This window comes from Acidovorax sp. T1 (genome assembly GCF_002176815.1).
In the GTDB taxonomy this organism is placed as follows: domain Bacteria; phylum Pseudomonadota; class Gammaproteobacteria; order Burkholderiales; family Burkholderiaceae_C; genus Acidovorax.
Genome location: NZ_CP021648.1, coordinates 3,746,673 through 3,801,619, shown reverse-complemented (window position 1 = coordinate 3,801,619; position 54,947 = coordinate 3,746,673). Strand labels below are relative to the sequence as shown.

Sequence of the window (54,947 nt, the reverse complement as noted above, 5' to 3'; positions counted from 1 at the left end):
CAGTAGTGATAGACGCTGAAGCTGCCACTGTCCGGCTCCCCCCGGGTCTCCCATCGATCCGCCCCGGTGGATAGGCCCGCGATTTGCAGCTTGATGTCGTACTGGTCACTCCAGAACCACGGTGCGGCAGCAAATGGGCGCTCTTGCCCCATCACGGCAGCGGCCGCGCTCTTGCCTTGCTCAACGGCGTTCTGGACCGACTCCAGACGCAGCAGGGTCCCCTCGCTGGTCGATCGCGCCGTGCAATCGCCTGCGGCGAAGATATAGGGATTGCTCGTCCTAGCGCAGGCATCGACAACGATGCCTCGGTCGCAAGCCAAGCCCGCGGCGCGAGCAAGGCCATCGTTGGCCTGTACGCCAACACCCACAATCACCAGTCCTGCCGGAAGGAGCGTGCCGTCGTTCATTTGAACGCCACACACTTGCCCATCGGCGCCAGTTTCGAAGGCGGCGATGCGCGCATTCAGAACCAGGTTCACACCGTGCCAGCGGTGCAACTGCGCGTACCACTCTGACAGCGTAGGGGCCAGAACGCGGCCAAGCAGGCGAGGCGCGGCTTCCAAGACCGTGACGGCGATTCGCTTCTTGCGCGCTGTGGCCGCCACCTCAAGTCCGATAAAGCCCCCACCCACAACCACCATCGGCCGATTGCTCTCTGCGCAGAGCGCCATGCGCTGCGCGATCGCCTGCGCGTCTTCCATGCTGCGCAGCGCCAACACACCCGTTGCATCTCTGCCCGGTATATCGAGCATCCGGGGCGAGGCGCCAGTGGCAAGAACGAGGGCGTCATAGCTCAATGCACCTCCGTCAGCCAACCGCACAAGGCGCTTGCCAATGTCTATCCCAATCGCCTGCGCATCGGTACGCAATGCAATGCCCTTTCGCTCCAGCGCATCGGGTGAGCGCATCGCGAGCTGCTCAGCCGCTATCTCGCCAGCCAGCCAGGACTTGGACAGCGGTGGACGGTGATAAGGTCCGCAGCGCTCGGCCCCCAGCAGGGTGATCGCGCCCGCGTAGCCCATGCCTCGAAGCGCCTCGGCCGTCTGCAATCCGGCCTGGCCCGCGCCGACAATCACCACCTTGTCAGGGCTCGTCATTGCTGTCGGTCAGGTAGGTGAACGATCAAGCCAGCCATGGCGGAATGCACCTTGACCTGACATGCCAGACGGCTGTTCGATCGCCGAGGTGCCGCCGCATCTTCCAGCATGTCGAGCTCGTTATTCGCAGGTGGTGGCAGTTCGCCTATTCGTGCTTCATCCACGTAGCAGTGACAGGTGGCGCATGCACACGAACCGCCGCATTCGCCCAGGATTCCTTCGACGCCGTTGGCCACCGCGCCCTGCATCAAGCTCCATCCGTCCGCCACATCCACGGTAACGGCCTGCCCGTGAGCTTCTACATAAGTGATAGTTGTCATCTGTAAATCCTCACTCCAGGATCAGTTCAAGCCGAGTGGGGCTTCGGAAGTTGGTGGACGGCATCCAAGGCAACTCGGCCTCAGCGCGCCGATACCGAGGGAAGACTTTGTGAAACTCCTCAAAAGCGACACGAAGCACCTGCCTGGCCATCATCGAGCCCAAGCAGGCATGAACGCCGCTGCCAAAACCCAGGTGCCCGCGAGGCTTCCGATTGAGGTCGTATCGATCAGGATCGGGAAATTGACGCTCGTCCCTGTTGGCAGACCCGTAGGCCAGGCACACCGCATCGCCTGCTTTCATGCGCTGGCCATGCAACTCGACATCCCGCGTCAGCGTTCTCTTGAATCGTTGGGCAGAGGTGTTGAAGCGCAGCGACTCCTCGATCGCATCAGGCAACAGATCAGGGTTTTGCACGCAGCCCGCTAAGGCTTCGGGATGGTCGGCCAAGTTCATTGCCATCAGGCTCATGAACGCTCCCATCGACTCGGCGCCAGCCACGATGAGCATCGTGGTGGTCATGATCACCTCGCGTTCGTCCAATCGATCGCCGTCAATCTCGGCCACGCTGAACTGCGAAATCAGATCGTCCGTTGGACGCGCGCGCCTCTCTTCGATGACGGAGACAGCAAACTCGTTGATCCACTTGAACGCGCGCTCATGTTCCTCCGTCTTGCCTTTGACCATGGGATCGGTCTGAACGCACAGCATCGCTTGTCGGCGAAGATGGTTCTCATCGGTTGGGGGCAGACCGATGATCAGCGACAACGTCTTCATCGTCATTGCGGTCGAAAACTCACGGTTGAAATCAAACCGCTTTCGGCCTTCGAACGACCTGACCGCCGTGCGTGCAATCTCCCGCAAATACTCATCCAAACCAGCAAGATTGCGCCTTGTGAACGCATGCTGAACGAGAGCTCGCAAGCGGTCATGACGTGGTGGATCGGTGGTGCCCAGCGTCGCGCCAGTGCGACTGGGCAGCTCGGCCAAGAGGTTGCCCTTGAGGGAAGAATAGGTCTGCCAATCGCTGGCTGCGGCGACCACGTCCGCATACCTGGACAGCACCCAGACCTTCCCAGCTTCGCTCCAATAGCAGGGGTAGTGGTCCCTGAGTTCCTTGTACAGGGGAAACGGGTTCGAATCGACAATGGGGTCGTAGGGATCAAACACAAACATGCAATGCCTCCAGATGAGCAAGCCATAGACGGCTGCCTAGATTGCACTTTATGGACACTGGATGCCCTACAGCTGTACTATTCAGGGTTATTTATTGCACTTTATTGATAATCACCAATACTTGACTTGGCCGCATTTGGGAGACAGAGCATGAACATGCAAAATGGCTTGGCGGTACAGAGTGTTCCCCGCTATGGCTTGTACGGCGAACCCTTGCAGAGCAGCCCTGTCCTCATGCACGTCGAGCCTATCGAAACTCGCACTCGTGCGTTGAACGGGGAAATCAGCATCCACATCCATCAGAACCTGCACCAGATAACTTGGCTCGCGAGTGGGCAGCTCGAAGTCCAAGTCAATGGTCACCGGCGGACACTGTCAGGACCAGCTGCCGTGATAGTCCCGGCACTCACAGTGCATTCCTCTAAAGCTGCGACAAATGCCGACGGCTACGTATTGACGGCCCGGCTGGAGTTCTTCCATTGCTCGGAGAGCAAGGTGGCCAGCGAAGTGTTCAAGCGCCTGTGCTCAGCACCATCGGTGTTCATGCTGGCGCAGCAGCCCGATGGCACGGCAGACATCAATGCGATGTTCGCTCTGCTAAACCGCGAATATCAGACGAGACATGAGCGCAGCGACTTGGTGATGGACCGTGTGGCGAAGGCCATCTGCCTGCTGCTCGCACGGCAAAACATGGTGCCTCTTGGGGATGGATACTCAGTGAGGGGCAACTCGGAAATTGCGCAGTTTCTGACTCTCGTCGATCGCTACTTCTCTGCGGATTTTTCCCTATCAGAGTACGCCAAGCATCTCAACTGCCAAGTAGAGAAGCTGATCAGAATCGTCCGTAAGGGAACAGGAAAGAGCCCGATGCAACTGGTGCAGGAGCGTCGCCTCAGAGAGGCATGCCATCGCCTCACACACATGCAGACTCCTGTATCCCAGATCTCTGTCGAAGTTGGCTTCAACGATGTCGCATATTTCTGCCGATTCTTCAAGAAGCGCATTGGATTAACGCCAAGCCAGTATCGTGCGAACCATGCCAGCGGCCGCAAGCTTTGAAGGTCGTATCGGTTGACTGCGCACCCTGCCGCCGTACTCGCGCATCTAGCTAGCGATGCCGTCAAGCTCTTTGAGCACGCCGCGCGCCAGATTGAGCAGCACAAACGCGGCGGCCGTGGGTTCGGTTCCCAAAGAGCACGCCGGCATCGCCGATTCCACTTCGTAGTAGTCGAGGAGTAAGCGCGTAAACGCTTCAGCACTCGAAGGCGTTGATTTCCACCATGAAGTGATCCACTAGCCCCCGGTGGGGGGCAGTAAGCGCACGGTGATCCCATCTTGAAGGCAGCGCTTGAAGCGGGCATCGTCCCCCCGATGGAGTCTCGTGGAGACGATGGAGCAATCTTTGAACCAAGACCGCCCACGGCGGCGTGAGTACAGCAAGCAATTCAAGGCAGAGGTACTGACCCGCTGCGCCCAGCCCGGTGCCAGCGTCGGCGGCGTGGCCCTGGCGCAGGGACTGCACTCGAACATGGTGCACCGCTGGATCCGCGAGCAGCGAGAGCGGCAAGCATTGGCACCGCCCGCATTCGTGCCTTTGAGGATGCCGACTGTCCCATTCATTCCAGCAGCGCTGCCTGCCAAGCAGGCTGAGCCTGCTGGCGAGCAATCCTTGCCCGAGGTTGATCTGCAGATCCAGCGCGGCGAATTGCTGGTGCGCCTGCAATGCCCGCTCTCGCAATGCGGGGCACTCCTTCGCGAGCTCTTGCGATGATCCGCATCGACGCCGCCTGGCTGGCCACCGCCCCGCTGGACATGCGCGCCGGTACCGACACGGCCTTGGCCCGGGTCGTCAGCGTCTTCGGCGCCGCCCACCCCCACCATGCCTATCTATTCGCCAACAAGCGCGCCAACCGCATGAAGGTGCTGGTGCACGACGGCATCGGCATCTGGCTGGCCGCTCGCCGCCTGCACCAGGGCAAGTTCGCCTGGCCGGCGCCGGTCGATGCCCATTGGCAGCTCGAGCGCTCCCAGCTTGACGCCCTGGTCTTGGGCCTGCCCTGGCAGCGCATGGGAGACGCCGGCATCATCACCATGGTCTGAAGCCGGCGCGCAATCCGTGGATCTGCGCATGACAGCCCAGGATCTTCCTTGGCACACTGGCTGCCATGGTGGTGCAGCAACAATCCCTGAACGATCTCAGCGCAGAGCAACTGCGCGAGATGGTCGCCAGCCTCATGGGCCACGTGAGCGACAAGGACGCGCAAATCGCCCGCCACCAAACGGAACTCAAGCACAGCCAGGCGCTCAACGCCAAGCTCACCCATGAAAACGCGCTGCTCAAGCGAATGAAGTTCGCCGCCCAGTCCGAACGCTTCAACGCCGAGCAGCGCAGCTTGCTCGAAGACGAGATCGAGGCCGACCTGGCAGCGGTCGCCATCGAGATCGAGCAACTCCAGCCACCAGCGGCTGCGCCCGAAGCCAAGCAACAGCCCAAACGCCAGCCGCTGCCGGCCAACCTGCCGCGGCGCGAGATCCGCCACGAGCCTGAGTTGACTACCTGCGCCTGTGGTTGTGCGATGAAGCGCATCGGTGAAGACGTGGCCGAAAAGCTGGACTATGTGCCCGGCGTGTTCACGGTGGAGCGCCACATCCGTGGCAAGTGGGCCTGCGCCAAGTGCGAGACCATCACCCAGGTGCCGGTCGAGGCGCATGTGATCGACAAGGGCATCCCGACTGCGGGCCTGCTGGCCCAGGTGCTGGTGGCCAAGTACGCCGACCACCTGCCCCTGTACCGTCAGGAAGCCATCTTTGCTCGCGCAGGCTTGGGCCTGCCTCGCTCCACCCTGGCGCAGTGGGTGGGCACCTGTGGCGTGCGACTGCAACCGCTGGTCGATGCGCTCAAGGCGGAGATACTCAGCCGCAGCGTGCTGCACGCCGACGAGACGCCGGTGCAGATGCTCAAGCCTGGCAAGGGCACAACGCACCGCGCATATCTCTGGGCCTACGCACCTGGCGCCTTCGAAGACATCAAGGCAGTGGTGTACGACTTCTGCGAATCCAGGGCGGGCGAGCATGCTCGCCGCTTCCTGGGCGACTGGCGCGGCAGCCTGGTGTGCGACGACTTCGGCGGCTACAAAGCAGGGTTTGCGCAAGGCATCACCGAAGCCGGCTGCCTGGCGCACGCCCGGCGCAAATTCTTTGACCTGCACGCGGCGCACAAAAGCCAGATCGCCGGGTTCGCGCTGGAGCAGTTCGCCAAGGTCTACGACATCGAGCGCGAGGTAAAAGACCTGAACGCCGATCAACGCCAGGCCATCCGGCAACAGCACTCCAAGCCCATCCTGGATGCGCTGCACCAGTGGATGACATTGCAGCGGCAAAAACTCCCGGACAGTTCGGCAACTGCCAGGGCCCTGGAGTACAGCCTCAGGCGCTGGGTGGCACTGACACGCTTCGTGGATGACGGGCAATTGCCCGTGGACAACAACTGGATCGAAAACCAGATCCGGCCAATAGCCATTGGCAGAGCCAATTGGCTGTTCGCCGGTAGCCTGCGCGCGGGCCAGCGTGCGGCGGCGGTGATGAGCCTGGTGCAGTCGGCCCGTATGAATGGGCACGATCCCTATGCCTACCTCAAGGATGTACTGACGCGGCTGCCCACGCACAGGGCCAGCCGGGTGGGGGAATTGCTGCCGCATCGCTGGCAAGATCCAAGCGCCTGATCAATAGCCGCAAGCCCGGCGACGGTCAACGTGGGATTGCCGCGCCCTTACCTTGCATCTATCTCGACGGCAGCATGACAACTGCCGGCTTCATAAAGGGCGCCATTGTGCCCGCTACGGGCAGCTTGGCTGAGGCAACTGGCTTAGAGCGGCTCACACGAGCCGTGAATTGCAGATTGGCGATTGAAGCGAGGCGCGAAGCGGAAGGCACGACAAAAGGTGCGTCAAGGTGAAGCGGCCATGTATCAAGGATCGCGTGAGCAGGTCTTACTTGCCTTTGAGCCGTTTAAGCACGCTGCCGATGGCAGTCATCAGACCCATGATGGAGAGCACGGTGCCAAAGCCCGGCACAAACGGGGAAATGATCACGCCGCCCACGATCAGCGCCAGCGAGAAGGGCGACACCCAGGGCTTGCTGGCAGTCTGTGCCTTGCGGCCTTCCATCGCGTGCTCCATGGCCTTGAAGCGCTGTCTGGCTTCGTCCTTGGTGAGGGCCTTGCCCTGCTGCCCCGAGGAAGCTGTATGCGGCGCAGGGCGGCCGGCTTGATTGCGCTGCGCCTGCTCGACCATATCTCGCGCTTTTTGCAGCGCCTCGCGCAGCTGGGCGATGGGGGAGCTGCTCTGCACGCCCGGCGTAATCACGGCTGTTTGAATCGCTCCAGCAATGCTTTTCTGGGTCCGACGAAACTCGGGGCTAGCGCGCAGCAGCTCATCGACATAGGCCACATAATCTCCATTGCGCGGACCTTCATAGCTGGAGGGAATCATGTTCAGCTTCCTAGAGTCACGGACGATTCACAGCCAGGCGCTGCGCAATTTCATCAACCAGCTGGCGCGCCAGCACATCCTTGCTGGCATGGGGCAGCTCCTTGGTGCCCTGATCATCGATCAGCAGCAGGGCATTGTCATCCTTGCCAAAGGTGGCGGGGCCGATATTGCCCACCAGCAGAGGCACCGCCTTGCGCAGGCGCTTGGCGCTGGCATGCTTGAGCAGATCATGGCTTTCAGCCGCAAAGCCCACGCAATACAGCTTGCCGGACTTGGCCTGGGCGGACTGGGCCACGCCAGCCAGGATGTCGGGATTCTCGACAAAGCTCATGGCCGGCACATCACCCGATCCGTCCTTCTTGATCTTCTGATCAGAAAATTCGGCCGGACGCCAGTCGGCCACTGCGGCAGTAGCTATGAAAATAGTGGCATTACCCACCTGCGACTGCACGGCTTCCTGCATCTGCCGCGCCGACTGCACATTGATGCGCGTCACGCCACGCGGCGTGGCCAGATGCACGGGGCCCGCCACCAGCGTCACCTGCGCACCAGCTTCCTTAGCAGCACGGGCAATCGCAAATCCCATCTTGCCGCTGGAGAGATTGGTGATGCCGCGTACCGGGTCGATCGCCTCAAACGTCGGGCCGGCCGTCACCAGCAAATGCTGGCCCCGCAGGCGCTTGGCCGTGAAGTGGGCGGCCAGCTCTGCCATGATTTCCTCGGGCTCCAGCATGCGACCGTCTCCGGTCTCGCCACAGGCCTGGCTGCCGTTGCCCACGCCCAGCACGATGGCCCCATCGGTCTGTACCTGGGCCAGATTACGTTGGGTGGCAGGGTGAGCCCACATCTCGCGGTTCATCGCCGGGGCCAGCAGCAGGGGCACGCTCTCCATGGGACGGGCCAGGCACAACAGGCTGAGAAGCTCGTCGGCACGGCCCTGGACCAGGCGGGCAATGAAGTCGGCGCTGCAGGGGGCGATCAGGATAGCGTCGGCCTCACGGCTCAGATTGATGTGAGGCATGTTGTTGGGTTCGCGCCGATCCCACTGGGAGGTGTAGACTGCGCGCCCAGAAAGCGCCTGCATGGTGACCGCCGTCATGAACTGCTCGGCCGCCTCCGTCATGACCACTTGCACAGTGGCACCGGCTTGAACCAACAAGCGGCACAACATGGCCGATTTATAACAAGCCACGCCCCCGGAGAGACCCAGCACCAGATGTTTGCCTGCGAACACGTTTATCGGGCAAGCCTTCGCCTGCCATGGATCACACTGTGACCCATAAATTGCTTGCTGTCAATTCCCTGACAAAGCTTTGATAAATCTTTACAGAATCAATACAAAGCTTGCCAGACCAGCAAGTTCCCTTAAAGGGGAAAGCCGTAACTTAGCATGGTGCCGGTTACAAGTCCACCCAGTATCAATTGCCAGAGCGCACCCAGCCCGCATCAAACCAGGACGACAGCAGCTCCAGCGCATCATCGCTGGCACTTGCCAGATCTTTGCGCGACAGGGCCCGGGTATCGGCAAGCTTGCGCATCAGCGTTGCATCACGGCCACCGGCAAGATAGCTTTCGCCATTGATGAAGATATGCTTGGGGTCGTACATCATGCGCGTGCGGCGATCCAGCACAACGCTTTCAAACATGCCGTTTTCGTCGCCATGTTCAAACCAGACATTGGCCTTGGGGTCGGTCAGGTACTCGCCCAGCGCGCGCTCCAGCGCCAGCGGCTCGGCCATGGCTTTCTTCAGCGCTTCGCGGGCAAAGTCATACATACCTTCAGGAATCAGCGCCGGGTTGCTAACGGCTTCCTGCTTGGGATCTTTGTAAATGACCGGATTCTCAGGCTCGCCCGGCTCATCCGACATGCGCAGCAACAACTCACGTCCCAGTTCGCTGCGGTCGGGCGAGCGAAAACCAATGGAGTAAGTCATGCACTCACCTTCAGCCACACCGTCATGTGCCCACTTAGGCGGCAGATACAGCATGTCGCCGGGCTCGAGCACAAACTCTTCCTCTGGCTCGAAGTTCGAGAGGATTTTCAAAGGTTTGTCCGGCTGCAGCGACAGATCCTTTTGCCGGCCGATGCGCCAGCGACGCTTGCCATGAGCCTGTAGCAAGAATACGTCGTAGCTGTCGAAATGCGGACCCACACCGCCCTGGTCTGTGGCAAAGCTGATCATCAGATCGTCGAGACGCGCCTCAGGCACAAAGCGAAACTGCTGCAGTAACGCATGCGCCTGGGCGTCATGCATGTCCACACCCTGCACCAAAACCGACCAACCCGGTTTGGTGAGCGCAGGCAGACTGCGGCGGGACAAGGGGCCGTGACTGAGTTTCCAGCTGTCGCCACCCTGCTGCTGAATCAGGCGTGACTCCACGCCCTCCTCACCGGCCATGGCCAGCAGGCGGGCGCGGGAAATAGGCGCTTTGAAGCCGGGAATGGCCTGACGCACCAGCAAAGGCTTTTTATGCCAGTGGCGGCGCATGAATTGGGAGGCGGTGAGCCCACCGAGCAAAGTGAGCGGCGTATTGATATCCATGAAAATGCAGTCCTGCTTTCTAAGCGATGGTCTGCATTGTCCTATAGCCCCCGTCCACCTTGGGCTGTGCAGATCAATGACCAAGCGCCCTGAATTCAGACGGTGACATGCCGGCGTAGGCCTTGAAGGCTCGACTGAAGTGCGCGCTGTTGCCAAAACCGCAGCCCATGGCGATCTCGGTAATGGTGCGGTGCGCGAGCGCCGGAGATTGCAGCTCTCGCATGCAAAGCTCCAACCGGCTGTGCTGGATGAAGCCACCGAGAGACTGTTCTCGCCCCGCAAAAGCGTTGTGCAAGTGGCGCCGGCTGCAGTTGAGCGCCTCGGCCACCTGATCTACTGACAAGCCGTGGTCACGAACATGACTTGCCACATAGCTGCAGATACGGTCATACAGCGCCTGCTTTTGCGTCACGGCCGTAGCCTCTCCACTCAGCGCCAGCAAGGACAGATGCACCATATCCACCAGCAACTCGCCTGCGCGGCATGCCAGCGGAGCCGTCATATTGTCCAGCTCCTGATAGGTGCTGCGCATGGTCTGCAGCGCGATGCGTGCAATGCCTGCACTGCCTCCCACCGTGCGCCCCATGAGATTTTCCAGTCTCAAACCACGCTCGACGATGCTTTGCTTGGGCACCATCATGATGAGGTGCTCGGTGTGCTGGGGGTTGGCCACCACATAGGGCCGCGAGGTGTCGTAGATCGCCCAGTGGCCATCACTCACAAGGGACTTGCTGCCATGCTGCTCCACCTCGGCGTAGCCCACCCAGGGGGCGATGATCTTGAGATAGGCCGCTTCACTGTCACGCAGGCGGTGCGAGTCACGAATCACACGATGACGCCCGGCATCGAGCTTGGTCAGCATGACATCCCCGGCATAGGCCACGTTCAAATGCCCATCAAAGCGCGTATCGCCATACAGATCCGTATTCAGACCCGAGAACAGCTGCGCTATCCAGTCATGCCAGGCTGGCGCAGTATCCTTTTCGGGAAGACCATCAGTACTGAGTACCACGGGCGCGGTCATGTGCCTTGACTCCTCGTTATTTGCGTCTCTGCCTGTGTCGACAAAGTTTGCCAATTATCAGTAAGTAAGCGCTTTCGTGCTTCAGCCACCAGCAAATTCCCAGCATGGCTTTCAATCTAGGGCAAACCCTAGGCCTCGTGCACGATTCGTCAAGCGATTTGTGCACATTGCGCACAGCATCTTGCGGACGCTTTTTCTACGATCACTCCCACGCCATTTTTAGGCAATACACAAAAAACTAGTTGGGGACAAGCCCGGTGACGCAAGCCTTGTGCAACTGTCGCCTCCCCCCCCCCCACTTTTTGAACTTGCATCAACAAGCTGTGACAAAGTCACGCGCCCTTGGTAGGGAAGGAAGCGAACATGATCGAACAAAGCATGCTCATCGGCGGCCAAACCGCACAGGCCAGCAATGGCGCCACTTTCGAACGCAAAAATCCTCTGGACGGCTCGGTCGCCACGCGTGCCCCGGCCGCCACAACCGCCGATGCCGTGCGTGCCGTAGAAGCCGCTCAGGCCGCCTTCCCCGCCTGGGCCGCACTGGGCCCCACAGAACGCCGGCTGATGCTGATGAAGGCCTCGCAGGCCCTGGAAGCCAAGGCCGAGGCCTTTCCCGCAGCCATGGCTGCCGAAACCGGTGCCTCAGGCATCTGGGCCGGCTTCAATGTGCACCTGGCCGCCAATATGTTCCTGGAGGCCGCATCGCTGACCACCCAGATCAACGGCCAGTTGATTCCATCCGACATCCCCGGCAGCATGGCCATGGCCGTGCGACAGCCTGCCGGCGTGGTGCTGGGCATTGCCCCCTGGAATGCCCCTATCATTTTGGCCGTGCGCGCCATTGCCACGCCCCTGGCCTGCGGCAATACCGTGATTCTCAAGGGCTCCGAACTTTGCCCTGCAACTCATGGCCTGATCATCGAAGCCCTGCAGGAAGGCGGCTTACCCGCTGGCGTTGTGAACTTTGTGACCAACGCCCCTGAAGACGCAGGTGCCGTAGTCGAAGCCATGGTGGCCCACCCTGCAGTGCGCCGCGTGAACTTCACCGGCTCTACCCGCGTGGGCCGCATCATCGGCCAGACCTGTGCCAAGCACCTCAAGCCCGCCATTCTGGAATTGGGCGGCAAGGCACCTTTCCTGGTGCTGGACGACGCCGACGTGGACGCAGCCGTGGCCGGCTGCACCTTCGGTGCGTTCGCCAACTCAGGCCAGATCTGCATGTCCACCGAACGCATCATCGTCGATGAAGCTGTGGCCGACGAATTCATCAGCAAGCTGGTGGCCCGCGCCCAATCCCTGCCTCTGGGCGACCCGCGTAAGGGACCCGTGGTGCTGGGCTCCGTCGTGGACATGAACACCGTGCATCGCGTCAACGAACTGATCGACGACGCCATGGCCAAGGGCGCCAAGATTCTGTGCGGCGGCAAGGCTGCTGACACGCTGATGGCTGCCACGCTGATTGACGGCGTGACCCCCGAAATGCGAATCTTCCGCGAAGAAACGTTTGCTCCTGTGAAGGCCATCGTTCGCGTCAAGGGGGAAGAGCAGGCCATCACGATGGCCAACGACAACGAGTTTGGTCTGTCGTCCGCCGTCTACACCCGCGACACCGCGCGTGGCTGGCGCGTGGCAGCGCGTATCGAAGCCGGTATCTGCCATGTCAATGGCCCCACCGTGCACGACGAAGCCCAGATGCCATTTGGCGGCGTGAAGAACTCGGGCTACGGCCACTTCGGCGGTCAGGCCGGTATCGATGCCTTTACCGATACCCGCTGGATCACGATGCAGACCGCTCCCCGCCACTACCCCTTCTGATGCGGAAGAGGCCAGGAACTAAAACCATATCACTGGAGAACCATGTTGAAACATGCAACCAAGCTGACCATGGCAGCCCTGCTGTCGGGTCTCACCTTTGCAGCTTCGGCCGCTGATGCACAGAGCATCGGCCCCGGCCAGCGCTTCTACGAGAAGACCTGCGCCAAATGCCACGAAGCCGGTGTGGGCCCCGTCATCAAGGGTCGTGGCTTCCCCCCCGCGACCTACATGATCATCGCGCGTAACGGCATGAACGCCATGCCCGCCTTCCGCGTGACCGACATCGACGACGCCACGCTGCAGGATCTGGCCGAGTACTTATCCAAGACCGAAGCTCCCAAAACTGCAGCTCCGGCCAAGAAATAAGCAGGAGTGATGTGATGCAAACCGATCGTCGCTCCCTCCTCAAAGGTCTGGCTGCTGCAGGCCTAGCTGTCTCCGGCATGGGCTGGGCACAAGCTGCTACCGCTACCGCAGGCAAGACCGCCAGCGCAGTTGCTGGCTCTGCCGACGTGCTGGCCGTGACCTCCTACTTGCATGGCTCGGCTCTGGATACAGCCTTTGTGGCCGGTGTGCAGAGCACGGCTCGCGGCGCAGCCCATACAGGCCTGCAAGGCCTGGACAGTGCAGCTTTCAACCAGCTGGGCGAGCTGTTGGCCGACGGCCAGGAAACCCTGCTGGTGGGCCTACTCGATGACGCCTCGGCCACGCTGGTGCTGGATCTGGTCCGCTCCGCCGGGGGGCGCGTGCTGGCTGTCGACAACCACCGCGTGGACGCCACAGCCTCCGCTGACTGGGCCAAGCGCCTGGGTCAGTCGCTGACTGCCGGCCAAGCCATCAACACCACCACGGTAGCTGCTGGCAACGAAGCCCGCGTGTCCTTCCGCTGCGTGATTTAAGAAACAAGGAAAGCAGAGCATGACAAGCAAATACATGGCCCTGCCCAAGGGCATGAGCGAAAGCAGCTTCGACGCAGCTATCGCCAAGTTCAAGAAAGCCCTGGGCGAAGAAAACGTGATGATCAAGGACGAACTGGTTCGTCCTTACACCAAAGTGATGATGGCTGTTCCCACTGAGGAGCACACCCCGTCGGCCGTGGTGACGGCCACCACCGTCGAGCAGGTGCAGGCAGTTGTCAAGATCTGTAACGAGCACAAGGTGCCCGTGTGGACCATCTCCACCGGCCGCAACTTCGGCTACGGCTCCGCCGCCCCCGTGCAGCGCGGCCAGGTGATCCTGGATCTGCGCAAGATGAACAAGATCATCCACATCGACCCCGAGCTGTGCACAGCCCTGGTCGAGCCCGGCGTGACCTACCAGATGCTCTACGACTATCTGGAAGAGAACAAGATTCCGCTGATGCTGTCGTTCTCGGCACCCTCGGCCATCGCTGGCCCCCTGGGCAACACCATGGACCGCGGCGTGGGCTACACCCCCTATGGCGAGCACTTCATGATGCAGTGCGGCATGGAAGTGGTGATGGCCAATGGCGACGTGCTGCGCACCGGCATGGGCGGCGTCAAGGGCGACAAGGCCTGGCAGGTGTTCAAGTGGGGTTACGGCCCGACGCTGGACGGCATGTTCACCCAGTCCAACTACGGCATCTGCACCAAGATGGGCTTCTGGCTGATGCCCAAGCCCCCGGTCTTCAAGCCGCTGGAAATCCAGTTCGACAATGACAGCGATATCAGCGAGATTGTGGAATTCATCCGTCCCCTGCGCATCGCTCAGGTCATTCCCAACTCGGTGGTGATTGCCGGCGTGCTGTGGGAAGCGTCCACCTGCAATACCCGTCGCTCGGACTACACCACCGAGCCCGGCCACACGCCCGACGCCATCCTCAAGCAGATCCAGAAGGACAAGCATCTGGGCGCCTGGAATGTTTACGCAGCGCTGTACGGCACCAAGGAACAGGTCGAAGTCAATTTCAACATCGTCAAGGCCGCGCTCAAGCAACTGGGCAAGGGCCGCCTGATCACCGAAGAAATGGCCGGTGACACCCAGCCCTTCAAGTACCGCGCCCAACTCATGTCCGGCGTGCCCAATCTCCAGGAATTTGGCCTGTACAACTGGCGCGGGGGTGGTGGCTCAATGTGGTTCGCCCCCGTGTCGCAAGCGCGCGGCAGCGAGTGCGACAAGCAGAAGTCGCTGGCCAAGAAGATTCTTAACAAGCATGGCCTGGACTATGTGGGCGAGTTCATCGTCGGCTGGCGCGAAATGCACCATGTCATCGACGTGCTGTACGACCGCAGCAGCGAAGAAGAAACCAAGCGTGCCAACGCCTGCTTTGCCGAACTGCTGGATGAGTTCGAGAAGGAAGGCTACGCCGTGTACCGTGTGAACACGGCCTTCCAGGAACGTGTGGCCAAGAGCTACGGCCCGGTCAAGCGCGATATCGAGCGCAAGATCAAGCGGGCTCTGGACCCCAACGGCATCTTGGCTCCGGGCAAGTGCGGGATTGATATCTAACCCCCTGAGGCGCTTTGCGCCTTCCCCCTCTCTTTACGCGCTGCGCGCTATGGGAGGGGGACGACAGCCTCGCTGCGAGGCGGCCCTTGCTCGCGGCTCTCTGAGGGGTCATGCCGTATCGAACGCCGCGCCCTGACCTGTGAAAATTTGAAAAGCCGCCTGATTGGCAAACGCCGGGCGGCTTTTTGCATCTGGATGGCACTCTTTCATGAATGCCCCCTCTGCCACCGGCATAGCCTCGCGCAGGGCCTCATCTGCCACAATTTCACCTTACCGTACCTTTTACAAGGCCTGGGGCATCACACTTCGTCTCGCACGCAAACCGGCGGTTTGCCAAGCCGTCTCTGCGGATCTAAACAACCGTTCAAGCGTCCATGAAAAAGCCGCCCTGGCATTGCTGCCGGGCGGCTTTTATCTTTGATAGCTGCTAACGCTTGATGAATAAGGGCTGGAACCTAGAAACACTCAAAGCTCTGGCATCAGGCAAAGTCATCGTCAAAAAAGCCGCCTCCATCATCCCAGCTGCCGCTGGCCGCACTGTCGATGCTGCCAAGCCCCGCGTCGCTTGCCAGGCTGGAGGTGTTGCCGCTGTCGCCATGCAGGTTTTGGGTGCTGCTGTCATGCACAAGCGGCTTGCTTTCGCCGCCGCCAGACAGGTTACCGGAACTGGCATGGTGGTTGCCCATCAGATTCTCCAGCCCGTTGAACAAGAACATGCCGCCGGCCACGCCGGCCGCTGCCGCAGCGGCATTGCCCAGAAAGCTGCCGCCAGCAGGAGCAGCGGGCTGGGCATAGCTGGGCGCTGCGGCTGCGCGCGGAGCCCCACCGCCAAAGAAGCGGTCGCGCCAGCTTGCAGGCTGGGCCTCCGGCTGAAACTGGGGCTGGGTTTGGTACTGCGGCTGCGGGCTGGCCGCATAGCCGTCATCCGCAGGGCGCTCTGGCGCGCGGCCAAATTGCGTGCCCAGCCCGCCCGAGAGAAAGCTGGAGCGGCCTTGGCTCTGATTTTGCTGCTGCAGCTCGCTGATCTGCTGCTGCGCCTGCTGCAAGGCTTGCTCCAGCATCAAGGTGCGTTGAGCCAACCAGTAGACGGCATCAGGCGCTGCGCCCAGCCCCCGGCGCAGCTCGGCATCGGCCTGCGCATCCTTGGGCTGGCCCTGAGTCAGCGTCAGTCGCGCGCACAGGTCTTGCAGCAGTTGTTGTTCTTGAGGGGTCATCATGCGTTCCTTTATGACTGCACAGATGCGGCCAGTATGCGCATCTGCAAGCTGCGAAATGTGAAGGCCGTGCAAGCGCTTTTTGCAGTGTGTAACAAAACTCCTCTCATGAAATGCCAAGCCCCGCGTGTGACAATGTCTGCCATTGCGCCACGGCCGTGGCGGCGTTTCAATTTTGCTGCGGGACTGGCCTGCAGCGCACCCAACTGCATACACACCATGGAAGTTACCCAACAATGCGTGGTCGCTCTGACCTGGATCTTAAAAGACACTCTGGGCGAAGAGCTGGATGTGCTGGACGAGCCGGTGGACTTTCTCGTCGGAGGCGATGACCTTTTCAAGCGCATCGAGGAGGCTCTCCAAGGTCACGGCGTCGGCACCAAGCTGGACCTGCATCTGGAACCCGAGGAAGCCTTTGGCGACTATGACGAGAGCCTGATCTTTCTGGAAAAGCGCGAGCTGTTCCCTGCCGAGATCGAAGAAGGCATGACCTTCGAGAGCAGCGCCATGCCCCAGGGCACCAGCCCCGTGCCTGCCGACCTGCTCTACACCGTCACCGAAATCTATCCCGAGCATGTGGTGCTGGACGGCAACCACCCGCTGGCCGGCATCGCCATTCGCCTGCATCTCAAGATCGAGTCCGTGCGTGAAGCGACGGAGGAAGAAATCGGTCGCGGCACGGCCGGTACGGGCTTCTTCCGTATCGAGCCCATGGCCCCGGGCAATGACACAGTGCATTGACAACCCCTGAGCAGCTTGACCCCTTGCTTCGCTGAGGGGGACGACAGCGTCGCTGCGGGACGGCTCTTGCTCGCTGCTTCTAGTTTGCGATGCGCCGGCTTCAAGCTGCATTCATCGCTGTTAGCGTGATGAACGAAAAAAGGGACTCATTCGAGTCCCTTTTGTTTTGCGGCGCTTGGCTGCTTAGCGACGGAAGATCTGATTGCCTTCCACGCGCACATACTCGCCAATGCTCAGCTGAGGAGCATATTGATAATCGATGGCGCGCGTGCTGCCATCTTGCAGTTGCACCGTGACGCGGTAGATATCGCGCACGCTGCCGCCACCCACGCTGTTTTGCACGGCGTTACCGGCCAGCGCGCCGCCCACCACGCCGGCAATCGTGGCCAGCGTACGGCCAGAGCCCTTGCCCACCTGGTTGCCCAGCACGCCGCCGATCACGCCGCCGGCGATGGCACCACCGGCACCCACGCCGCTGCCTTCCTGCACGCGCACGGTTTCAATATTCATCACACGGCCCTGCTGGGCATATTGCTGGGGCTGCTGCTGTTGAGAATAGCAGTTGGGGTTGTTGTAGCCACAGTTATTGGCAGGATAACCTTGCACCGGGCTGCTGCCCACAGGGTAGGTCTGGGTCGTTGCGGGGAAGACCGAGCCGGAGTAAGCGCCTTGCGAATAACCGCCTTGCTGATAGCTGCCCTGCGGATACGCTGCGCAGGCCGACAGAGCTGCGGCAATTGCGCCAACCATGGCCACGCGGCCCCAGCGTTGAATGACTTGCATGGAAATCTCCTGACTGACGCATGCACGGTACATGCGCCCCAATATCTGTGGTGAGTGGCTATGCAAACCCGATTCGGTCTGCCCTGCAACAACAACGCGTAGCGCCGCGCTTTGGACGACAGGATTCACATTTGCTAACAATCGCCTGAGTACCGAGGCCGGTGATTGAATCCTGAATTCATAGCAGGCAGCTCTTTCTCAGGCTTATTTACAATTAAAAACACTCTGAATTCGAGACTTAACAAGCGCCACACGCTATCAAAATAGCGCAGTCATCAATGCCCGCGCAAAGCGTGCAGCACCTGTACCAGCGTATCGGCCTGCGGAAAGCCCCAATCCGCCAAAGCGCCCAGCATCACGGCGACGACCAGCACACCGAGCATGGGCTTCCAGCTCATGCGCAGGGCGGCCAGCAGCCAGCCTTCACGCTCCACCACATACAGCATTCTGGCCATCAGCAGCGCAAACGCGACCTCCACGGCCACTGTCAGGAATAGGTCTGCGCCAAAGACCAGCCACAGCAGCAAGCCCGCACCCGTGACTGCCGCCAGCAGCGCCGCCTGCGGGCTTGTTGGCAGACTTACTGCTTGCCGGTGGAGCCGTAGCCACCTTCGCCACGCTCGCTGGCGTCGGCAAAATCATCCACCAGATTGAACTGAGCCTGGACCACGGGCACGATGACCAGTTGGGCCAGACGATCCATGGGCTGCAGCGTGAAAGCGGTTTGCGAACGGTTCCAGGCGCTGACCATGAGCTGGCCCTGGTAGTCGGAGTCGATCAGTCCGACCAGATTACCCAGCACGATGCCGTGCTTGTGGCCCATGCCCGAGCGCGGCAGGATCATGGCGGCGTAGTTGGGATCCTTGAGGTGCATAGCCATGCCGGTGGGAATCAGCTGCCACTGGCCGGGCTCCAGCGTTACTGGCACCTCGATGCAGGCGCGCAGATCCAGTCCGGCGCTGCCGGGAGTGGCGTAGGCGGGCATGTTGTCGCGCAGACGCGCATCGAGAATCTTTACATCAACGTTCATAACGATCTTGTCTATTGGGAAGGGAGAGGCCCGGGACCCGGGCCTTGCATCGTATGCAGCTGGCGATCCCATCTTGAATGCACCGCTTGAAGCGGGCATCGTCCCCACGATGGAGGATCGTGGAGACGATGGAAAATTCTTTGAATCAAGACCGCCCACGGCGGCGTGAGTACAGCAAGCAATTCAAGGCAGAGGTACTGACCCGCTGCGCCCAGCCTAGCGCCAGCGTAGGTGGCGTGGCCCTGGCGCACGGCCTGCACTCGAACATGGTGCACCGCTGGATCCGTGAACAGCGAGAGCGGCAAGCAGCGGTACCGCCCGCATTCGTGCCTTTGAGGATGCCGACTGTCCCATTCATTCCAGCAGCGCTGCCTGCCAAGCAGGCTGAGCCTGCTGGCGAGCAATCCTTGCCCGAGGTTGATCTGCAGATCCAGCGCGGCGAATTGCTGGTGCGCCTGCAATGCCCGCTCTCGCAATGCGGGGCACTCCTTCGCGAGCTCTTGCGATGATCCGCATCGACGCCGCCTGGCTGGCCACCGCCCCGCTGGACATGCGCGCCGGTACCGACACGGCCTTGGCCCGGGTCGTCAGCGTCTTCGGCGCCGCCCACCCCCACCATGCCTATCTATTCGCCAACAAGCGCGCCAACCGCATGAAGGTGCTGGTGCACGACGGCATCGGCATCTGGCTGGCCGCTCGCCGCCTGCACCAGGGCAAGTTCGCCTGGCCGGCGCCGGTCGATGCCCATTGGCAGCTCGAGCGCTCCCAGCTTGACGCCCTGGTCTTGGGCCTGCCCTGGCAGCGCATGGGAGACGCCGGCATCATCACCATGGTCTGAAGCCGGCGCGCAATCCGTGGATCTGCGCATGACAGCCCAGGATCTTCCTTGGCACACTGGCTGCCATGGTGGTGCAGCAACAATCCCTGAACGATCTCAGCGCAGAGCAACTGCGCGAGATGGTCGCCAGCCTCATGGGCCACGTGAGCGACAAGGACGCGCAAATCGCCCGCCACCAAACGGAACTCAAGCACAGCCAGGCGCTCAACGCCAAGCTCACCCATGAAAACGCGCTGCTCAAGCGAATGAAGTTCGCCGCCCAGTCCGAACGCTTCAACGCCGAGCAGCGCAGCTTGCTCGAAGACGAGATCGAGGCCGACCTGGCAGCGGTCGCCATCGAGATCGAGCAACTCCAGCCACCAGCGGCTGCGCCCGAAGCCAAGCAACAGCCCAAACGCCAGCCGCTGCCGGCCAACCTGCCGCGGCGCGAGATCCGCCACGAGCCTGAGTTGACTACCTGCGCCTGTGGTTGTGCGATGAAGCGCATCGGTGAAGACGTGGCCGAAAAGCTGGACTATGTGCCCGGCGTGTTCACGGTGGAGCGCCACATCCGTGGCAAGTGGGCCTGCGCCAAGTGCGAGACCATCACCCAGGTGCCGGTCGAGGCGCATGTGATCGACAAGGGCATCCCGACTGCGGGCCTGCTGGCCCAGGTGCTGGTGGCCAAGTACGCCGACCACCTGCCCCTGTACCGTCAGGAAGCCATCTTTGCTCGCGCAGGCTTGGGCCTGCCTCGCTCCACCCTGGCGCAGTGGGTGGGCACCTGTGGCGTGCGACTGCAACCGCTGGTCGATGCGCTCAAGGCGGAGATACTCAGCCGCAGCGTGCTGCACGCCGACGAGACGCCGGTGCAGATGCTCAAGCCTGGCAAGGGCACAACGCACCGCGCATATCTCTGGGCCTACGCACCTGGCGCCTTCGAAGACATCAAGGCAGTGGTGTACGACTTCTGCGAATCCAGGGCGGGCGAGCATGCGCGCCACTTCCTGGGCGATTGGAAGGGGGCACTGGTCTGCGACGACTTTGCTGGTTACAAAGCCACGATCGCCAACGGTGTGACCGAGGTGGGCTGCCTGGCGCACGCCCGGCGCAAATTCTTTGACTTGCATGCGGCGAACAAAAGCCAGCTTGCCGGGTTCGCGCTGGAGCAGTTCGCCAAGGTTTACGACATCGAGCGCGAGGTCAAGGAGCTGAACGCCGATCAACGCAAAGCCATTCGTCAGCAGCACACCAAGCCGATCCTGGATGCGTTACACCAGTGGATGACATTGCAGCGGCAAAAGCTGCCAGACAGCTCGGCGACTGCCAGGGCCCTGGATTACAGCCTGCGGCGCTGGACTGCACTGACGCGCTTCGTTGATGACGGGCAACTGCCCGTGGACAACAACTGGATCGAAAACCAGATCCGGCCGATTGCCATTGGACGCAACAACTGGCTGTTCGCCGGCAGCCTGCGCGCGGGCCAGCGTGCGGCGGCGGTGATGAGTCTGGTGCAGTCGGCACGCATGAACGGGCATGACCCCTATGCCTACCTACAGGACGTGCTCACCAGGCTGCCCACGCACAAGGCCAGCCGTATCGACGAGCTCTTGCCGCACCGCTGGCAGCCCACCGACATCTGATCGTCAGCCATGGTAGCCATCTGCGGTCAACATGGGTTTGCCGTGCGCTTACTGGTGAGGGGGGCGAAATCGATGCTGAGATCTTCATCCGAGAGCTGTGCCACAGCAAAAGGATGGTGCCGTTCCAGGTGATAGAGGTGGGTGGATGCGTGGGCCCACAGTGCTTCTCCGTTGGACAGCAGAAAATTGAACGTGCCGTGCGCTGCAATCCGCGGCGTCAGTTCGCGTAACGTGCGTGTGAGCTCTTCGATGCGGGGCATTCCGGCATGCGATTTCGCAAGTTCTTGCAGCAGCCAGCAAAAGGCATGTTCGCTGTCGGTGTTGCCCACCGGATGAAAATGCGCATGCAACCGGGGCCGAAATTCCTTCAGATCGCCGTTGTGCGCAAAAACCCAGTAGCGCCCCCACAGTTCCCGGACGAAAGGGTGGCAGTTTTGCAGGCTGACCGGGCCCTGGGTGGCCTTGCGGATATGGGCGATGACGTTGAGGCTCTTGATGGGATAGTGTCGGATGAGCTCCGCAATGGGCGAGTCTGCGGCGCGCTGATGATCCACGAAGTGGCGCAGGCCCCGGTCTTCAAAGAAGGCGATGCCCCAACCATCCGCGTGGTCCGCCGTATTGCCGCCACGTTGGGCAAACCCCCGAAAGCTGAAGGTAATGTCCGTGGGGGTGTTGCTGTTCATTCCAAGCAGCTGGCACATGGAAAGACCCTGTGGTGTGGTGACATAGATGGTCAGGGGCGCTGTTCAGCGCCTGCCTGCGCTGGTGCGCTGCGCAATTGCCATGCTGCAATCAGGGCAAGAAGGCAAAGCCCTGCCAGCATCAGAAAGGTCTCGCCAAACGCTGCGATGCGTGCGGGGCTGGTGGTGGTGGCCGCCAGCGAGTTCCCATGGACGCCCAGGCGCCATTCCAGCACGATGCCACACAGACTCACGCCTGCCGCGCCCCCCAGCATGCGCACGAAACCAATGACACTGGAGCCCTGGGAGATAAGCGCCTTGTCCAGCGGCCGCAGGGCGCTCAGATTGAGCGATGGCAGGATGAAGCCCAGCCCGATTCGGCCAAGCACGGCAAAGAGCACCAGCGTCCAAAGGGCCGACTGCAGGCCCACCAGAATCATGAGCGCAAAGGAGAGGCCCAGCAACGCCAGGCCCGTACTGACCAGCCAGTGGGTGGCAACCCGGTCGCCAAGGCGGCCAACCAGAGGAATGGTGATCGCCAGCACAATGCCGGAGGGCAGCATGATGGTGCCCACATGCGACGGCGAAAGCTGCAACCCCAGTTGCATGAAGACGGGCAGAAGATAAGTGGAGCCGAACAGCGCGGTGCCATAGATGAACGCCACCACGCTGCCCATGGCGAACTGCCGGTATTCAAACACCCGCAGGTCCATAAGGGGTTTTTGCCCGCGCCGCATAACGCGGCGTTGCCACCAAAGGAAAAATAGCAGTGACAGCAGGGCGCCGCCCAGCAACAGGGCGGCCTCGGCGTATGGACCGCTGTGCAGCGCCACCAGACCATTGAGAAGGCACAGTGTGCCCAATGTGCCCAATGCCAGGCCGCGCCAGTCCAGCGGCTCGCTGCGGCGATTTGCCTGCACACCACCAGGAGCGGTGGTGGGCACGAACTTATAGGCCAACGCGATGGACGCAAGGCACAGCGGCACGACCATGAAGAAAATGGAGCGCCAGCCAAGCCAGTCCACCAGCAGTCCTCCCACGCTGGGCCCGATGGCGGGAGCCAGCACCACGCCCATGCCAAAAATGCCGCTGGCGCGGCCCTGCTCATGGGGTTTGAAGGCATACAAAATGATCACGGCGGGAATGGGCTGCACCACCCCGGCCGCCAGTCCCTCGGCGACACGCGCGACGAGAACCAGACTGAAATGCCCGGCGACACCACCACCGATACCGCCCGCCAGCAGCAGCACCATGGCGCTGACGTAAGTGGCCCGGTAACCGTAGCGAGAGAGAAGCCACGGTGTGGTCAGCATCGACACGGTGGTGGCCACCATGAAGCCCGAGGTCACCCACTGGGCGCGTTCCTGGCCCAGTGTGAAGTAGTGGCTCATGTCCGGTATCGCCACATTGACAATGGTGGACGACATGATGGACGCCATGGTCCCCACCATCACGGAAAGCAGGAGCAGCCAGCGGTAGCGGTCACCATAGCGCTCGCGCAGCGCGGCGATCGAGCCGGACGGCTGTGTCATGGGTTCAGTAGCTCCTCGCAATGCAACGCCTGATCATATCGGCACACCGGGTGGCTGCTGGTCGGTTTTCTGCGGCGCCGAGGCCCCGCAAGTCGGGCAGATGCAGGCGCGCCCGCGCAGGGCACCAGGCACTGCAGCCAGCGCTGCGGCCGAAATTTGCGCCGACATGCACCAGCAGGCATCGACCGCTTGCCCGGCAGCCACGGCGCACTGGTTGCCTTGCCCGCACAAAGGACAGACGCTGGTATCGAGGGGCGGCAGAGACATATGCGGGCAGTCAGGGCAGTCGCCCGGTGGGATGACTGCCAGTGTAAAGGTGGCGGGCCCAAAAGAAGGGCACCTCAAAAGGTGCCCATTCATTATTGCAAAAAAAGCCTTGTAGCGCTTGTGCTGCAAGCGCTATAAGCTATATATTTTATAGCAATGACGATCCAGTGCCGCCGCAGGCCCTGCGCACCCTTATGCGGCTGCCTTGAGCTTCAGGCGCCAGGCGTGCAGCAGGGGTTCGGTGTAGCCGCTGGGCTGTTCGGTGCCCTTGGTGACCAGTTCGACTGCGGCACGGTAGGCGTACGAGGTGTCGAAGTTTCCTGCCATGGGCTTGTACAGCGGGTCACCGGCATTTTGCTGATCGACCACGGCCGCCATGCGGCGGAAGGTTTCCTTCACCTGTGCCTCGGTCACCACGCCATGCAGCAGCCAGTTGGCCATGTGCTGGCTGCTGATGCGCAGCGTGGCGCGGTCTTCCATCAGGCCGATGTTGTGGATGTCGGGCACCTTGGAGCAGCCCACGCCCTGGTCCACCCAGCGCACCACATAGCCCAGGATGCCCTGGGCGTTGTTGTCCAGCTCCTGTTGCTTCTCGGCGTCCGACCAGTTGGGGTTTGCACTGACGGGTACCGTGAGCAGGCCGGTCAGCAGCGCGTCGCGCTCGGCGTTGGCGTCGATCTTCTCCAGCGCCTGCTGGACCTCGGCGACGTTGACCTGCAGGTAGTGCAGCGCGTGCAGCGTGGCGCCGGTCGGGTTGGGCACCCAGGCGGTGTTGGCGCCGGCCTTCGGATGGGCGATCTTCTGCTCCAGCATGGCGGCCATCAGGTCGGGCGCGGCCCACATGCCCTTGCCGATCTGCGCCTTGCCGCGCAGGCCGCACGACAGGCCCACCAGCACGTTGTTCTTTTCATAGGCCTGGATCCAGGCGCTGCCCTTCATGTCGCCCTTGCGGATCATCGGGCCCGCGTGCATGGCGGTGTGCATCTCGTCGCCCGTGCGGTCGAGGAAGCCGGTGTTGATGAAGGCCACGCGCGCCGACGCGGCGGCAATGCAGGCCTTGAGGTTGACGCTGGTGCGGCGCTCTTCGTCCATGATGCCCAGCTTCACCGTGTTATCGGCCAGGCCCAGCAGCTTTTCGACGCGGCCAAACAGCTCGGCGGCAAAGCCCACCTCGGCGGGGCCGTGCATTTTGGGCTTGACGATGTAGACGCTGCCCTTGCGCGAGTTGCGGATGCCGTCCTTGCCATGGCCTTGCAGGTCGTGCAGCGCGATGGCGGTGGTCACCACCGCATCCATGATGCCTTCGGGAATCTCGCGCACGGTGCCCTGCGCGTCCGTCCACAGGATGGCCGGGTTGGTCATCAGGTGGCCCACGTTGCGCAGGAACATCAGCGAGCGGCCGTGCAGGCGCACTTCGCCTTGGCCGCTGGGCGCTGTGTACACGCGGTCGGGGTTCAGGCCGCGCGTCATGGTCTTGCCGCCCTTGTCGAACGATTCGGTCAGCGTGGCCTGCAGGATGCCAAGCCAGTTGCGGTAGCCCAGCACCTTGTCTTCGGCGTCCACGGCGGCGACCGAGTCTTCCAGGTCGAGGATGGTGGACAGGGCGGCTTCCAGCACCAGGTCGCTCACGCCGGCGGCGTCGGTCTGGCCGATGGGCGTGGCGCGGTTGATCTGGATGTCCAGGTGCAGGCCGTTGTGCTGCAGCAGCACCGACGAGGGTGCTGCGGCATTGCCCTGGTAGCCGGTGAACTGGGCGGGGTTCTTCAGGCCCGTGGTGCTGCCATTCTTCAGGGCCACCTCCAGCTGGCCGGCTTCCACGCGGTAACCGGTGGCGTCTTGGTGCGAGCCCGTTGCCAGCGGCGTGCTCTGGTCGAGCACGTTGCGGGCGAACGCGATCACCTTGGCGCCGCGCACGGGGTTGTAGCCCTTGCCTTTTTCAGCGCCATCGGTTTCGGGGATGGCGTCGGTGCCATACAGCGCGTCGTACAGGCTGCCCCAGCGGGCGTTGGCGGCGTTCAGCGCGTAGCGGGCGTTCAGGATGGGCACCACCAGCTGGGGGCCGGCCTGCACGGCGAGTTCGTCGTCCACGTTGGTGGTGGTGGCCTGCACATGGGCGGGCTGGGGCACCAGGTAGCCGATGGTTTCCAGAAAATGGCGGTAGGCCGCCATGTCGGTGATGGGGCCGGGGTGGGCCTTGTGCCAGCGGTCCAGCTCGGTTTGCAGGCGGTCGCGCTCGGCCAGCAGGGCGATGTTGCGCGGGGCCAGGTCGGCCACGATGGCGTCAAAACCCTTCCAGAAGGCGCTGCTCTGCACGCCGGTGCCGGGCAGGACCTGGTCTTCCACGAAGCGGAACAGGGAGGTGGCCACTTGCAGGCCGTGGACAGAGGTGCGTGCGGTCATGGTGCGATGCCTAAGGTCAAAGAATGGAGGGAAATGCAGACACTGGGCCCGCTGGCGCGAACCATGCGCAGACTGTATTGCAATTGTCTGGCGGCATAAAGCCTTTGAATATCTCGAAACCAATGACTTTTTTGCAAAAGCGGCGTCGATGATTGCTATTGAAATAATAGCTATTTGCGCATGCTGAGTAAGGGCTAAGTGCCGATTTGATGCAGATTTTCGAATCGCCGTCGCCCTGCAGCCTGAAAGCCATTCGTATCCATAATCAGCGCCCATGGACAAACTCAAGGCCTTCGAATCCTTTGTCTCGGTGGCCACGCGGGGCAGCCTCACCGCTGCGGCCAAGGCAGAGGGCGTGGCGCCCGCCATCATGGGGCGGCGCCTTGATGCGCTGGAAGAACACCTGGGCGTGAAGCTGCTGGTGCGCACCACGCGGCGCATCAGCCTCACGCACGAGGGCAGCGCGTTTCTGGAAGACTGCCAGCGCCTGTTGTCCGACGTGGCCAATGCCGAGGCCAGCGTGTCTGAAGGCGGCGTCAAGGCCACGGGGCATTTGCGCATCACCGCGCCCGCTGGCTTTGGCCGCCGCCATGTGGCGCCGCTGGTGCCGCGTTTTCGGCTGGCGCACCCCGATGTGACCATCTCGCTCAACCTCAGCGACCGCGTGGTGGACCTGGCCGGCGAGGGCTTTGACTGCGCCGTGCGCGTGGGCGACCTGCCCGACTCGTCGCTGGTAAGCGTGCGCATTGCCGACAACCGCCGCCTGTGCGTGGCCACGCCCGCCTATCTGCAGCGCCGGGGCACGCCCCGCCACCCCGGCGAATTGGTGCAGCACGACTGCCTTACCTTGTCGAGCGAAGCTTCGCAGACGCGCGGCTGGGCGTTTCGCATGCCTGCCGCGGGCGGTGGCAGCGAGGTGGTGCACCTCAAGCCCGGCGGGCCGCTCGATTGTTCGGACGGCCAGGTACTGCACGACTGGTGCCTGGCGGGCTATGGCCTGGCCTGGCGCAGCACCTGGGAGGTGGAGGCGGAAATCGCGGCCGGTCGCCTGGTGGAAGTGCTGGAGGCGTTTGCCGCGCCGCCCAATGGCATTTACGTGGTGTTCCCCCAGCGCAAGCACATGCCGCTGCGGGTGCGGCTGTGGATCGATTTCCTCAAGCACAATTACAGCCAGCCCGGCTTCTGGACGGCGGCGTAACCCAACCGGGTGTTGCGCGGCGCGCCGTTGTGCCGGGGTTTACAAGGATCTGCAATGACTCTCGAAGCCGTCCTGGCCAGCCTGCACCTGGTGGCCATCCTGACCCTGGTGGTCTTTTTGTCGAGCCAGGCGGCGCTGTGCCGCACCGAATGGATGAATGCCGCCGTGGTCGAGCGGCTGGCGCGCCTGGATGTGATTTATGGCGTCACGGCGCTGGTTCTGCTGCTCACGGGGCTGGCGCGCGTGGTGTGGGGCATCAAGGGCCTGTCCTGGTATGTCTCGCAGCCCCTGTTCCATCTGAAGCTCACGCTGTTTGTGGTCATGGTGCTGCTGTCCATTGGGCCCACGCTGTCGTTCCGGCGCTGGCGCCGCCAACTGCGCGCCACCGGCGCGCTGCCCGAAGCCCGCGAAGTGGGGCGGGTGCGCCGGCTGGTCATGGTGCAGTCGCATGTGCTGCCCGTGGTGGCTGTGATTGCCGTGTTCTGGGCGCGTGGCTGGTAGGTCTGCGGGGCGGCATAAAAAAACCCGCCTGGCAGCGCCGGCGGGCTTTTTAGAGCGAACGAGAACCTGTCGGCTTATTTCTTCAGGCATTCGCTCATGAAAGCCTTGCGTTCCTCGCCCGTCTTGCCCGTGGCATCGGCGTTGCACGTCTTCATCTTGCTTTGCTGCGTGGCGGGTTTGTTGCTCAGGCAGGTTTTCATGAAGGCCTTGCGCTCGTCGCCCTTCATGCCGGTGGCATCCTTGTTGCAGGTGGCCATTTTGGACTGCTGCTTGGTGGGGGCGGGTGCAGGGGTGTCGGCCGCGTGCGCGGCACCAAAAGACAGGGCCAGGCCCAGTGCGGTCAGGGAAAGAAGTTGTTTCATAAGGGCTCCAAAAGTTGGCAGATATCGAACGTCAACCCAGGCGGATTGCAGCATACAACGGCCTTTTCCACAATGCGGATGACGGAGGCGGCAGGCCGATGGCTGTTTCGATGCGCTGGGCCGGGGGGGCGTCTGGCACCGGCCCCGTAGAATCGGGCAATGCTCTCCGTCAAACAAGATTTGTTGGCCGCGCTTGCGGCTGAACTGGAAAAACTCACCCCCGGCGCGGGCGCCAAGGCCGCATTCGAGTCGCCCAAGGTGGCGTCTCACGGGGACTTCGCCTGCACCGCGGCCATGCAGTTGGCCAAGCCGCTCAAGCTCAATCCCCGCCAGGTGGCAGAAAACCTGCGCACCGCGCTGCTCGCCACGCCGGTTTACCAGCGCTGGGTGGCCGATATCGACATCGCAGGCCCCGGCTTCATCAACATCCGCCTGAAACCTGCTGCCAAGCAGGAAGTCGTGCGCGAGGTGTTGGCCGCCGGTGCGCGCTTTGGCTTCCAGCCTCGGCGCAATGCGCGCGTGCTGGTCGAGTTCGTCTCGGCCAACCCCACGGGGCCGTTGCATGTCGGCCACGGCCGCCAGGCCGCGCTGGGCGATGCCATCAGCCACCTGTTCGACACCCAGGGCTGGGACGTGTACCGCGAGTTCTATTACAACGACGCGGGCGTGCAGATCGCCACCCTGGCCAATTCCACGCAGATGCGCGCCCGTGGTTTCAAGCCCGGCGACGCCGAATGGCCCGAGACGGCCTACAACGGCGACTACATTGCCGACATTGCCGCCGATTTCCTGGCCCAAAAGACCGTGCGCTCGGACGACCGTGAGTTCACCGCCAGCGGCGATGTGAACGACCTCGACGGCATGCGCCTGTTTGCCGTGGCCTATCTGCGCCACGAGCAGGACCTGGACCTCAAGGCCTTTGATGTGCGCTTTGACAACTACTACCTCGAGTCCAGCCTGTACACCAGCGGCAAGGTCGATGCCGTGGTGCAAAAGCTGCGCGACGCGGGCAAGACCTACGAGCACGACGGCGCGCTGTGGCTCCAATCGACCGAATATGGCGACGACAAGGACCGCGTCATGCGCAAGGGCGACGGCAGCTACACCTATTTCGTGCCCGACGTGGCCTACCACATCACCAAGTGGGAGCGCGGCTTTACCAAGGTGGTCAATGTGCAGGGCACCGACCACCACGGCACCATCGCTCGCGTGCGCGCCGGGTTGCAGGCGGCCAATGTGGGCATTCCGCAGGGCTACCCCGACTACGTGCTGCACACCATGGTGCGCGTGGTCAAGGGCGGCGAAGAGGTCAAGATCAGCAAGCGCGCGGGCAGCTACGTCACGCTGCGCGACCTGATCGAGTGGACCAGCAAGGACGCGGTGCGCTTCTTCCTGCTCAGCCGCAAGCCCGACACCGAATACACCTTCGACGTGGACCTGGCCGTGGCGCAGAACAACGACAACCCGGTGTACTACGTGCAATACGCCCATGCGCGCATCTGCTCGGTGCTGCGCGCCTGGCAAGAGTCTTTGGCCGGGCAAGGCGGTGGCGATGTGGCCGCGCTCAAGGACGCGGACCTGTCCGCGCTCGATGGCCCGCAGGCCCAGGCGCTGATGCTGCAATTGGCCAAATACCCCGAGATGCTCACCGCCGCTGCCGAAGGCGAGGCGCCGCACGACGTCACCTTCTACCTGCGCGACCTGGCTGCCAGCTACCACAGCTACTACGATGCCGAGCGCATCCTGGTGGAGGATGAAACCGTCAAGCGCGCCCGCCTGGCCCTCGTCGCCGCCACCGCCCAGGTGTTGCACAATGGCCTGGCCGTGCTGGGCGTATCGGCCCCAGCCAGAATGTAAGCAGTTACTACCATGAAGAAAAAACAGACGGGCGGCACCATCATCGGCTTTATTGCCGGGGTCATCGTCGGCCTGGGCGCTGCCCTGGCCGTGGCCGTGTATGTGACCAAGGTGCCGGTGCCTTTTCTGAACAAGGGCGGCCTGCGTGGCGTGGACCAGGACGCCGCCGAAGCCCAGAAGAACAAGAACTGGGACCCCAATTCGCCGCTTTACGGCAAGAACCCCGCACGACCACCCGCCGCGCCGGTCGCGCCAGCTGCGCCCGATGCCAATGGCGCGGTCCCTGCGGCACCCGCCGCTCCCGCCCCCGCCGAGGCCACTGCTGCGCGCATCCCCGCCAGCAAGCCTGCGACGGCCGATGCCAAGCCGGCCACCAAGGCCGACGCCAAGGTCGATACCAAGGCCGCCACCTCGGCGGACCCGCTGGGCGATCTGGCCAAGGCCCGGTCGGCAGGGGTGGATCCGTTTGATTATTTCGTGCAGGCCGGTGCGTTCCCCAGCCAGTCGGGCGCCGACGCCCAGCGCGCCAAGCTGGCCATGCTGGGCTGGGAAGCCCGCGTGAGCGAGCGCGAACAAAACGGCCGCACCGTGTACCGTGTGCGTGTGGGCCCTTTTTCCAAGCGCGACGACGCCGAGCAGCTGAAGGAAAAACTGGAAAGCGCTGGCGTCGAGTCCGCGATGGTGCGTGTCCAGCGCTAGGATGGCGGCGTCCATCGACATCGTCTGAACTTTTTCATGGGGGCGGTCTCACACCCCCAGACCAGAACAAGGAGTGTCCCTTTCATGAAACGCCGCGAGTTTTCCCTCTCTACCGCTTCGGTGGTTGCCGCTTCCGCCCTGACCCTGCCGCTGGCCACGCCGGCCCTGGCGCAGGCGCGCCAGTTCAAGGAGGGCAAGGACTACACCAAGCTCGCCAAGCCGCTGACGCCCGATGCGCCCGCCGGCAAGGTGGATGTGATCGAGTTCTTCTGGTACAGCTGCCCGCACTGCAACGCGTTTGAGCCCACGCTCGATGCCTGGGTCAAGGCAGCACCCAAGGACCTGAGCATCCGCCGCATTCCGGTGGCATTCAACGCCAGCTTCGTGCCGCAGCAAAAGCTGTATTTCACGCTCGAAGGTATGGGCAAGCTCGACACCCTGCACGCCAAGGTGTTCCGTGCCATCCACGTCGAAAAGCTCAAGCTGGCCAAGGATGACGATATCTTTGCCTGGGTGGCCCAGCAGGGCGTGGACGCCGCCAAGTTCAAGGAGGTCTATACCTCCTTCACTGTGGCCAGTCAGGTGCGCCGTGCCTCGGCGCTGCAAGAGGGTTATGGCGTGGAGGGCGTTCCCTCGATGGGCGTGGCTGGCCGGTTCTATACCGATGGCACCATGGCCGGCAGCATGCAGACCGTGTTGCAGGTGGTGGAGTATCTGGCGGGCGTGGCGCGCAAGGGCTGATCCCGCACAGCGCCTACCCGTTCGAGAAGCCCGCGCCTGCGGGCTTTTTTTATGGGCCGCCCCCCCCGTGCATGGCTACAATCCGTGCAAGATTCGTGCCTCATGAAAAAAAGTTTCCTCCCCATCCTGCTGCTGACGGCCTTGGCCTGCGCCCCTGGCGTGGGCTTTGCCGAAAAAGCCGACCGCAACAAGCCCATGAACATCGAGGCCGATGCGTTGCGCCACGATGAGCTCAAGCAGACCAGTGTTTTCACGGGCCGGGTGGTCATGACCAAGGGCTCCATCGTGCTGCGCGGCGCGCGGCTCGATGTGCGCCAGGATGCCGATGGCTACCAGTACGGCGTCGTGACGGCCGAGCCCGGCAAGCGCGCGTTCTTCCGGCAAAAGCGCGACACCCCGGCCGGCGCACCGGACGAGTTCATCGAAGGCGAGAGTGAAATCATCGAATACGACGGCAAGGCCGACAACGTGCGTTTCATCACCCGCGCCGAGATGCGCCGCTATCGGGAATCGGTGGTGACCGATGATGTGTCGGGCGCCGTCATCGTTTACAACAACCTCACCGACGTGTTCACGGTCGATGGCCAGAAAAAGTCGGCCGCCAGCGTGCCGGGCGATGTACCCGCCCCGGGCGGCCGCGTGCGCGCCGTGCTGTCGCCGGCCAAGGAGCAGCCTGCCGGCGCTGTGGCCCCGGCCCCCGCGGCCAGCGGGCCGGTGCTGCGTCCCAGCAACTCGCTCGGTGGTGCAAGCAAGTGAGTGCTGTGACGGTGAATCAAGGTCAAGGCCCAGATACCCAGACGGGCAGCCGCCTGGAAGTCGAACACCTCGAAAAATCCTATGGCAGCCGCAAGGTCGTCAAGGACGTGTCGCTGGTCGTGCAAAAGGGCGAAGTGGTGGGCTTGCTTGGCCCCAATGGCGCTGGCAAGACCACCTCGTTTTACATGATCGTGGGGCTGGTGCGCTGCGATGGCGGTGATATCCGCATCGATGGCCATTCGGTGGCGAACATGCCCATCCACCGGCGTTCGCGCCTGGGGCTGTCCTATCTGCCGCAAGAGGCGTCGATCTTTCGCAAGCTGAACGTCGAAGAGAACGTGCGCGCCGTGCTGGAGCTGCAGCGCGGCGACGACGGCAAGCCCCTGCCCCGGGCCGAGATTGAAGCGCGTCTCACGGCCTTGCTGCAGGAGCTGCGCGTGGATCACCTGCGCGAATCACCGGCCCTGGCGCTGTCGGGCGGCGAACGCCGCCGGGTCGAGATCGCCCGCGCCCTGGCCACCCAGCCGCGCTTCATCCTGCTCGACGAGCCGTTTGCCGGCATCGACCCGATCGCGGTGATCGAGATCCAGCGGATCATTGGTTTTTTGAAGGCGCGCGGCATCGGCGTGCTGATCACCGACCACAACGTGCGCGAGACGCTGGGCATCTGCGACCACGCCTTCATCATCAGCGATGGCCGCGTGCTCGCCCAGGGCACGCCGGCCGAAATCGTTGACAACGCCGAGGTAAGACGCGTCTATCTCGGCGAGCACTTCAGGATGTGATGAAACCCGGCCTGTCTCTGCGCGTTTCGCAGCACCTGTCGCTCACGCCGCAGTTGCAACAATCCATCCGGCTGTTGCAGCTGTCCACACTCGAACTCTCGCAGGAAGTCGAGCAGATGCTTGACGAGAACCCGTTTCTGGAGCGCACCGCCGAAGAGGCGCCGCGCGAGGAGTTCGGCCTGGAAGCCGCCGACACCCCCGCGCAGGCCGACGACTACAGCGCCGATGATGCTATGTATTCAGGAGCTGCCAGCGCAAGCAGCACTAGCGCTGAAGGCCAAAATGATGCGGAAACCCCCAGCACCAGCGCGGACGAACCCGACTGGAGCGGCGACGGCACCGTGGAAATGGCGCCCAACGATGCCGAGTGGGGCGGTGATGCGCCCGCCCGCAACCGCAACGACTCCGAAGGCGACGAGGCCGATGCCACCGAGCTGGCGCGCTCGCACGAGTCCCTCACGTCGTTTCTGCACCGCCAGGCCCTGGCGCTGCGCCTGTCCGAGATCGACCGCGCCGCGCTGCGCTTCCTGATTGAATCGCTCAACGACGACGGCTACCTTGAAGAGCCGCTCCAAGAGCTGGCCACGGGCCTGGCTGGTGAGGGCAATCTCGAGCAGATCGACGAGCTGGTGCACCGTTTCACCGTGGCGCAGCGCCTGCTGCAAAGCCTGGAGCCCGTGGGCGTGGGCGCGCGCAACCTGGCCGAATGCCTGACGCTGCAGCTCAAGGCCCTGGCCGCCGACGAAGACAGCGGGATCGACCCCGGCACCGTGCAGACCGCCCTCTCCATCTGCCAGCAGCCGCTGGAGATGCTGGCGCGCCGCGACATCCGCCGCCTCACCCAGGCCTGTGGCGATGGCGAAGAGCGCACGCGCGCCGCCATGGCCCTGATTGCCCGGCTGGAGCCACGCCCCGGCCGCCGCTTTGCCGATGTGGAGCGCAACATCATCGTGCCCGACGTCATCGTGCGCAAAGCCGGCCGCGCCAATGGGCACAGCGGCCAGCACAACTTCATCGTGCAGCTCAACCCCGACGTGATGCCGCGCCTGCGTGTGCACGACATCTACGCCGGCGCGCTGCGCGGCCACAAGGGCGGCGAGGGCCACCAGGGCATGCAGCAGCGCCTGCAGGAGGCGCGCTGGTTCATCAAGAACATCCAGCAGCGCTTTGACACCATCCTGCGCGTCTCGCGCGCCATCGTCGAGCGGCAGAAAAACTTTTTCACCCACGGCGAGCTGGCCATGCGCCCGCTGGTGCTGCGCGACATCGCCGATGAGCTGGGCCTGCACGAGTCCACCATCAGCCGCGTGACCACCGCCAAGTACATGGCCACGCCGATCGGCACCTATGAGCTCAAATACTTCTTTGGCTCGGGCCTGGGCACCGAGACCGGCGGCAACGCCTCCAGCACGGCGGTGCGTGCGCTGATCAAGCAGTTCGTCGCCGCTGAAAACCCCGCCAAGCCGCTGTCCGACAGCCAGATCGCCGAGATGCTCAAGGAGCAGGGCATCGAGTGCGCGCGCCGCACCGTGGCCAAATACCGCGAGGCGCTCAAGATCGCGCCGGCCAACCTGCGCAAGGCTTTGTAGGCCCTTCGCTGGCGGGTGCGCGGGTTGTGCGCCCGTTGGTTGTTTTTTTGTTTCGTTGACCCTCTCACCCGCTTGTACGCCATGGCCCGCATTGTTTTCGACCTTCCCCCGCACTTCGGCTTTGCCACCGAGATGCAGATCTACATCAGCCACGTCAACCAGGGCGGGCACCTGGACAACGCACAGCTGCTCTCGCTGGTGTCCGAGGCGCGTGTGCGCTTCTTCCAGTCGCTGGGTTACCCCGAGGCGGATGTGGGCGGGCTGTCCATCGTGGTGGGAGACATCGTGGCGCAGTACCGGTCCGAGGGTTTTCACGGCGAGACCATGCGCGTGGAGATGGCGCCCGCAGACTTCAATCGCTATGGTTTCGACCTCGTCTTTCGAATGACTGAAAAGACGCAAGGCCGCGAGGTGGCGCGCGGCAAGACCGGCATCGTCTTCATCGGCAAGAGCGACCGCAAGGTGGCGCCGATTCCCGAATCCATCCGCCAGCTGCTGCGGGCCCGCGCGGGTGAGCCCGGTTTCCCCGCTGTGCCCGAGCGCGTATCTTCCCCATCGACATGAACCAACTCCAACTTTTTCTCCCCTGCGCCGCGGGCGTCGAGGGCTTTCTGGCCGACGAGGTGCATGGCATCACCGGCCTCACGGGGCAAGACCTGCTCACCGGCAGGGGCGGCGTGCTGCTGCGCGCGTCCTGGCGCGAGGCGCTGCTGTTGAACCTGCACAGCCGCCTGGCGCAACGCGTGCTGGTGCAGCTCGCGCACCGGCCCTATCGCTCCGAGAACGACCTGTACGCAGCCGCCAGCGACGTGGCCTGGGAGATCTGGTTCACCACGCGCCAGACCTTCAAGGTCGAGGTGACGGCGCAGCACAGCCCGCTGCAAAGCCTGAACTTCGCCGGCCTCAAGATCAAGGACGCGGTGGCCGACCGCTTTCGCGCCAAGAGCGGCGTGCGCCCCGACGTGAACACGCAGTGGCCCGACGTGCGCATCCACCTGCACCTGACCACCGAAGAGGCCACGATCTACATCGACACCTCGGGCGAGCCGCTGTTCAAGCGCGGCTGGCGCGAGGACAAGGGCGACGCGCCGCTCAAGGAAACCCTGGCCGCCGCCATGATCGCCGCCAGCGGCTGGGACCCCCTGGGCGACAACCCCGTGCCGCTGTACGACCCCTGCTGCGGCAGCGGCACCATTGCCATCGAGGCCGCGCAGATCGCCTGCCGCATCCCGGCGGGCATGCTGCGCCGCTTTGCGTTCGAGAAACTGCTGCCGTTCCAGGCGCATGTCTGGTCTGCTATTAAAAACGAAGCTGAAGGCGCAATCCAGGCAAGCGCTGTGCCCATATTTGGCAGTGATGTGGCCCACCGCATGGTCGATTTTGCCCAGCGCAATGCCGAGCGTGCCGGCGTGGCCGATGCCGTGCAGCTGCGCGGTGGCGACGCCCTGCAGCGCATGCCGCCCTGCGAGCAGCCCGGCGTGATGCTGCTCAACCCGCCCTACGGCGAGCGCATTGCCGCCGCCGGCACCGCCGGGCAAAACGCCAACGAACGCGCGGCCGAGCGCGCCCTGGGCGCCAGCGTGGGCCGCGAAGCCGCGCACACCGACGATGGCGGCGAGTTCTTCAGCCAGCTGGCCGCGCACTGGAAAAAGAACTACGCCGGCTGGCAGGCCTGGATGCTCACGCCCGACCTCAAGTTGCCCGGCAAGATGCGCCTGAAAGAATCGCGCCGCGTGCCCATGTGGAACGGCCCCATCGAGTGCCGCCTGTTTCGCTTCGACATGGTCAAGGGCTCGGTGCGCGCGCCGCGTGGCGCCGATGGAGCAGCCCCGTCGGCACCCACGCCCAAGGGCCATGGCGGCTAAGCCCCCGCGCTGCGTGCTGCCGCTGCCCGAACGCGGCGAACCCGGTGCCGATGCGCGCGCGCTGGTGCTGGACACCAACATCGTGCTCGACCTGCTGCTGTTTGCCGACGCGGCCGTGGCGCCCGTGCGTGCGCTGCTCGATGCGCAGCGGCTGTGCTGGGTGGCCACGCCGCCCATGCGCGACGAGCTGGCGCGCGTGCTGGCCTATCCGCAGATTGCGCCGCGCCTGGCGTTTTATGGGCTGACCGCCAGCGCGCTGCTGCAGTCCTACGAAGCCCAGGTGCGCTGGGTGGATGTGGCGCCGCGCGTGGCCGCCGTGTGCAAGGACGCCGACGACCAGCATTTCATCGACCTGGCCGTGGCCCACCGCGCCATCCTGCTCAGCAAGGACAAGGCGGTTCTTTGCATGAGAAAAAGGCTTCTAGCCCTTGGTGCACATGCGGCAACAGCTATTGTTTTTGAAGAAAACAGGTGGGCCGGGGATTCGCCGGAGCGCACGGCCACCACACCTTCTGCCCTGCCGATGGCTTGACTTTTTGCCCCGGCGGGCGGCTACACTGGCCGCCTTTGCCAGGGGCCAGGGGCAGCACCCAAGCCTTGTTGCCCTTTGGCCCCGCCGACTGGAGCCCCGCTATGAACACCCCCCACCAAGAACCCACGGACGCCGCCGCCGCATCTGCCGTGTCTGCCGCATCTGCTGCCCCGGCCCTGGGCCCCGACGAACTCGACGAGATCGACACGCTGCTCGATGACCTGCGCACGCGGGGCGAAGAGATCCCGCAGTGGGAGTTCTGCGACGGCTTTTTGACGGCGCTGATCTGCAGCCGCCGCCCCATCCCGCCGTCGGAATACCTGCCCATGCTGCTGGGCGATGGCTCGGCGCTCGACCTGGCCGAAGGCGAGGCGCTGCCCTTGCTGCCGGCGTTTGCCGATGCGGCGCAGCAGGCGCGGTTCCTGGAGCTGTGGATGCGCCGCTGGAACGAGGTCGAAGCACAGCTCGACGCCCCGGTCGAAACGCTGGACGACGAGCGCACCTTCCAGCCCGAGGCCATGGACATGCGCGGTGCCGTGGCCAGCTTGCCCGAAGAGGAGCGCGCCGAAATGGCCGGCCAGGATATTCCCTCGTTTGGCCAGGTGTGGGCGCTGGGCTTCATGTTCGCCGTGGAAAACTGGCCCGAAGACTGGGCCGCCCCGCGCGACAAGGAGGCTGCCAAGTGGCTTGACGATGCGCTCGACAGCATCGTCGCCCTGACCGAAGACGACACCGGCAAGCCCGAGGTCTGCATGTTCAGCGAAGACGGCCCGCCCAGCACCAGCCAGGCCCGCGTGGAAACCTTTGGCGAAGCCATCTGGGCCGTGTACGACCTGCGCCAGCTATGGAAAAGCATGGGCCCGCGCATCGAAACCGTGCGCAAGCTGCCCGAACCCGGCCGCAACGAGCCCTGCTGGTGCGGCAGCGGCAAGAAGTTCAAGAAGTGCCACGGGGCGTAAATATTTGCTCCTGAAAAAGGAGCTGCTAGCGCTTTCAAGGAAAGGGCTGGATGCTGATTTGGCTTGAATTTCGGCGCAGTGCTCGCGGGCCGCTACGCCAGCAGCGCCTGCAGCCGCGCCAGCGCGTGCCGCACGGTGGCAGTGCGCACGGCGGCGCGGTCACCGGCAAAGTGCCGCACCTCGCTGTGCGTCTGTCCGCCCACGCACCAGCCAAACCACACCGTGCCCACGGGCTTGTCGGCGCTGCCGCCCGTGGGGCCGGCCACGCCGGTCACAGCCACCGCTACCTGGGCGTGCGCGTGGGCCACGGCGCCTTCGGCCATGGCGCGGGCCACGGGCTCGCTGACGGCGCCATGCTGCTCAATCAGCGTGGCGGGCACGCCCAGCAGCTCGGTCTTGGCGGCGTTGGAATAGGTGACAAAGCCGCGTTCGAACCACTGGCTGGAGCCCGCCAGGTCGGTGCAGGCAGCGGCGATCAGGCCGCCGGTGCAGCTTTCGGCGGTGGCCAGCATCCAGCCGCGCGCCAGCAGCTGGCGTGAAATATCCATCAAAATGGCCTCTTGCGCTTGTGTGGCAAGCGATGGTAGCTCATTTTTTGATAGTGATGGGACGCTCACCAGAAGAACCTCCACAGCGCAATCGCCAGCAGCGTACAGAACGCCGCCACGAAATCGTCGAACAAAATGCCCCAGCCGCCGCGCCAGCCAAAGCCCTTGAACAGCTGGTCGGCCCAGCCCACGGGCCCGGGCTTGGCGGCATCGAAAAAGCGGAACAGGGCAAACGCCACGGCCTGGCCCCAGAACCCCATGGGCATGGCCAGCCACAGCACCAGCCAGAAGGCCACGACCTCGTCCCAGACGATGCTGCCGGGGTCGGAAACGCCCATGTGCCGCGCGGTGACGGTGCAGGCCCACCAGCCCACCAGCGTGCCAGCGCCGATCAGCAGGCCCAGCTGCTGCGCATCCAGCCAGTGCTGCAGCACCAGAAAGGCCAGCCAGGCCCACAGGGTGCCCACGGTGCCGGGCGCCTTGGGGCTCAGGCCCGCGCCAAAGCCCAGCGCAAGGCAGTGCGCCGGGTGCTGCAGCATGAAAGCGGCGCTGGGGCGCCGCGGCGGCGGCGTGCTGGGGGCGCGCGGTGTGGCATCGGTCACATCGACCGGGTCGCGGGGGGCGCCAGATGGGGTGGGGATCACGCGGAAACTCCGGGGCATTGCATCAGGAGGGGGATGCTAGCAGCCACATCGCCCCCATCGCCCGAGCCGCGCTCAGACGGACGCGGCAGGTTGCGCGTCGGCGGGCAGGCGCACCAGCAGCACTGGCACGGGGGCGGTGCGCGCTACCTGCTCGGCATCGCTGCCCAGGAACATGCGCGCCATGCCTCGCCGTCCCTGGGTGCCCAGCACGATCAGGCTGGCGCCCCATTGCCGGGCTTCGTCGATCACGAGTTGTGCCACCTGGGCGTCCAGGTTCTCCAGCAGGCAGATTTCGGCCTGGATGCCTTGCGCGGTGAGTTGTTCGCAGGCCGTGCGCAGCATGGACTCGGCCGCTTTCATGGCTGCGGGGAGGAAGTCGCTTCGGTAGACCTCGGGGCGCACAAAGCCGACCGCGTGTGTCAGCGGATCGATGATGTGCAGCAGGCGCACCTGCGCGCCCAATTTCAGCGCCAGGCCGGCGGCTTCTTTCAGGGCTTGTTCCGAGGTGGGGCTGCCGTCGAAGGGAACCAGGATTTTTTCGTACATGGGGAACTCTTGGCGAAAGTGAAAGGGTGATTTCAGTGGCTGGGCAAGCCGACCAGCGCGAGGGTGCGCCAGGCGGCGATCCATTCTTCATTGGTGGGCTCCACCGCCACCTGCACGCGGCTGGCGGCGGGCGAGACGAGGGGCGCGTTCAGCGCGTTGGCGTCGGCATCCAGCGCCACGCCCAGGAAGGCCAGCTCGCGGCAGATGCGCTCGCGCAGGATGGCATTGTGCTCGCCAATGCCGGCGGTGAAGACCAGCATGTCCAGCCCGCCCAGCACAGCGGTCATGGCGCCGATCTCGCGCACGATGCGCCGCACATACAGGGCCAGCGCGGCCTGTACGCGTTTGTTGCCGGCCTCTTGCTGCAGCAGCACGCGCGGGTCGGACGACACGCCCGACAGGCCCAGCAGCCCCGACTCGTGGTACAGCACATGGCCCACCTGTTCGAGCGTGAGTTTTTCGATCTCCATCAGGTACAGCACGGCGCCGGGATCGAGCGCGCCGCAGCGCGTGCCCATCATCAGCCCGTCGAGCGCCGAAAAACCCATGGTGGTGGCCACGCTGCGCAGGCCCTCCATGGCGCACAGGCTGGCACCGCTGCCCAGGTGGGCCACGATGGTGCGGCCGCGCGCGGCATCGCCATGGCGCTCGGCCAGCGCGACCGACATGAACTCGTATGAAAGGCCGTGAAAGCCATAGCGGCGCAGGCCGCGCTCCCAGGCGCCATAGGGCAGGGGCAGCATCTTCTCGACATCGGGCAGCGTGTGGTGGAAGGCCGTGTCAAAGCAGGCCACCTGGGGCAGGCCGGGCGCGGTGGCCAGCAGCGCCTCGATGGCTTCCAGCGCGAACGGCTGGTGCAGCGGCGCCAGCGGGATGTAGGTCTTGAGGTCGGCCAGCACGGTGGCGTCCACGCGCACCGGGTCGAAGTATTTGGCGCCGCCGTGCACCACGCGGTGCGCCACGGCGGCGATGCGGCGGCTGCCCAGGCGCGCCACACGGGCCAGAACACGCGCGCGGATGTGCTCCAGCGCGGCATGGTAGGGCTGGGCGCTGTCCAGCACCACCGGGCCGGGCACCATGCCGGTTTCGCCAAAGGTGGGGGCGGGGCCGGTGATGCCCTCGACCTTGCCGTTCCACAGAGGCTGGCGCGGCAGCGGCTGCACGCTGGCGTCAAACAGCGCGAACTTGATGCTCGACGAGCCGCAGTTGAGCACGAGGACCAGGTCGCTCATGGCGGCAACACCTTGTAGCGGTGCGCCAGCAGCACGGCCACGGCGCAAGAGGCGATGCGGGTCTCGCGCGAATCGGCGCGGCTGGTGAGCACGATGGGCACGCGCGCGCCCAGCACAATGCCGGCGCTGGCCGCGCTGCCCATGAATTCGAGCTGCTTGGCCAGCATGTTGCCGCTTTCCAGGTCGGGCACCACCAGAATGTCGGCCCGGCCTGCGACTTCGGAGACGATGCCCTTGGTGTGCGCGGCCGCCATCGACACGGCGTTGTCGAAGGCCAGCGGCCCGTCGAGCAGGGCGCCGGTGATCTGGCCGCGGTCGGCCATCTTGCACAGCGCGGCCGCGTCCAGCGTGGCTGGCATGTGCGGGTTGATGGTTTCCACCGCTGCCAGGATGGCCACGCGCGGCTCGGCCACGCCGATGGAATGGGCCAGGTCGATGGCGTTGCGCACGATGTCGGCCTTGTCGTCCAGCGTGGGTGCGATGTTGATGGCGGCGTCGGTGATGATGAAGGGGCGCGGGTAGGCCGGGGTCTGCATCAGGTAGCAGTGGCTGATGCGCCGCTTGGTGCGCAGGCCGGTGCCGCTGGCCACCACGGCGGCCATGAGCTCGTCGGTGTGCAGGCTGCCTTTCATGAGGGCCTCCACACGCCCCTGGGCCACCAGCTCCACCGCGCGCGCGGCGGCGGCATGGCTGTGGGGCACGTCTTCGATGTCGATGTCCGAGATGTCGAGGCCGTTGGCCTGCGCCACCGCCAGAATGCGCGCACGCGGGCCAATCAGCACCGGGGTGATGAGCCCGGCCGCGCGTGCGTCCAGTGTGCCCGAAAGGCTCAGCGCATCGCAGGGGTGCACCACCGCCATGGGGATTGCGCCCATCGGGCGCACATGGTCCAGCAGCCGGTGCAGGCCGTCGCCGTTGACGGTCAGGCGCACCTCGGGTAGCGTGGTGCGGGCGCGCTCGATGCGCTCGGTGGGGGCAATCACATCGGCCTCGCCACGGATCACGGCCACGCCGTCCTGGTTGGTGCAGCTGCAGGCGAGTTGGAGGCGTTTTTTGGCCTCGTCGCGTGCGGTCACGGTCACGCTGACATGCAGGGTGTCCCCCACGCGTACGGGTGCGAGGAATTTCAGCGTCTGCCCCAGGTAGATGGTGCCGGGGCCGGGCAGGCGCGTGCCCAGCACCGCCGAGATCAGTGCGCCGCCCAGCATGCCGTGGGCAATGACGCCCTGAAAGCGCGTGGAGGCGGCGTATTCCGCGTCCAGGTGCTGCGGGTTCACGTCGCCCGAGAGCACGGCAAACAGCTGGATGTCTTCGGTGCTGAGCGTGCGCTCGAACGAGGCGGTGTCGCCCACCGCGATCTCGTCGAAGGTGCGGTTGCGCACGGTGCCCAGGTCGTTGCCGGTGCTGTGCGCTGGAAGGGGGGCGGGCAGGATTTCTGGCATGAGACTCCGGAGGATGTTGTGAATGGTCAGGCCATCTGGCTGATGGTTTTGCGAAAACGGGCCAGCGAGACGGTGAACAGCACACCGCCAATGGCCAGTATGGCCAGCAACTGTGGCCAGACCATGTCGAGGCCGGCACCTCGGTACAGGATGGCCTGCGCGCCCGCCACAAAATGCGTGGTCGGCGCGGCCAGCATCACCTGTTGCACGAATTCAGGCATGCTCTCGCGCGGCGTGACGCCACCCGACAGCATTTGCAGCGGCAAAAGGGTCAGCACCAGCAACATGCCGAACTGCGGCATGGAGCGGGCCACGGTGGCCAGGAAGATGCCCATGGAGGTGGTGGCAAACAGGTGCAGCGCCGACAGCACCATGAACAGCAGCACCGAGCCCTGCACCGGCACCTTGAGGACGCCCTGCACCACGAACACCAGCGCCACCAGCGCCGCCAGCAGCACCACCAGCCCCATGGACCACACCTTGGCCAGCATGATCTCGCCGGGCGTCACGGGCATGACCAGCAAATGCTCGATGGTGCCGTGCTCGCGCTCGCGGATCAGCGCCGCGCCCGTCAGGATGATGGACAGCATGGTGACGTTGTTGATGATCTCCATCAGCGAGCCGAACCAGGCCTGTTCGAGGTTCGGGTTGAAGCGCATGCGCACGTTCAGGTCGACCGGCAGCGGCGCGCCGCTGCGGTGGCGCTGCACGAACTCGTTGACCTCGCCCGCCACGATCTGCTGGATATAGCCGCTGCCGGTGAACGCCTGGCTCATGCGCGTGGCGTCCACATTGAGCTGCACCGCGGGGGCGAGCCCGGCCAGCACCTCGCGCTGGAAGTTGGGCGGGATGTCGAGCACAAAGGTGTAGGTGCCGTTGTCCATGCCGGCATCCATCTCGGCCAGCGTGATCAGGCGCGGGGTGGTGAAGTGCGGCGGGTAGAAGCTGGCCACGATGCGCGCCGACAGGGGCGAGTCGTCCTCGTCCACGATGGCGATGGCGGCCTTGTGCAGGCTCTCGGGCATGGCCGTGGCAGCTACGTAGATCGACACCGTGAAGGTGTAGACGATCAACACCAGCATCATGGGGTCGCGCACCAGGCTCCACAGTTCCTTGATCCCCAGGCGCCAGATGTTGGCAATGGATGCAGCGTGCATGCTCAGGACTCCTGCTTTCGCAGCAGCAAGATGGCCGTGCCGACGATGACCGGCGCGGCGATCAGCAAGGGCCAGAACGAAGGCAGCAGGCTGCCCAGGTCCAGCGCCTTGCTGAAAACGCCCCGGCTGATGGTCAGGAAATGCGTGGCCGGAAAAATGCGCCCCACGAAGGCGCCCACGCCTTCGAGCGAGGACACCGGGTTGATCAGCCCCGCATACTGGATGGAAGGGATCAGCGTGCCGATCATGGTGACGAACATCGCCGAAATCTGGCTGCGGGTAAAGGTGGAGGCCAGCAGGCCAATGCCCGTGGACGACACCACGAACACCAGCGCCGCGAGCGCCAGCGTGGCAAAGCTGCCCTTGAGCGGCACATCGAACACCGTGACGGCCATCGCGGTCATGAGCAGAAAGTTGAACATGGCCAGCACGATGTAGGGCAGCTGCTTGCCCAGCAGAAACTCGGCCCGTGTGACGGGTGTGACATACAGGTTGATGATCGATCCCAGCTCTTTTTCGCGCACCACCGACAGCGCCGTGAGCATGGCCGGTATCAGCATCAGCAGCAGCGGAATCACGGCCGGCACCATGGCGGGCAGGCTTTTCACGTCGGGGTTGTAGCGAAAGCGGGTCTCGACCGAGCTGGCCGCCGCCAGCCGCACACCCAGCCGGTGCTGCGCCTGGTCTGCCAGCCACATCTGGTGCATGGCGCTGATATAGCCGCGCACGGTTTCCGCGCGCATGGGCATGGCGCCATCCACCCAGGCGGCCACCTGCACCGACCGGCCATGCTGCAGGTCGCGCGCGAAGCCCGGTGGAATCTCGATGGCCAGGGCCAGCTCGCCGCTGCGCATGCGCTGGTCCAGCTCTGCGTGGCTGCGAAGGGGCGGCTTTTCAATGAAGTAGCGCGAGCCCGCGAGGTTGAGCGTGTAGTTCTGGCTCAGCGTGGTCTGGTCCTGGTCCAGCACCGCATAGCTAAGGTCTTCGACGTCCATGCTGATGCCGTAGCCAATGATGATCATCAGCAGGGCGGTTCCGAGCAGCGCCAGTGTGGCGCGCACCGGGTCGCGCCGCAGCTCCAGCGTCTCGCGCCACATGTAGCTCAGGGCGCGGCCCAGGCTGAAGAAGCCCCGGCGGCGGCCTGTGGGCGCAGTGGCGGGCTCGCTGTGCGGTGTGGGCGTGGGCGCCGCAGGCGCTGGCGTGCCTTCGGCGGGCACGGCGCGCCGAGTGCCCGAGGCCTCTTCCAGGTGGGCAATGAAGGCCTGTTCCAGCGAGCTGGCGCCGCGCTGCGCGGTGATGTCTGCCGGCTTGGCGCTGACCAGCACCTTGCCGGCGTGCATCAGCGAGATGCGGTCGCAGCGCTCGGCCTCGTTCATGAAGTGGGTGGAGATGAAGATGGTCACCCGGTCGCGCCGCGACAGCTCGATCAGCAGGCGCCAGAAATTGTCGCGCGCCACCGGGTCCACGCCCGAGGTGGGTTCGTCCAGGATCAGCAGCTCGGGCTGGTGCACCATGGCCACCGCGAGCGACAGGCGCTGGCGCAGCCCCAGGGGCAGGGCGTCGGGCAGGCTGTCAATTTCGTCCTGCAGGCCAAAGCGCTCGACCATGGCCTGCACGCGCCCTGGCACCTGGGCCTCGGGCACATGGAACAGGCGCGCGTGCAGCACCAGGTTTTGCCGCACGGTCTGCTCGCCATACAGCGAAAACGCTTGTGACATGTAGCCCACGCGGCGGCGGGTTTCGATGTCTTTGGGGTTCACTTTCTGGCCAAACAGCCAGGCCTCGCCCTCGCTGGCCGGCAAGAGGCCGGTGAGCATTTTCATGGTGGTGGACTTGCCGCAACCGTTGGAGCCCAGAAACCCGAAGATCTCGCCGCGGCGGATGCGGAAATCCACATGGTCCACGGCCACGAAGTCGCCAAAGCGCATGGTCAGGCCCTGCGCCTCGATGGCCACCTCTGCGTCGTCGCCCAGCATCAGCGGGGTGATCTCCACGGGCTGGTGGCCGCGTTTTTTGGCCTCGGGCAGCAGCCCGATGAAGGCGGCCTCCAGGTTGCTGGTGCCGGTGCGTTCCAGCAGCTCGTGGGGCGCACCGGTGGCGAGCACCTGGCCGTCGTCCATGGCCACCAGCCAGTCAAAGCGCTGGGCTTCGTCCATGTAGGCGGTGGCCACCACAACGCTCATCTGCGGGCGCTCTTGCCGGATGCTGGCAATCAGATCCCAGAACTGGGCACGGGCCAGCGGGTCCACGCCGGTGGTGGGCTCGTCCAGGATCAGCAGGTCGGGGTCGTGGATCAGCGCACAGCACAGGCCCAGCTTTTGCTTCATGCCGCCCGAGAGCTTGCCCGCCGGGCGTGCCAGAAAGGGGTGCAAACCGGTGCTGTGCGTGAGGTGGTCGATGCGTCGGCGCCGCTCGGCCGCGTTGTGGCCAAACAGGCGGGCGAAGAACTGCAGGTTTTCTTCCACCGACAGCGTGGGGTACAGGTTTTTACCCAGGCCTTGTGGCATGTAGGCGATGCGCGGGCAGACCGCATCGCGGTGCTGTTTGCTGCGCATGTCGCCGCCCAGCACCTGCAGGCTGCCCTGCTGCAGCGCCCGCGCGCCGGACACCAGTGCCAGCAGGCTGGATTTGCCCACGCCATCGGGTCCGATGAGCCCGACCATGCGCTGGGCGGGCAGGTCGAGCTGTATGCCCGCCAGCGCCACGGTCTTGCCGTAGCGCAGGCCCACACCGGCCAGCTGAACCACGCTGGGGGACGTTGCTGCCACGCCTTACTCCGGCAGCTTCACGGCCAGATGGGCCGGCCAGGGGGCGTTTGCGTCGAGCTTGAGCCAGGCCATGCCGGGCAGGCCGGTCTTGACCAGCTGCACATGCTTTTGCAGCAATTCGGGTGCGATCTGTGCCTTGACGCGGAACATCATCTTTTGCCGCTCGCTGGCGGTTTCCACCGTCTTGGGGGTGAATTGCGCGGTGCTGGCCACAAAAGACACCCGGGCCGGAATCACCAGCTGCGGCGCCGCATCGAGCACGATGCGCACCTCGCTGCCCAATGCCAGCTTGCCGGCCACGGTTTCGGGCAGGAAAAAAGTCATGTAGACATCGGACAGGTCCACGAGATTGAGCACCTTGCCGCCGCCACCGATCACCTCGCCGGCCTGGGCGATACGGTATTGCACGCGTCCGCTGCGGGGGGCCAGCAGTGCGCTGTCGGCGATGTCGGCCTGGATGCGCGCCACCGAGGCCAGCGCGGCCGTGACCGAGGCGCGCGCGCTGGTCACCTGGGTGCGTGCCGCGGTGATGGCCGCCTGCGCGGCATCGGCCTGGGCCTTGGCCGCCACCACGGCGGCCTGCAGGCTGCGTTCGCGGGCGCGGTCGTCGTCCAATTCCTGGTCTGACGAGGCGCCTTCGCGCACCAGGGTTTGCGAGCGTGCCAGGCGCCGCTGCGCGGCCTCCAGCTCGCTTTGGCGCTGCGCCACCAGGGCCAGAACGGCCTGCCGGTCGCTTTGTCGCACGGCCACCTGCGCTTCGGCGGTGGCCACGGCGGCCACCGCCTGCTGGTGCCGCGCCTTGGCCTCGTCGTGTGAGGCTTCCAGCGTGTCGATCTGCATGTGGGCCAGGGGCTGGCCGGCAGTGACGAAATCGCCTTCTTTCACCACAATGCTCTGCACACGGCCGCCCAGTTTGGCTGCCACGTCGATTTCGGTGGCTTCGATGCGGCCGTTGCCGCTGACGAAACCTTCGCCCGGGCCCTGGGGCCGCACGGCGGTCCAGGCATAGGCGCCCGCAGCCGCCACAGCGGCCAGGACGGCCAGAAGAATCAGCCGGTTTTTGAGGGTGGAGTTCATGGTGCTTGAAAAGGGGCTGGCTCAGGGAGCGGGGCGGGTTGCGGTGGGGGCAACGGCGGCACTAGCGGCATTGGTGGCATCGGGGGGCTCGGCCAGCGCGCCCCCGCCCAGCGCGGCATACAGGCTGACTTGGCTGGACAGCAGGGCGCGGCGCAACTGCACCACCTGCTGATCGGCCACCAGCAGGTCGCGCTGGGCATCCAGCACTTCCAGGAAGGCGGCGGCGCCATGGTCGTAGCGCAACTGGGACAGGCGTGCGCGCTCGCTCTGCGCAGCGCGCGCATCCTGCGCAATGGCCAGCTGGCGGGCCAGGGCCTGGCGCGCCACCAGCGCGTCGGACACATCCCGGAACGCTCCCTGCACGGTTTTTTCGTAGTTCGCCACGGCAATGTCGCGGCGCACCTCGGTCAGGTTGAGGTTGTTGCGCAAGCGCCCGCCGTTGAAGAGGGGCAGCGAAATGCTGGGCGAGAACGTCCAGGCCTGGCTGCCGCTGTCGAACAGGCCGGCCAGTTCGGCGCTGGCGGTGCCCAGCGAGCCCGTGAGGGCGACGCGCGGGAAAAACGCCGCCCGCGCTGCGCCGATCTGCGCCTGGGCTGCCTTGAGCTGGTGTTCGGCCGCCATGATGTCCGGGCGCTGCACCAACAGGTCGGAGGGCAGGCCCACGCGCAGCGGCGGCAGGTGCACTTCATCGAGACGCCCCTGAGGCGCCGGCTCCACCGGCGCGCCGACCAGCAACGCCAGGGCGTTGGCCTGCTGCGCGCGGGCCTGTACCAGCTGCGCGCCCAGCGCCTGGGCTTGGGTGAGCAGGGTTTGCATCTGGGTGAGATTCAGCCGCGATGCGGAGCCAACGTCCACGCGCCGCTGGAAGATGCGCAGGCTTTCCTTGCGGCTGGCGATGGCCTGGTGCGCCAGCAGCAGGCGTTCGTCGAGCTCACGCAGCGCCAGGTCGCTCTGGGTGACCTGGGCGATCAGACCCAGCGTGACCGCGTGGCGGGCCGCATCGGTGGCCAGGTAGTTTTCGAGGGCCGCGTCGCTCAGGCTGCGCACCCGTCCCCAGAAGTCGAGTTCCCAGCTGGCCAGGCCCAGCCCCACCTGGTACTGGCTGCCCAGCAGGGGCTGGCGCGTCAGGTTCAGGTCGGCCGGCACGCGCGAGCGGTCCATGCCGGCCTGGGCGCCGATGGTGGGCAGCAGATCGGCGCGCTGGATGCCATAGGCGGCCCGGGCCTCCTGCACGCGCAGCGCGGCGGTACGCAGGTCGCGGTTGTTCTCCAGTGCCTGGGCAATCAAGGTCTGCAGTCGCGGGTCGGTGAAATAGTCGCGCCAGCCGGTGTCGGCGGCCGGTGCACCTGCGTCCGTTTCGGGCATTGCATAGTGGGCAGGCACCGGCAGGGCGAGTGTCTCGTGGGGCGGTGCCATGGAGGCGCAGCCGGCGAGCGCCCAGATGGCGGCCGCCAGGGTGACGGCGCGCAGCGCGGCGGTTTGACTTGCGTGGTGTGGGCTGTGATCCATAGCTATTTCTGCAGCACGTAGGTGCCCGGCGCATCGCCGACCGGTTGGTAGGTGTCTGCCCCCATGCGCGGGGGCTTGACTGGCGCGCCCGAGCGCGCCTTCAGCCATGCCAGCCAGGCCGGCCACCAGGAATCAGGTGTTTCAGGTGCCGCGGCCAGCCATGCGTCGGGAGGCAGGTAGTTGCCGCCCGCCGGTCGGGTCAGCATCTGGTAATGCCGGCGCGGGTTGCCGGGCGGGCTGACGATGCCGGCGTTGTGGCCGCCGCTGGTGAGCACGAAGGTGGTTTCGGCGGGGCTCAGCTGTTGCAGTTTGAACACCGAGCGCCAGGGGGCCACATGGTCGGTCACGGTGCCGACCATGAAGGTGGGCAGTGTGATGTCGCTGAGCGTCACGGGCTTGCCGCCTACCGGGTAGCGGCCTTCGCTGAGGTCATCGTTGAGGAACAGCCGGCGCAGGTACTGCGAGTGCATTTTGGCGGGCATGCGCGTGGCGTCGGCGTTCCAGGCCATCAGGTCGTTCATGGGCGCCCGATCGCCCAGCAGGTATTCGTTGACCAGGCGTGACCACAGCAGGTCGTAGGAGCGCAGCATCTGGAAGGCGCCGGCCATTTGGGCGCCGGTGAGGTAGCCCGTCTCGGCCATTTGGGCCTCCAGCAGGCTGATCTGGCTGTCGTCGATGAACAGGGCCAGTTCGCCGGGCTCGGTGAAGTCGGTCTGCGCGGCGAACAGCGTCATGGAGGCCAGGCGTTCGTCGCCGTCGCGCGCCATGGCCGCTGCGGCAATGGCCAGCAGCGTGCCGCCCAGGCAGTAACCTGCGGCGTGCACCTTGGGACCGGGCACGATGGTGTTGACGGCATCCAGTGCGGCGTGAAAGCCCTGATCCAGGTAGTCGTCCATGCCCAGATCGCGGTCTTCGGCGCCGGGGTTTTTCCAGGAGATGCAGAACACCGTGTGGCCCTGGTCCACCAGGTATTTGATGAGCGAGTTGTGAGGCGACAGGTCGAGGATGTAGTACTTCATGATCCACGCCGGCACGATCAGGATCGGCTCGGGGTGAACGGCCCGGGTGGTGGGCGTGTACTGGATCAGTTCCATCAGGCGGTTTTTCAGCACCACCTTGCCGGGCGTGATGCCCACGTCGCGGCCGACCACGAAATCCTCGACGCCCGCCGGCGGTGCGCCCGCGGCGCGGCGCCTGGCGTCCTCCAGCAGATGGAGCGCGCCCCGCAGCAGGTTGGCGCCGCCTTGCTGCAAGGTGCGGTTGAGCACCACCGGGTTGGTGGCCACCTGATTGCCGGGCGAGAAGATGTCCAGAAATTGCCGCGCAGCGAAGGCCACCATGTCTTCGTGGTGCTTGTCCACGCCCCAGACGCCGTGCGTTGCCGCCGCCCACCATTGTTCGGTGAGCACAAACGACTGGTGCAGAAGGTTGAATGGCCACTGCTGCCAGGCGGGGTCGGCAAAGCGCCGGTCCTGGGTGGGTGTGGCCACGGCATGGCGGGCCTCCTTGTCGGGGCCGGCCGCTATGCGCGCCAGGGCGTATGCCGCCATTTCCTGACCCTGGCGCAGTGCCAGGTGCGCCAGGTCCAGGCAGTGACCTGGCGACGCGGCCAGATGCAGGGCCCAGTCGCTGGCCGCCATCAGGGCGGAGGCGTGGGACAGCGACGCAACGCTGCGGGCCAGGGCCGCGTGGACGGTGGGGTCGAGCCGTTCGGCCATGGACAGGGGGGCGTTCGCAGGGGTTGGCATGAATGGACTCCCAGGTGATGAGTGGGCCGGGTGGTGCAGGGGTACTTTACGAAGGCATCGCACCCCTCGAATTGATATGCATCAATACGCGCCTTATTACCGACCGGTCGGTAGATAATCATGCGCAGCATAGCCAAACGCCGAGACAAACCGATGACCCTGCCATTGCACTCTTTACGCGCTGCCCCGGCCGTCGCACCCCTGCGACAGCGCCTGCCCCCGGAGGTGCGTGTGGTGCAGATTCTGGAGGCCGCGCTGGTGGAATTCTCCGAACGGGGCTTTGCCGCCGCGCGGATGGACGACATCGCACGCCGCTGCGGGCTCTCCAAAGGAGGCCTCTACGCCCATTTCGCAGGCAAGGAAGATGTGTTCGAAGCGCTGCTGACCCGTTCCCTCGCGCCGCCGGACCTGGGGGAAATGCCGGTGCTGGGCGCCGGCGTGCGGCCGCTGGCGCAGTGGGTGGTGGACAAGCTCCATGACTCGCTTGGCCGACCCGGCGCGGTGGCCACGCTGCGCTTGCTGGTGGCTGAAAGCGCGCGTGTGCCGCACCTTATCGTGCTGTGGAAGCGCAACGTGGTGCAGCCGCATCTGAACCTGCTGGGCAGTATTTTGCGTACCCATGCCGTGCAGGAGGGCGTGGTTCCCAGCGTGATCACGCAAGAGCCCTGGCTGGCGCTATCGCCGGTGGTGCATGCCCTGCTGTCGCAGGTGGTGCTGGGCGGCGCCGACCCGAAGGACCTCGACCATTACCGACAGGGCCATGTCGCCCTGCTGTGCGAATTGCTGGACCCGACGTCCCGAATCCTGCCGCAGCCGGTGCCTCAACCTGCGGCGAAGTGATCGAACGAGGCGTAGCGCCTGGCTACGGGCCGCCCCTGTCCATCCACCAGGCGCAGGCCGGGCTTGGCCTCCACATGGCCGATGCGTGTGACGGGCGTGCTGCTGGCCTGGGCCGCGGCGGCCACCGCAGCGCGCCGGGCCACAGGGGCGGTGAAGGCCAGCTCGTAGTCATCGCCCCCGGCCAGGGTGCATTGGTGAAGCAGTTCAGTATCAATTTGGCCTCTAGCGCTTATGGAATAAGCGCTAGCAGCTATTAAATTTATAGTCAACGACGTATCGATGCAGGCCCCTGTGCCCGAGGCGCGCAGGATGTGGCCCAGGTCTCCCAGCAGCCCGTCGCTCACGTCCAGGGCGCTGCTGGCCACGCCGCGCAGGGCCTGGCCCAGCGCCACGCGGGGTGTGGGCTGCTCCAGGCGCAGGCGGGCGGCGGCCAGCACTTCGGGCGGCAGGGCGATGCGCCCTTGTAGCGCCTCCAGCGCCAGGCGCGCATCGCCCAGCGTGCCGCTCACATAGATGTCGTCGCCGGGTTGCGCGCCGCTGCGCAGCAGGGCCTGGCCGGCGGGCACTTCGCCAAACACCGTGATGCAGATATTGAGCGGGCCTTGCGTGGTGTCGCCGCCCACCAGCTCGCAGTCGTGCGCATCGGCCAGTGCCAGCAGACCGCGTGAAAACCCCTCCAGCCAGGCTTCATCCACGCGGGGCAGCGCCAGTGCCAGCGTAAAGGCCAGCGGGCGAGCGCCGCAGGCGGCCAGGTCCGACAGGTTCACGGCCAGCGCCTTGTGGCCCAGGCGCTCGGGGTCCACGTCCGCAAAGAAGTGGCGGCCCTCCACCAGCATGTCGCTGGAGACGGCCAGTTGCATGCCGGGCGCGGGCTTCAGCAGCGCGCAGTCGTCGCCCACGCCCAGGGCCGCGCGGTGCACGGGTCGCGTGAAGTAGCGTGCGATCAGGTCGAATTCACCCATGGAAGTGATTGTCTCCGTGCCGTTCAGGCTGGCGTGCCCCGAAAGCGCTGTGCCGCCTGGCGACTCACCTCGGCCAGCAACTGCTCTTCGCTTTGGCGCTGGCGCAGCCAGCGGGCGTCGTTCTGGCCGGCTTCGGCCTCGGTGCGCAGCATGTGCAGGGCGTTGGCTGCACCTTGCATGGCGGCGTGGCTGGCGATCTGGTCCATGGTCATGCGGATATGGTCGCGCAGCGGCATGTGGCTGCCGGTGGCCGGATCGACATACACGGCGTCCATGCCAAAGCGGCAGGCCTGGAACCGGTTGTAGGTATAGACGAGGTAGTCGTCCTCCTGGGGCATGAAGGGTTGCTCGGTCAGGAACCACGCGCCCAGCGACTGCACGAAACCGGCCAGCGCGGCGGCGCGCTCGATGGTCAGCGGCGTGTCGAATACGCGGATCTCGATGGTGCCGAACTCGGGCTTGGGGCGGATGTCCCAATAAAAGTCCTTCATGCTCTTGACCACGCCGGTGCGTGCCATCTTGTTGAAATAGGCCGTGAAATCGGCCCAGGTCAGCGCAAACGGCGCTCGGCCCGACAGCGGAAACGCGAACACCGAGTTGAGCCGCGCCGAGTCGAACGCCGTGTCCTGCCCCTGCACGTAGGGGCTCGAGGCCGACAGCGCGATGAAGTGCGGGATGTAGCGGCTCATGCGATGCAGCATCAGCAGGGCGGCATCGGCGTCGGGGCAGCCAATGTGCACATGCTGGCCAAAGATGGTGAACTGCTTGCTCAGGTAGCCATACAGCTGCGACAGCTCCTGAAAGCGTGGCTTGTCGTAGATGCGGCGCTCATGCCATTGCTGGAACGGGTGCGTGCCGCCGCCCACCACGGCAATGTTCAGCTTGTCGGCGCTTTTGACCAGTGCATCGCGGATGGGGCTGAGCTGCCCCAGCACCTCGCTGGCCGAATGGCAGATGCCGGTCGAGATCTCGATCATGCTGTTCGTCATCTCGGGCACCACGCTGCCGGGCAGCGGCACCTTGTGCATCAGGCGCAGCATGTCTTCGGCGTAGGGCGCCAGGTCGTAGTCGTGGGTGTTGACCAGCTGCAGCTCCAGCTCGACGCCCAGCGTCAGCGGCTCGGAATGGTGGAAGTCTTCAAGGCTCACGGCTGTCTCCATTGCCGCCGCGCGACAGCGGGGCCCAGGGTTTGGAACTCTCGCCCGCGCGGTAGATGGCCACGGTGGCGATCACGGCGCCCAGCACTTCCATGAGCAAAATGGCCGGCAGTGCCACGCGGGCGATCAGGTGGCCCGTGGAGGGCGAGGCCACCACGAACTGCGATGCGATCAGCAGCGCAATCGACGACATGGGCGTCATGGCGCAGCCCACCCACAGGGCCTGGCGCCAGCTGGCGCCGCTGCCCACATTGCCCAGGCCCACGCCCACCGCCTTGGCCACCAGGCGCACAGCAATCAGCGCCAGCACCACGCCGGCCACCGGGCCGCTCCAGTCGGCCTGCGCCGCCACGGTGGACACCAGCACGAACATCAGCATGGTGAGCAGCGCCGAGGCGCTGCCCAGCTGGCGCGGCCAGGCCCATGGGCGCGGGTGGAGCTGCTTGAGCAGCATGCCGCCCAGCAGGGCTGCCAGCGGCGCCGAGCCACCCATGTGCGCGGCCACGGCGGTGGCGGCGGCGATCAGGGCCAGCAGCAACATCGAGGTGTTTTCGCTGGTGGGGCTCATGAAGCGCAACGCCATGCGCAGCACCAGCGACAGCACGGCCGCCACAATGATCGACACGCCCAGCACTACCATCACGGGATACACGGTGTCCAGCAGCGAGTTGCTCTGGCGGTTGATCTGCTCGGCGCGGGCGCTGCCCAGGGTCAGGGCATACAGGGTGGACAGGGTAGCCAGCACAATGGCGCGCTCGGTCACGGGGCCGGCGGCGCGGGTGTCGGCCACCACGCGGGTCAGCACGGCGGGCGAGGCCGCCAGCGCCACCAGGGCCAGGGGTCCGGCCACATGCGTGGGCATGTCAAGCCACACCATCACCCAATAGACGGCAAAGTAGGTCAGCGCCGATTCTGCAATGCTTTGCACCAGCACCATGGGGTTGTGGCGAAACCAGCGCAGCGGAATGCGCCCGCCACATTCGAACAGCACGATGGAGATGCCCAGCTCCAGCAGGAACAGCCCGGTGCCCTGCAGCGGCCACACGGCCCCGCTGAAGCCTGCCAGACCTGCTGCGGTGCCCACCAGCGAATAGCCAACCACCTTGGGCAGGCCGGTGTGGCGCTGGCACAGGTAGCCCGCAATGGCAGCCACCGCCAGCAACAGCGACCATTGCACCGTGGGCAACCCGGCCGAAGGGCGCAGCCACTGCCCCCAGAAGCTCAGGATTTCATTCATGTCATGGGTCCTCTCCATCAGACGGGCAGCGCCCGGTGGGAGGGAAGGACGGGCAAGGCGCATGGTGGCGCTGTGGTCCTTCCCGGCGTTTGCCTGAATTTACATGCTGAAACGCGCGACCCCTGTAGGACAGGAGCGACCATGTTTCTGCCGGCCAAAAGCCGCCCGAATCAGGCGACCTGGCGTTCAGGCGCGAA

General features: G+C 64.7%; 56 protein-coding genes (2 of these 56 cut by a window edge). 26 read left to right on the top strand and 30 right to left on the bottom strand.

What is annotated here, in order from left to right:
* The 3 genes in view from CCX87_RS17675 to CCX87_RS17665 are tightly spaced (at most 10 nt apart) and all read right to left on the bottom strand, a layout consistent with a single transcriptional unit that may run on beyond the window.
* Positions 1–1,097, bottom strand: the 5' portion of a protein-coding gene (locus CCX87_RS17675) for an NAD(P)/FAD-dependent oxidoreductase (RefSeq protein WP_087747893.1). It extends 88 nt beyond the left edge of the window; only the first 1,097 of its 1,185 coding nucleotides appear in the window; it begins with the start codon at positions 1,095–1,097; its stop codon lies beyond the left edge, outside the window.
* The gene (locus CCX87_RS17670) at positions 1,094–1,417 is read right to left on the bottom strand and encodes a 2Fe-2S iron-sulfur cluster-binding protein (RefSeq protein ID WP_087747892.1); all 324 of its coding nucleotides are present in this window, start codon (positions 1,415–1,417) and stop codon (positions 1,094–1,096) included. The genes CCX87_RS17675 and CCX87_RS17670 overlap by 4 nt, the downstream gene beginning before the upstream one ends.
* 10 nt (positions 1,418–1,427) lie before the next feature.
* The gene (locus CCX87_RS17665) at positions 1,428–2,591 is read right to left on the bottom strand and encodes a cytochrome P450 (RefSeq protein ID WP_087747891.1); all 1,164 of its coding nucleotides are present in this window, start codon (positions 2,589–2,591) and stop codon (positions 1,428–1,430) included.
* A 150-nt stretch (positions 2,592–2,741) separates the two neighbouring features.
* Here CCX87_RS17665 and CCX87_RS17660 point away from each other — a divergent pair, with 150 nt between their 5' ends.
* The 4 genes from CCX87_RS17660 to tnpC (CCX87_RS17645) all read left to right on the top strand — a co-directional run bounded on the left by CCX87_RS17660 (position 2,742) and on the right by tnpC (CCX87_RS17645) (position 6,313).
* A complete protein-coding gene (locus CCX87_RS17660) occupies positions 2,742–3,650 on the top strand; it encodes a helix-turn-helix domain-containing protein (protein ID WP_087747890.1) in 909 nt (302 codons plus the stop codon).
* A gap of 343 nt (positions 3,651–3,993) precedes the next feature.
* Positions 3,994–4,362 (top strand): transposase, encoded by a 369-nt coding sequence (locus tag CCX87_RS17655; RefSeq protein ID WP_232476439.1) that lies wholly within the window; start codon positions 3,994–3,996, stop codon positions 4,360–4,362.
* The gene (tnpB, locus tag CCX87_RS17650; RefSeq protein WP_034383057.1) at positions 4,359–4,691 is read left to right on the top strand and encodes an IS66 family insertion sequence element accessory protein TnpB; all 333 of its coding nucleotides are present in this window, start codon (positions 4,359–4,361) and stop codon (positions 4,689–4,691) included. Before CCX87_RS17655 ends, tnpB (CCX87_RS17650) begins: the two co-directional genes overlap by 4 nt.
* 68 nt (positions 4,692–4,759) lie before the next feature.
* Positions 4,760–6,313, top strand: coding sequence for an IS66 family transposase (gene tnpC / locus CCX87_RS17645; protein ID WP_442857486.1), 1,554 nt, complete (start codon positions 4,760–4,762; stop codon positions 6,311–6,313).
* A gap of 267 nt (positions 6,314–6,580) precedes the next feature.
* On the opposite strand, the gene CCX87_RS17640 is transcribed toward tnpC (CCX87_RS17645), so the two are convergent.
* The 4 genes from CCX87_RS17640 to CCX87_RS17625 all read right to left on the bottom strand — a co-directional run bounded on the left by CCX87_RS17640 (position 6,581) and on the right by CCX87_RS17625 (position 10,648).
* On the bottom strand, positions 6,581–7,081 hold the full coding sequence (locus CCX87_RS17640) for a hypothetical protein (protein ID WP_034383076.1): 501 nt from the start codon (positions 7,079–7,081) through the stop codon (positions 6,581–6,583).
* Between the two features lie 16 nt (positions 7,082–7,097).
* Positions 7,098–8,321 (bottom strand): bifunctional phosphopantothenoylcysteine decarboxylase/phosphopantothenate--cysteine ligase CoaBC, encoded by a 1,224-nt coding sequence (gene coaBC, locus CCX87_RS17635; protein ID WP_034383074.1) that lies wholly within the window; start codon positions 8,319–8,321, stop codon positions 7,098–7,100.
* 178 nt (positions 8,322–8,499) lie between these two features.
* Positions 8,500–9,624 carry a cupin domain-containing protein gene (locus tag CCX87_RS17630; protein WP_034383072.1) on the bottom strand — a complete coding sequence of 375 codons (1,125 nt, stop codon included), beginning with the start codon at positions 9,622–9,624 and terminating at the stop codon, positions 8,500–8,502.
* A 73-nt stretch (positions 9,625–9,697) separates the two neighbouring features.
* Positions 9,698–10,648 carry a helix-turn-helix domain-containing protein gene (locus CCX87_RS17625; RefSeq protein ID WP_034383071.1) on the bottom strand — a complete coding sequence of 317 codons (951 nt, stop codon included), beginning with the start codon at positions 10,646–10,648 and terminating at the stop codon, positions 9,698–9,700.
* A gap of 363 nt (positions 10,649–11,011) precedes the next feature.
* Here CCX87_RS17625 and CCX87_RS17620 point away from each other — a divergent pair, with 363 nt between their 5' ends.
* The 5 genes from CCX87_RS17620 (at position 11,012) to CCX87_RS20960 (ending at position 15,353) form a co-directional block, all read left to right on the top strand.
* Positions 11,012–12,463: an aldehyde dehydrogenase gene (locus CCX87_RS17620; protein WP_034383069.1), complete on the top strand. Its 1,452-nt coding sequence runs from the start codon at positions 11,012–11,014 to the stop codon at positions 12,461–12,463.
* A gap of 42 nt (positions 12,464–12,505) precedes the next feature.
* On the top strand, positions 12,506–12,829 hold the full coding sequence (locus CCX87_RS17615; RefSeq protein ID WP_232476438.1) for a c-type cytochrome: 324 nt from the start codon (positions 12,506–12,508) through the stop codon (positions 12,827–12,829).
* Positions 12,830–12,843: 14 nt separating this feature from the next.
* Positions 12,844–13,362 carry a hypothetical protein gene (locus CCX87_RS17610; RefSeq protein ID WP_034383067.1) on the top strand — a complete coding sequence of 173 codons (519 nt, stop codon included), beginning with the start codon at positions 12,844–12,846 and terminating at the stop codon, positions 13,360–13,362.
* Between the two features lie 19 nt (positions 13,363–13,381).
* Positions 13,382–14,932, top strand: coding sequence for an FAD-binding oxidoreductase (locus tag CCX87_RS17605; protein WP_034383065.1), 1,551 nt, complete (start codon positions 13,382–13,384; stop codon positions 14,930–14,932).
* 208 nt (positions 14,933–15,140) lie between these two features.
* Positions 15,141–15,353 (top strand): hypothetical protein, encoded by a 213-nt coding sequence (locus tag CCX87_RS20960; protein ID WP_157667143.1) that lies wholly within the window; start codon positions 15,141–15,143, stop codon positions 15,351–15,353.
* A 58-nt stretch (positions 15,354–15,411) separates the two neighbouring features.
* Here CCX87_RS20960 and CCX87_RS17600 read toward each other — a convergent pair whose 3' ends face one another.
* Complete coding sequence (locus CCX87_RS17600) at positions 15,412–16,146, bottom strand: DUF2076 family protein (RefSeq protein ID WP_087748458.1); 735 nt, start codon at positions 16,144–16,146, stop codon at positions 15,412–15,414.
* Between the two features lie 219 nt (positions 16,147–16,365).
* On the opposite strand from CCX87_RS17600, the gene CCX87_RS17595 reads away from it, so the two are divergent.
* Positions 16,366–16,887, top strand: coding sequence for an FKBP-type peptidyl-prolyl cis-trans isomerase (locus tag CCX87_RS17595; protein ID WP_087748456.1), 522 nt, complete (start codon positions 16,366–16,368; stop codon positions 16,885–16,887).
* A gap of 183 nt (positions 16,888–17,070) precedes the next feature.
* Here the strand turns inward: CCX87_RS17595 and CCX87_RS17590 are convergent, their stop codons facing one another.
* From CCX87_RS17590 to dut, 3 genes are all read right to left on the bottom strand, one after another.
* On the bottom strand, positions 17,071–17,670 hold the full coding sequence (locus CCX87_RS17590; protein WP_087747887.1) for a glycine zipper 2TM domain-containing protein: 600 nt from the start codon (positions 17,668–17,670) through the stop codon (positions 17,071–17,073).
* A 275-nt stretch (positions 17,671–17,945) separates the two neighbouring features.
* Positions 17,946–18,197, bottom strand: a complete 252-nt coding sequence (locus tag CCX87_RS17585) for a hypothetical protein (RefSeq protein WP_232476437.1) — start codon at positions 18,195–18,197, stop codon at positions 17,946–17,948.
* A 53-nt stretch (positions 18,198–18,250) separates the two neighbouring features.
* On the bottom strand, positions 18,251–18,700 hold the full coding sequence (gene dut / locus CCX87_RS17580) for a dUTP diphosphatase (protein ID WP_087747886.1): 450 nt from the start codon (positions 18,698–18,700) through the stop codon (positions 18,251–18,253).
* A 128-nt stretch (positions 18,701–18,828) separates the two neighbouring features.
* On the opposite strand from dut, the gene tnpA reads away from it, so the two are divergent.
* The 3 genes from tnpA (at position 18,829) to tnpC (CCX87_RS17565) (ending at position 21,160) form a co-directional block, all read left to right on the top strand.
* A complete protein-coding gene (tnpA, locus tag CCX87_RS17575; protein WP_034383059.1) occupies positions 18,829–19,209 on the top strand; it encodes an IS66-like element accessory protein TnpA in 381 nt (126 codons plus the stop codon).
* Entirely contained in the window at positions 19,206–19,538 is a 333-nt protein-coding gene (gene tnpB / locus CCX87_RS17570; RefSeq protein ID WP_034383057.1) for an IS66 family insertion sequence element accessory protein TnpB, read from the top strand. Before tnpA ends, tnpB (CCX87_RS17570) begins: the two co-directional genes overlap by 4 nt.
* 65 nt (positions 19,539–19,603) lie before the next feature.
* A complete protein-coding gene (gene tnpC, locus CCX87_RS17565; RefSeq protein WP_087747885.1) occupies positions 19,604–21,160 on the top strand; it encodes an IS66 family transposase in 1,557 nt (518 codons plus the stop codon).
* Positions 21,161–21,186: 26 nt separating this feature from the next.
* On the opposite strand, the gene CCX87_RS17560 is transcribed toward tnpC (CCX87_RS17565), so the two are convergent.
* From CCX87_RS17560 to CCX87_RS17545, 4 genes are all read right to left on the bottom strand, one after another.
* Entirely contained in the window at positions 21,187–21,861 is a 675-nt protein-coding gene (locus CCX87_RS17560; RefSeq protein ID WP_232476436.1) for a class II glutamine amidotransferase, read from the bottom strand.
* A gap of 32 nt (positions 21,862–21,893) precedes the next feature.
* Positions 21,894–23,372 (bottom strand): DHA2 family efflux MFS transporter permease subunit, encoded by a 1,479-nt coding sequence (locus CCX87_RS17555; protein WP_087747884.1) that lies wholly within the window; start codon positions 23,370–23,372, stop codon positions 21,894–21,896.
* 33 nt (positions 23,373–23,405) lie between these two features.
* Positions 23,406–23,639, bottom strand: coding sequence for a cysteine-rich CWC family protein (locus CCX87_RS17550; protein WP_087747883.1), 234 nt, complete (start codon positions 23,637–23,639; stop codon positions 23,406–23,408).
* Between the two features lie 192 nt (positions 23,640–23,831).
* A complete protein-coding gene (locus tag CCX87_RS17545) occupies positions 23,832–26,039 on the bottom strand; it encodes a malate synthase G (protein ID WP_087747882.1) in 2,208 nt (735 codons plus the stop codon).
* A 274-nt stretch (positions 26,040–26,313) separates the two neighbouring features.
* On the opposite strand from CCX87_RS17545, the gene CCX87_RS17540 reads away from it, so the two are divergent.
* Complete coding sequence (locus CCX87_RS17540; protein ID WP_087747881.1) at positions 26,314–27,237, top strand: LysR family transcriptional regulator; 924 nt, start codon at positions 26,314–26,316, stop codon at positions 27,235–27,237.
* A gap of 54 nt (positions 27,238–27,291) precedes the next feature.
* Entirely contained in the window at positions 27,292–27,738 is a 447-nt protein-coding gene (locus CCX87_RS17535) for a DUF2214 family protein (RefSeq protein ID WP_087747880.1), read from the top strand.
* 74 nt (positions 27,739–27,812) lie between these two features.
* On the opposite strand, the gene CCX87_RS17530 is transcribed toward CCX87_RS17535, so the two are convergent.
* Positions 27,813–28,100 carry a PsiF family protein gene (locus CCX87_RS17530; RefSeq protein WP_087747879.1) on the bottom strand — a complete coding sequence of 96 codons (288 nt, stop codon included), beginning with the start codon at positions 28,098–28,100 and terminating at the stop codon, positions 27,813–27,815.
* Positions 28,101–28,259: 159 nt separating this feature from the next.
* On the opposite strand from CCX87_RS17530, the gene argS reads away from it, so the two are divergent.
* The 10 genes from argS to CCX87_RS17480 all read left to right on the top strand — a co-directional run bounded on the left by argS (position 28,260) and on the right by CCX87_RS17480 (position 37,883).
* Complete coding sequence (argS, locus tag CCX87_RS17525) at positions 28,260–29,957, top strand: arginine--tRNA ligase (RefSeq protein ID WP_087747878.1); 1,698 nt, start codon at positions 28,260–28,262, stop codon at positions 29,955–29,957.
* Positions 29,958–29,969: 12 nt separating this feature from the next.
* Entirely contained in the window at positions 29,970–30,656 is a 687-nt protein-coding gene (locus tag CCX87_RS17520) for an SPOR domain-containing protein (RefSeq protein ID WP_087747877.1), read from the top strand.
* An 84-nt stretch (positions 30,657–30,740) separates the two neighbouring features.
* Positions 30,741–31,397, top strand: coding sequence for a thiol:disulfide interchange protein DsbA/DsbL (locus CCX87_RS17515; protein ID WP_087747876.1), 657 nt, complete (start codon positions 30,741–30,743; stop codon positions 31,395–31,397).
* Between the two features lie 102 nt (positions 31,398–31,499).
* The gene (lptA, locus tag CCX87_RS17510; protein ID WP_087747875.1) at positions 31,500–32,153 is read left to right on the top strand and encodes a lipopolysaccharide transport periplasmic protein LptA; all 654 of its coding nucleotides are present in this window, start codon (positions 31,500–31,502) and stop codon (positions 32,151–32,153) included.
* Positions 32,154–32,164: 11 nt separating this feature from the next.
* Positions 32,165–32,938, top strand: coding sequence for an LPS export ABC transporter ATP-binding protein (gene lptB / locus CCX87_RS17505; RefSeq protein ID WP_232476435.1), 774 nt, complete (start codon positions 32,165–32,167; stop codon positions 32,936–32,938).
* Complete coding sequence (locus CCX87_RS17500) at positions 32,938–34,527, top strand: RNA polymerase factor sigma-54 (RefSeq protein WP_087747873.1); 1,590 nt, start codon at positions 32,938–32,940, stop codon at positions 34,525–34,527. Before lptB ends, CCX87_RS17500 begins: the two co-directional genes overlap by 1 nt.
* A gap of 81 nt (positions 34,528–34,608) precedes the next feature.
* Positions 34,609–35,091 (top strand): acyl-CoA thioesterase, encoded by a 483-nt coding sequence (locus tag CCX87_RS17495; protein WP_087747872.1) that lies wholly within the window; start codon positions 34,609–34,611, stop codon positions 35,089–35,091.
* Entirely contained in the window at positions 35,088–36,392 is a 1,305-nt protein-coding gene (locus CCX87_RS17490) for a THUMP domain-containing class I SAM-dependent RNA methyltransferase (RefSeq protein WP_087747871.1), read from the top strand. Before CCX87_RS17495 ends, CCX87_RS17490 begins: the two co-directional genes overlap by 4 nt.
* Complete coding sequence (locus CCX87_RS17485; RefSeq protein ID WP_087747870.1) at positions 36,382–36,924, top strand: putative toxin-antitoxin system toxin component, PIN family; 543 nt, start codon at positions 36,382–36,384, stop codon at positions 36,922–36,924. Before CCX87_RS17490 ends, CCX87_RS17485 begins: the two co-directional genes overlap by 11 nt.
* 101 nt (positions 36,925–37,025) lie before the next feature.
* Complete coding sequence (locus CCX87_RS17480; RefSeq protein WP_087747869.1) at positions 37,026–37,883, top strand: UPF0149 family protein; 858 nt, start codon at positions 37,026–37,028, stop codon at positions 37,881–37,883.
* Between the two features lie 92 nt (positions 37,884–37,975).
* Here the strand turns inward: CCX87_RS17480 and CCX87_RS17475 are convergent, their stop codons facing one another.
* The 10 genes from CCX87_RS17475 to CCX87_RS17430 form a co-directional block, all read right to left on the bottom strand.
* A complete protein-coding gene (locus CCX87_RS17475) occupies positions 37,976–38,431 on the bottom strand; it encodes a CinA family protein (protein WP_087747868.1) in 456 nt (151 codons plus the stop codon).
* Between the two features lie 65 nt (positions 38,432–38,496).
* On the bottom strand, positions 38,497–38,970 hold the full coding sequence (locus CCX87_RS17470; protein WP_198314809.1) for a phosphatidylglycerophosphatase A family protein: 474 nt from the start codon (positions 38,968–38,970) through the stop codon (positions 38,497–38,499).
* A gap of 177 nt (positions 38,971–39,147) precedes the next feature.
* Positions 39,148–39,621, bottom strand: a complete 474-nt coding sequence (locus CCX87_RS17465; RefSeq protein WP_087747866.1) for a universal stress protein — start codon at positions 39,619–39,621, stop codon at positions 39,148–39,150.
* Positions 39,622–39,653: 32 nt separating this feature from the next.
* Positions 39,654–40,853 (bottom strand): acetate/propionate family kinase, encoded by a 1,200-nt coding sequence (locus CCX87_RS17460; RefSeq protein ID WP_087747865.1) that lies wholly within the window; start codon positions 40,851–40,853, stop codon positions 39,654–39,656.
* Complete coding sequence (locus tag CCX87_RS17455) at positions 40,850–42,295, bottom strand: bifunctional enoyl-CoA hydratase/phosphate acetyltransferase (RefSeq protein WP_087747864.1); 1,446 nt, start codon at positions 42,293–42,295, stop codon at positions 40,850–40,852. The genes CCX87_RS17460 and CCX87_RS17455 overlap by 4 nt, the downstream gene beginning before the upstream one ends.
* A 26-nt stretch (positions 42,296–42,321) precedes the next feature.
* The gene (locus CCX87_RS17450) at positions 42,322–43,452 is read right to left on the bottom strand and encodes an ABC transporter permease (RefSeq protein WP_087747863.1); all 1,131 of its coding nucleotides are present in this window, start codon (positions 43,450–43,452) and stop codon (positions 42,322–42,324) included.
* Between the two features lie 2 nt (positions 43,453–43,454).
* The gene (rbbA, locus tag CCX87_RS17445; protein WP_087747862.1) at positions 43,455–46,220 is read right to left on the bottom strand and encodes a ribosome-associated ATPase/putative transporter RbbA; all 2,766 of its coding nucleotides are present in this window, start codon (positions 46,218–46,220) and stop codon (positions 43,455–43,457) included.
* A gap of 3 nt (positions 46,221–46,223) precedes the next feature.
* Positions 46,224–47,297 (bottom strand): HlyD family secretion protein, encoded by a 1,074-nt coding sequence (locus CCX87_RS17440; RefSeq protein ID WP_087747861.1) that lies wholly within the window; start codon positions 47,295–47,297, stop codon positions 46,224–46,226.
* A gap of 21 nt (positions 47,298–47,318) precedes the next feature.
* On the bottom strand, positions 47,319–48,806 hold the full coding sequence (locus tag CCX87_RS17435) for an efflux transporter outer membrane subunit (protein ID WP_087747860.1): 1,488 nt from the start codon (positions 48,804–48,806) through the stop codon (positions 47,319–47,321).
* Positions 48,807–48,808: 2 nt separating this feature from the next.
* Positions 48,809–50,554, bottom strand: coding sequence for an alpha/beta fold hydrolase (locus CCX87_RS17430; RefSeq protein WP_087747859.1), 1,746 nt, complete (start codon positions 50,552–50,554; stop codon positions 48,809–48,811).
* 153 nt (positions 50,555–50,707) lie between these two features.
* Here CCX87_RS17430 and CCX87_RS17425 point away from each other — a divergent pair, with 153 nt between their 5' ends.
* A complete protein-coding gene (locus CCX87_RS17425) occupies positions 50,708–51,394 on the top strand; it encodes a TetR/AcrR family transcriptional regulator (protein WP_087747858.1) in 687 nt (228 codons plus the stop codon).
* Here the strand turns inward: CCX87_RS17425 and thiL are convergent.
* From thiL to CCX87_RS17405, 4 genes are all read right to left on the bottom strand, one after another.
* Positions 51,376–52,356: a thiamine-phosphate kinase gene (gene thiL / locus CCX87_RS17420; protein WP_087747857.1), complete on the bottom strand. Its 981-nt coding sequence runs from the start codon at positions 52,354–52,356 to the stop codon at positions 51,376–51,378. The two genes, CCX87_RS17425 and thiL, sit on opposite strands and share 19 nt — an antisense overlap.
* Positions 52,357–52,379: 23 nt before the next feature.
* Positions 52,380–53,504, bottom strand: a complete 1,125-nt coding sequence (locus CCX87_RS17415) for a YbdK family carboxylate-amine ligase (protein WP_087747856.1) — start codon at positions 53,502–53,504, stop codon at positions 52,380–52,382.
* Complete coding sequence (locus CCX87_RS17410) at positions 53,494–54,750, bottom strand: cation:proton antiporter (RefSeq protein ID WP_087748454.1); 1,257 nt, start codon at positions 54,748–54,750, stop codon at positions 53,494–53,496. The genes CCX87_RS17415 and CCX87_RS17410 overlap by 11 nt, the downstream gene beginning before the upstream one ends.
* Before the next feature lie 170 nt (positions 54,751–54,920).
* A protein-coding gene (locus tag CCX87_RS17405; protein ID WP_087747855.1) for a site-specific recombinase crosses the window boundary here: on the bottom strand, positions 54,921–54,947 show its final stretch. Its footprint extends 1,953 nt past the window's final position; only the last 27 of its 1,980 coding nucleotides appear in the window; its start codon lies beyond the right edge, outside the window; it ends in the stop codon at positions 54,921–54,923.

What these genes read in the sequence shown, in the direction of transcription:
- CCX87_RS17670 (WP_087747892.1), bottom strand. Translation starts at nt 1,417, where the DNA reads ATGACAACTATCACTTATGTAGAAGCTCACGGGCAGGCCGTTACCGTG.
- CCX87_RS17665 (WP_087747891.1), bottom strand. Translation starts at nt 2,591, where the DNA reads ATGTTTGTGTTTGATCCCTACGACCCCATTGTCGATTCGAACCCGTTT.
- CCX87_RS17660 (WP_087747890.1), top strand. Translation starts at nt 2,742, where the DNA reads ATGAACATGCAAAATGGCTTGGCGGTACAGAGTGTTCCCCGCTATGGC.
- tnpB (WP_034383057.1), top strand. Translation starts at nt 4,359, where the DNA reads ATGATCCGCATCGACGCCGCCTGGCTGGCCACCGCCCCGCTGGACATG.
- CCX87_RS17640 (WP_034383076.1), bottom strand. Translation starts at nt 7,081, where the DNA reads ATGATTCCCTCCAGCTATGAAGGTCCGCGCAATGGAGATTATGTGGCC.
- CCX87_RS17630 (WP_034383072.1), bottom strand. Translation starts at nt 9,624, where the DNA reads ATGGATATCAATACGCCGCTCACTTTGCTCGGTGGGCTCACCGCCTCC.
- CCX87_RS17625 (WP_034383071.1), bottom strand. Translation starts at nt 10,648, where the DNA reads ATGACCGCGCCCGTGGTACTCAGTACTGATGGTCTTCCCGAAAAGGAT.
- CCX87_RS17620 (WP_034383069.1), top strand. Translation starts at nt 11,012, where the DNA reads ATGATCGAACAAAGCATGCTCATCGGCGGCCAAACCGCACAGGCCAGC.
- CCX87_RS17615 (WP_232476438.1), top strand. Translation starts at nt 12,506, where the DNA reads ATGTTGAAACATGCAACCAAGCTGACCATGGCAGCCCTGCTGTCGGGT.
- CCX87_RS17610 (WP_034383067.1), top strand. Translation starts at nt 12,844, where the DNA reads ATGCAAACCGATCGTCGCTCCCTCCTCAAAGGTCTGGCTGCTGCAGGC.
- CCX87_RS17605 (WP_034383065.1), top strand. Translation starts at nt 13,382, where the DNA reads ATGACAAGCAAATACATGGCCCTGCCCAAGGGCATGAGCGAAAGCAGC.
- CCX87_RS20960 (WP_157667143.1), top strand. Translation starts at nt 15,141, where the DNA reads ATGAATGCCCCCTCTGCCACCGGCATAGCCTCGCGCAGGGCCTCATCT.
- CCX87_RS17600 (WP_087748458.1), bottom strand. Translation starts at nt 16,146, where the DNA reads ATGACCCCTCAAGAACAACAACTGCTGCAAGACCTGTGCGCGCGACTG.
- CCX87_RS17595 (WP_087748456.1), top strand. Translation starts at nt 16,366, where the DNA reads ATGGAAGTTACCCAACAATGCGTGGTCGCTCTGACCTGGATCTTAAAA.
- CCX87_RS17590 (WP_087747887.1), bottom strand. Translation starts at nt 17,670, where the DNA reads ATGCAAGTCATTCAACGCTGGGGCCGCGTGGCCATGGTTGGCGCAATT.
- dut (WP_087747886.1), bottom strand. Translation starts at nt 18,700, where the DNA reads ATGAACGTTGATGTAAAGATTCTCGATGCGCGTCTGCGCGACAACATG.
- tnpA (WP_034383059.1), top strand. Translation starts at nt 18,829, where the DNA reads ATGGAAAATTCTTTGAATCAAGACCGCCCACGGCGGCGTGAGTACAGC.
- tnpB (WP_034383057.1), top strand. Translation starts at nt 19,206, where the DNA reads ATGATCCGCATCGACGCCGCCTGGCTGGCCACCGCCCCGCTGGACATG.
- tnpC (WP_087747885.1), top strand. Translation starts at nt 19,604, where the DNA reads ATGGTGGTGCAGCAACAATCCCTGAACGATCTCAGCGCAGAGCAACTG.
- CCX87_RS17560 (WP_232476436.1), bottom strand. Translation starts at nt 21,861, where the DNA reads ATGTGCCAGCTGCTTGGAATGAACAGCAACACCCCCACGGACATTACC.
- CCX87_RS17555 (WP_087747884.1), bottom strand. Translation starts at nt 23,372, where the DNA reads ATGACACAGCCGTCCGGCTCGATCGCCGCGCTGCGCGAGCGCTATGGT.
- CCX87_RS17550 (WP_087747883.1), bottom strand. Translation starts at nt 23,639, where the DNA reads ATGTCTCTGCCGCCCCTCGATACCAGCGTCTGTCCTTTGTGCGGGCAA.
- CCX87_RS17545 (WP_087747882.1), bottom strand. Translation starts at nt 26,039, where the DNA reads ATGACCGCACGCACCTCTGTCCACGGCCTGCAAGTGGCCACCTCCCTG.
- CCX87_RS17540 (WP_087747881.1), top strand. Translation starts at nt 26,314, where the DNA reads ATGGACAAACTCAAGGCCTTCGAATCCTTTGTCTCGGTGGCCACGCGG.
- CCX87_RS17535 (WP_087747880.1), top strand. Translation starts at nt 27,292, where the DNA reads ATGACTCTCGAAGCCGTCCTGGCCAGCCTGCACCTGGTGGCCATCCTG.
- CCX87_RS17530 (WP_087747879.1), bottom strand. Translation starts at nt 28,100, where the DNA reads ATGAAACAACTTCTTTCCCTGACCGCACTGGGCCTGGCCCTGTCTTTT.
- argS (WP_087747878.1), top strand. Translation starts at nt 28,260, where the DNA reads ATGCTCTCCGTCAAACAAGATTTGTTGGCCGCGCTTGCGGCTGAACTG.
- CCX87_RS17520 (WP_087747877.1), top strand. Translation starts at nt 29,970, where the DNA reads ATGAAGAAAAAACAGACGGGCGGCACCATCATCGGCTTTATTGCCGGG.
- CCX87_RS17515 (WP_087747876.1), top strand. Translation starts at nt 30,741, where the DNA reads ATGAAACGCCGCGAGTTTTCCCTCTCTACCGCTTCGGTGGTTGCCGCT.
- lptA (WP_087747875.1), top strand. Translation starts at nt 31,500, where the DNA reads ATGAAAAAAAGTTTCCTCCCCATCCTGCTGCTGACGGCCTTGGCCTGC.
- CCX87_RS17500 (WP_087747873.1), top strand. Translation starts at nt 32,938, where the DNA reads ATGAAACCCGGCCTGTCTCTGCGCGTTTCGCAGCACCTGTCGCTCACG.
- CCX87_RS17495 (WP_087747872.1), top strand. Translation starts at nt 34,609, where the DNA reads ATGGCCCGCATTGTTTTCGACCTTCCCCCGCACTTCGGCTTTGCCACC.
- CCX87_RS17490 (WP_087747871.1), top strand. Translation starts at nt 35,088, where the DNA reads ATGAACCAACTCCAACTTTTTCTCCCCTGCGCCGCGGGCGTCGAGGGC.
- CCX87_RS17485 (WP_087747870.1), top strand. Translation starts at nt 36,382, where the DNA reads ATGGCGGCTAAGCCCCCGCGCTGCGTGCTGCCGCTGCCCGAACGCGGC.
- CCX87_RS17480 (WP_087747869.1), top strand. Translation starts at nt 37,026, where the DNA reads ATGAACACCCCCCACCAAGAACCCACGGACGCCGCCGCCGCATCTGCC.
- CCX87_RS17475 (WP_087747868.1), bottom strand. Translation starts at nt 38,431, where the DNA reads ATGGATATTTCACGCCAGCTGCTGGCGCGCGGCTGGATGCTGGCCACC.
- CCX87_RS17470 (WP_198314809.1), bottom strand. Translation starts at nt 38,970, where the DNA reads ATGCTGCAGCACCCGGCGCACTGCCTTGCGCTGGGCTTTGGCGCGGGC.
- CCX87_RS17465 (WP_087747866.1), bottom strand. Translation starts at nt 39,621, where the DNA reads ATGTACGAAAAAATCCTGGTTCCCTTCGACGGCAGCCCCACCTCGGAA.
- CCX87_RS17460 (WP_087747865.1), bottom strand. Translation starts at nt 40,853, where the DNA reads ATGAGCGACCTGGTCCTCGTGCTCAACTGCGGCTCGTCGAGCATCAAG.
- CCX87_RS17455 (WP_087747864.1), bottom strand. Translation starts at nt 42,295, where the DNA reads ATGCCAGAAATCCTGCCCGCCCCCCTTCCAGCGCACAGCACCGGCAAC.
- CCX87_RS17450 (WP_087747863.1), bottom strand. Translation starts at nt 43,452, where the DNA reads ATGCACGCTGCATCCATTGCCAACATCTGGCGCCTGGGGATCAAGGAA.
- CCX87_RS17440 (WP_087747861.1), bottom strand. Translation starts at nt 47,297, where the DNA reads ATGAACTCCACCCTCAAAAACCGGCTGATTCTTCTGGCCGTCCTGGCC.
- CCX87_RS17435 (WP_087747860.1), bottom strand. Translation starts at nt 48,806, where the DNA reads ATGGATCACAGCCCACACCACGCAAGTCAAACCGCCGCGCTGCGCGCC.
- CCX87_RS17430 (WP_087747859.1), bottom strand. Translation starts at nt 50,554, where the DNA reads ATGCCAACCCCTGCGAACGCCCCCCTGTCCATGGCCGAACGGCTCGAC.
- CCX87_RS17425 (WP_087747858.1), top strand. Translation starts at nt 50,708, where the DNA reads ATGACCCTGCCATTGCACTCTTTACGCGCTGCCCCGGCCGTCGCACCC.
- thiL (WP_087747857.1), bottom strand. Translation starts at nt 52,356, where the DNA reads ATGGGTGAATTCGACCTGATCGCACGCTACTTCACGCGACCCGTGCAC.
- CCX87_RS17410 (WP_087748454.1), bottom strand. Translation starts at nt 54,750, where the DNA reads ATGAATGAAATCCTGAGCTTCTGGGGGCAGTGGCTGCGCCCTTCGGCC.